Genomic DNA, 57,671 nt, shown 5'->3' with positions numbered 1-57,671 from the left:
AGCGATTTTCTGTAAGGTTCGGCTATGACATCGTTCATTACCGATGCTGCCAAATCAAAGTTACCTACATGTAAGGCGTGTACAAACACACCTAGCTGTCGACCAAAGGTTAGTGCCGTCGCCATTTCCACCTGTTTAGGCAAGATATCGCGAGCAGCCGCCGTTGATACGCTAATGCCTGAATAACAAACGGCATAGTACCATTCGTCGTTTAACGGCAACGACAGCGTGACAGGCGCATCGCTACCTGTCATTAACGTCATACCACCTAAGTAACAGGGAGCAACATTATCATAGTGAATACTACCGCTTATTTGGCCTTCTAATTCGCCCATCATTATAAGCAGAGTATCTTCATCGAACGGGGTGTCGAAGTAAGCATTTAACGCTGCAAACGCTGCCACAATAGAGCTTGCGCTTGAACCCAACCCGCTGCCTATTGGAAGGTTTTTATGAAGCGTAAGCGCAACAGGAGAGGTTGTTTTTCCAGCCTTTTCCATTTGCTCACAGAAATAGTGATAGCACTTAGTTACAATATTACTGTCTGCATCGCCCGGGAGTTTGTGAGCGAAGCGTCCCACCGTTTCTAATGAAAATGACTCAGCCGCCTTTATTTCAACTTCATCACCTAGCTTAGTGCCATCAACGGGCGCAAGCGCTGCGCCCAGTACGTCAAAGCCTAAGCTCACATTTCCTATTGATGCCGGCGCGAAGGCCGTAAATGCTTTCATATTATTACTCTTACTTCGCTTGTGGCGTGCTCTTTATATTAGCGCTTCAAATTAGCTCAATAAATTAGCGCTTTAAATCGATGCCACAACATTACTGGCCTAAGTCACACCTTCGAATATCTTACTTTAGCCGCCTATCTGCGCTAAGCAAGCTAAGCGTTATTTAGCCCTTAGTGCGCCATTTGCTTCCACGGCATAGTACGCAGAATGTCAGCAAACACCCCTGCTGCTGTTACCGTACCACCTGCTCCATATCCTCTAATTACATAAGGGATTGGGCTATAGTAGTCACTGTTAATCGCCAGCGCGTTTTCACCGTCTTTTACCTGCGAAAGAGGGTTACTTGCCGGTACAGCCTGAATGCTTACTCTGCATTTTCCGTCTTCAATGCTGCCGATATAACGAAGTACTTTACCTTCGGCTTTAGCCGCTTCAACCTTTTCACCAAACGACGCATCTAACTCTGGCAGCTGCTGCATAAACTCGTCAATTGAACAGTCTTCAGCAAAGCCTTCTGGCAGTACAGACTCAATTTCAATGTCAGATAGTTCTAACGCTAAATCAGCTTCACGAGCCATGATAAGCAGCTTGCGCGCTACGTCCATGCCGCTTAAGTCATCGCGCGGATCAGGCTCTGTGAAGCCGTTGTCTTTGGCTGTTTGTGTCGCTTGCGACAGGCTCATGCCCTCTTCAAGTTTGCCAAATACATAAGACAAACTGCCCGATAGAATTCCTTCAAAGCGGTGTAAGGTGTCGCCGGCGCTGAATAGCTTTTGCAAGTTATCAATAACCGGTAGCCCTGCGCCGACTGTGGTTTCGTAAAGGTACTGACGATTTGTCGATTGCGCGGTCTTGCGAAGCTTGCGGTAGTAAGACATAGCGCTCGTATTCGCCTTTTTATTTGGCGTTACTACGTGAAAACCGCTTTCCATCATATCTACATATTGCTCTGCAATCGCTTCGTGACTAGTACAGTCAACAATCACCGGGTTTACCAGACTATTGTCATTAGCGAACTGATGCAGGCGTTCTACGCTTAATCCTTCGCTTGCCGATTCAAGTGCCGCTTTCCAGTCACCGCTTAAATCAATCCCTTGACTGTTTAACAGCAGTTTCCGGCTATTTGCAATGCCATAAACTCTCAGCTGTACATTGCGTTTTAGCAAAGCCGGCTGTTGTTTTTCAATTTGACCTAGCAGTTCGGTTCCCACATTGCCACACCCTACTAGGAATACGTCGATGGTATGGCGGTCAGAGAAAAAATTCTGGTGAATGACTTTTACTGCTTTCTTAGCACGCTTACTTTCAATTACCGTTGAAATAGAGCGCTCTGAAGAGCCTTGAGCAATGGCTACGTTGTTTACGCGCGCTTGGGCAAGCGAGTTAAAGAAACGCGCAGCCAACCCTTTGGTTTGACGCATACCGTCACCAACCAAAGTAACAATGGCTAGGTCATGACGCACTTCAATAGGATCTAGCAATTGATTTTGAAGCTCTAGCGCGAACGCATCTTCAAGAAGCGTTAACGCTCGGCTGGCGTCTTTGCTTTGGATACAGAAACTGATTGAGTATTCTGAAGAAGACTGGGTAATAAGGCTTATTGAAATATTGGCGTTCGACATCACCTCAAACACACGACTTGCCATACCAACCATGCCTTTAAGGCCAGGGCCTGCAACGTTAAACATGGTGACGTTATCAAGCTGTGAAATACCTTTAACTGACGTCCACACCTCGCTTTTTTCATTGCTGATTAGCGTACCTGGCGCAGCTGGGTTTAGTGTGTTTCTGATCAAACAAGGGATGTGGTGTTGGGCAATAGGACCGATAGTTTTCGGATGAAGTACCTTGGCACCGAAATAAGACAGCTCCATCGCTTCTTGATAGGTAAGCTTGTCTAACAGCACTGCCCCTTCAACTTGGTTCGGGTCAGCGTTATAAACACCATCTACGTCTGTCCAAATTTCACAGCAATTTGCGTCTATACACGCCGCTAAAATGGCCGCTGAATAGTCTGAGCCGTTACGCCCAAGCGTGACTTTCTCGCCCGCTTCGTTAGCAGCAACAAACCCCGGCATGACCAGAAATTCACTGCCGTCAGTAGGCACATCTGAAAAGCGCGCTTTACTAAGCGACACATCGGCAATGCTGTCTAGGTAATCGCCTTCGGCCAGCACATACTTAACCGGGTCAATAACGCGATTAGCGATACCTTTGGCAGATAGCATAGCGCTAAAAAGCGTCACCGAGATGTACTCACCAATACTTAGAATACCGGCAGCGACATTATCAGGTGCAACACCAAGCAGCTTAATACCTTCAAGGTGCTGTTTTAATACGGAAAGGTGACTATTAATGAATTCTACCACGCTTGCATGTGCAAACCCGTCGAGTTCTTCGTTTAGGTTGTTGGCGATGCCGGTAACCGTGTCGTTCAACTTATTGAATAACGGCTGGAAATCTTCACCCGCGGCTGCTTGTTCACATAGTAGTGAAAGCGCGTTCGTTACCCCCTTTGGGGCAGAGAGTACAACCGCAGCACCGTCGGTTTGGTGGGTCGCCGTGCTAATCTCCATAACGCGCATGTATCGCGGTGCATCGGCTAGAGAAGAACCCCCAAACTTTAAGACTTTCATATGCTGCTCCTTAAGGTTACGCATGCTAAAACGTGTGTAAAAAAAAGCCCGCTCTGTGTTAGGCGGGCTTTCGTTGTCTTTTGCTTACTTGCACTAGTCAGCGACCGCCCTTTTTAAGGTGGTAATTAACATAATGGTGGTGCGAGTAAGTAGAATCTTTTTCATACAAGCAATTTGCCGTATAGACGTCTATATGTCAACCGCAGTTTTCACTACACTGTATTGCAAAAAGTGAAATACTCTACACGGAATATTGCTTATTAAGGCACACAAGGCTTACTTTGTTTGTTTTCCTAGCGATCATCCATGATATTTTGGGCAAGGAAATCAACCAGTAAACGAATCTTTGGCGCAACATTTCTATTGGAAGGAAATACTGCCCAAATAGCTTCTTGCTTATCTTTATATTTTGGTAATACCTCTATCAACTCGCCGCGTGCCAATGCCTCACGCACATAAAACCCAGGTAGCTGGGTAAGCCCCAATCCTGCCAAAGCAGCGCTACAGAGTGCGTTGCCACTGTTGTATCGCACACGTCCTTGCACTGGCAACGTTTGCACTTCTTTATTTACAACGAATCTCCAGTTGGGTTGGGAGCCTACCAACAAAGTATGTTCCTTAAGCTCTTGTAGAGATTTTGGCATCGAGTGTTGAGAAAAATAGTCTTTGCTACCGCATACAAACAAATGACGTGTAGCCAGCTTTTTAGCAACAAGTGTCGAGTCTTCTAATTTGCCAATACGAATAGCGAGATCGAGACCAAGCTCCACAATATCGAGTTTTTCATTGGAGAACGTACACTGCACACTAATGCCAGCGTACTTTTGCATAAAGGTATTGAGCAAAGGCGCGATAAAGGCTTCGCCAAACGCTACGGGAGCGGTAAGTTTAATTAGCCCTTGCGGCGATGCTTGCAGTACGCTTACAGCTAGCTGGGCATCTTCGAGCGCCTTTAATGCAGGCATTGCCTGCTGAAAATACTGCGTGCCCGCTTCAGTAAGCGATACGCTGCGCGTAGTGCGCTGTAATAATTTAACGCCTAGCTGCTTTTCAAGTGATGCGACTTTACGGCTTATCTGCGCCACTGACGTGTCGAGCTTGTTCGCAGCTCCGGTAAAATTGCCAACGTCAGCTACGGCACAAAACTCAGCTATGCCTTCTAGATATTTCATTATCGCCACTCGTTAGTTTAGCGTTGTTCAACAAAGCGCTGGTTTATTTAAGTACATTCTATTTGGCTAAATCAATTATTACAATTATGAAAAAGTGATTTACTAAAACTGTATTTATCATTAGTAATCCGTCTCCTATACTTTGGTCTATAAAACATCATCAAATATTTATGATTAAGGAGTCATTACATGGCGTCATTCAAAGATTCGTTGCAAGAAGGTCAAACCCACATTAAGTCAAAAGCTGCGGTGGCTTGGGGCCCGGGAGAGCCGTTAAAGATGGAAGAAGTTGACGTAGAGCTTCCTAAGAAAGGCGAGGTACTTGTACGCATCGTTGCAACTGGCGTATGCCACACTGATGCATTTACGCTGTCCGGTGATGATCCTGAAGGCGTATTCCCTTCAATTCTAGGCCACGAAGGTGGTGGTATTGTTGAAATGGTGGGTGAAGGTGTGACTAGTGTAGAAGTTGGTGATCACGTTATTCCTCTTTACACCGCAGAATGTGGCGAATGTAAGTTCTGTAAGTCAGGCAAAACTAACCTTTGCCAAGCGGTGCGCGAAACACAAGGTAAAGGCTTGATGCCAGACGGCACAAGCCGCTTCTCTAAAGATGGTGAGCCAATTTATCATTACATGGGCTGCTCAACGTTTTCTGAGTACACGGTTTTACCAGAAATATCGCTAGCAAAAGTAAACAAAACGGCCCCGTTAGAAGAAGTATGCTTACTTGGCTGTGGTGTGACAACCGGTATGGGCGCCGTGCTTAAAACGGCGAAAGTACAAGAAGGCGACACGGTTGCTATCTTTGGGTTAGGTGGTATCGGTCTATCTGCCATTATTGGTGCACGCATGGCAGGCGCCGGCCGCATTATTGGTATTGATATTAATGAAAGTAAGTTTGACCTAGCGAAGCAGCTTGGCGCAACTGACGTGGTAAACCCACAGAATTTCGATAAGCCTATTCAGGAAGTGATTGTTGAAATGACTGACGGCGGCGTTGACTACTCGTTTGAATGTATCGGCAACGTCAACGTGATGCGTTCTGCACTTGAGTGCTGTCACAAGGGTTGGGGCGAATCTGTGATCATTGGTGTAGCTGGTGCAGGACAAGAAATTTCAACGCGCCCATTCCAGTTAGTGACAGGTCGTGTATGGCGCGGCTCTGCATTTGGCGGTGTTAAAGGTCGTTCAGAGCTACCAGGTATTGTAGAGCAATACTTAAATGGTGACTTTGGTCTTCAAGAGTTTATCACTCACACCATGGGTCTTGGTGACATTAACAATGCCTTTGATTTAATGCATAAAGGTGAAAGTATCCGCTCTGTTGTGCATATGGATAAATAAGCATTAGAACCAAAGCGCAGATATTTTTGCATAAAAAACAAAGGCCCGCATAAATGCGGGCCTTTTTGTAGTTACCATATGTGTAAATCTATTTGGCTCTCTTACGTCTTATAAACGCAAAAGCTGAAAGAGGTAGCAAAATAGCCAAGCTCGCTGGCTCACTAACTGAAACACTGGATACACTCGCTAATCTAGGCGCTTCAGTTACCACGATATCATCAACAAAATTGCCATAGGTTCCTGTATTGATGGTAGAAAAACGGATGGTTGTCAGCGCAGTTTGCGCAACAAAATCACCGTAGAATTCAGACCAAGTTTTAATAGCGTGATCGTCAAACACTTGACTGAACAAAATGTCATCCGTATCGCTGAATATGTCTAGCTGAAAACTTTCACCTTTGCCTCGTGCTGCATAAGCAAATGACACATCATAGGTAGCATCTGCTTCAGTAGAGAAGCTTTGAAAAATAAAGTATCGGCCATTATTGCCATTGGCATTAAGCTCAGCATATTGGCTACCATCAAATGCATTTAACCCTTGGAAGTTATCCCATAGCTCCATATTTGTGCCACTCCACCCATCAACTGTTCCAGCAGTGAAGGCTTTCCAGCTATTACTCTTAATATCGTTGTTCTCAAAGCTACCGTTTAAAATCAAATTGGCGTGAGCTGTCGTGCTCACACCGAAAACTAAAGATAAAACTACTAACCACTTGCTCATGTACTTCTCCGAAATCACATGTGATCCTATGATTGTATTTTACCAAGTGGTCCAACCTGTGTATCTTATTCTTTAGCATGTTGTATAAAAGTATAACTAAATAACCCCCTGCTCTAACGCCTTGAGCACTGCCCTCGTTCTATCTCGTACACCAAGCTTAGCCATGATTGAAGAAACTTGGTTCTTAATGGTGCCTGTTGATTTGAACATCGCATCTGCAATTTCTTTATTACTGTAACCCGCAGCGATCAAACGGAGAATTTCGACTTCTTTCTCAGTAAGTGGCTCTGGATTTTCAAACGACTCAAATTCTACGTTCAGTCCTTTCAAGCCTTGCAACACTTTTTCGGTTACCGCGGGCTGAATCAGCGTTTTACCATTTTTTATTTGTGTAATAGTGTCAACCAGGGTTTCTAGCGATACATCTTTAAGCAGGTACCCTTTTGCACCAGCGCGCATAGCGCCGTTTACCAGCTCGTGATCGTCAAACGTAGTAAGCATTAGCACTGGCGTACTAATCCCTTTATCACTCAGTGCAAGCAAAGTATCGATACCCGATAATTTGGGCATGCGAATATCCATTAATATCACATCACAGTTTAAAGCGTTTTCATTATCAATGAGCTGCTGACCATTTTCGTATTCGCCAACAACTTCAACGCTATCATCAAGCCCTAAAAGTGATTTGATGCCCTCCCTTACCAACATTTGATCTTCAACTAATATAAGGCGTGTTTTCATTCGCCCTCCGGTATGTGAATTGCGATGCGAAAACCCTGCTCGGTTCGCTGCCAGCTGATAGTTCCATTTAGCTCATGAACCCGTTCCTGCATTCCTTTTAGACCATTACCAGCCACCACATGACTTGAAGTGTCAGATTCGCTTGATCGCTCTTCCTTTCGAACCCCTTCTGCAAAAGCGCCTTCTGAATAGCTACATGGTGCTTTGTCGAAAAGCAGTATGCTACTTGGCTGTTCGCCACTTAGTGTCTTATCAGCAGCATGCGGCACCATACTGTCGTGCATTAGTAGGTTGTAAGCGCCGTTGTGTTGCGTCAGTGATAGGGAAAAATAATGCGCCTGTGTATGGCGTATCACGTTAGTTAGCGCCTCTTGCATACTTCGCAACAGGCAGTCGGCAATTCGCACGTTGGTTAACATTAAATTGTCGTCAATGTGCAGATTTACCATCGGCCTAGGCAAATCTTTAATTAGTGCGTTTACTGCTAATGAAAAATCAATAGCCGCATTTTCCCGAATGTCAGAAATCGCTTCTCTAACATCAGAGAGCAAAAGCTTTGCGATACTGTGGGACTGCTCAACGTGTTGCTTTATGGCTTGCGATTCTGTGCTCTCTAATAAATCCGCCTTTCTCGACGCTACTTGAAGGTTGATGGTAAGCGCCGTCAAATGATGCCCTAAAACATCGTGAATGTTTCGCGCTATCCGCAGGCGTTCATCCTGAGTAAGCGCCTGCTTCATGAGTTGCTGAGTACTCAACAATTGTCTATTAAGCGCATCAGCTTCTTCACGTGCTTTCGATTCTTTAATGGCCGTGTTTGACATGATCATCGCAAATAAATTAAATGTCCAAAAAAGCGCGCCGGTTAAGAAAGCTTGCTGTTCTTGCCACACCCATCCTTGGATAAGGATTGTGGGTAGAGCCAATGGTATTGAAAGCACGATGCACGTTTTCCAATTAACATAGTAAGGAAGAATGGCGGACCAAATAACAACGAAGATGGCAAGGTAAACATAGGGAAGCAAAAACTGGCTCAGAACCGCCAATAGAAACATCGCCCATAACGTTGGCAGCCTTAACGAGGGCTTACTGTGGTCATGCCTACTGACAATAACAAAAGTCACGGCGAGCATACAAAAAATAGCGATGGCAGAGAGAGTTCGCCAATGCGTGAATGAGTACTGATGATACAGGAAGTAAAGTGCGGAGCCGCTTACAAACATCCATGTAATGCATGCAGATGCGCGCTCAATATCGATGCTCACCCGCCAATGAGCAGGGGTTGAGATTTTCATTCGTTTATAACTACCTATATCTTTTCGTTCTTATAGCGCTACTTTGACAAAAAATACGTTTCAACGCATAGGCCATAAGTCACTTTTTATTTCATGACTTCTGGCACTGTTGTCAATCTCGTGAAGTTATCACTATAAACCTACAATTTTGTTCATTGCCAAAGGAAAGCAAGATGCAAACAATTCATGGCTTTATAGTAACGCTTCATATTTTAACGGGTGCTCTGTCACTTATACTGTTTTGGGTGCCTAGTCTTACGAAAAAGGGCGGAAAAGCCCACAAGCAATTTGGTGGTTACTATATAAAAGCGATGCTATTTACGTCTATTAGTGGCGTTATCAGCTCTACTATGGTGCTGTTTATTCCGCTAGTCATCTACCCAACAATGCCTGCGCACTTTGAGTCTGTTGCTTATTTCACTGCATACCTTAGAGGTCAATATCTCTTTTTGCTGATGTTAAGCCTGTTGGTATGGAACAACATAAGGCATTCCGTAGCGGTGCTTAAAGCGAAGCAAAATCTTGAGCAGCTGCGTACTATCGAGTATCTGTGGCTACCCGTAGTGCTTTTTGTCGTCGCTTCCATTGCGTTGTATCAGGGTATTACATACGGCATAACGCTAACATGTATCTTTGCCCCTATTGCACTGTTAAATTCCATTGGTATTGTGCGCTATGTTTATCGAAAAGACATCGTTGCAGGTGCGTGGGTAACTGAGCACATTGGGCATATCATTGGCTCTGGTATAGGTGCATACACCGCATTTTTCGCTTTTGGGGGACGCACATTATTTGAAGGCTCACCGTCACTTCAAATTATCAGCTGGGTTCTACCCGCCCTAATAGGCGTTCCTTTTTCAATCTGGCTTAGCTGTAAATACAAACCAAAATCACCTGGTCGTAATACGCCTTCTTTAAAACCTAAGGTAGTGAAAAGTTAACCTTAAAAGTGATATATAAAAATTCAATTCAGCAGTTGTTATCAATGCCACGGTTAGGGCCTGTTTACATAACGGTGGCATTGCCACTTGGACAACAAGCAATCAAATGTGTAACGTAAGAAATGGCAATAACGCCACCATTACCCCGTGTGAACACAGAGCGCTAAATTATGAAAAAGCACCAGTCAGCAGCACTTAAAATCCTGAAAGATACACTATCATTTCAAACGTCTAAGCGTAGTCTCGCTGTTAGTGCGGCCTGTATTAGTTTAGGGCTAGCTTTAAGTGCACATGCAAGCGAATATCACGAAGACAATTCAACACCACAAACCAGTGACCAAGCGCAGATGAATACCAAACCGACACTTACAACGCTCATCAACTACCAAGAAAACACGCCATATATGTTCTCTTCGGGCTTACCCGATGCCTCTCACCTTTCTTTACTGAAAGAAAAAGGGGTGACGCACGTTGTAGATTTGATCCCAGGGGATAGAACTAGTGAGATTTTAACTACCTCAGAATTAGGTCTAGATTACTTTAATGTGCCCGTTGACTGGGAAGGCCCCACATTAGCCAACTTTTTAAACTACGCAGCATTCATGCAAAGCGTAGATATCGAAAAAGACAAGGTACTCACGCACTGCAAACTGAATTGGCGAGGTGCCGCTTTTACCTATCTTTATAGAATTAGCGTACTTGGAGAAAGTGAACAAGCTGCCAAAAAAGACCTTATGGCTATTTGGCACCCGAATCCTACATGGTACGCGTTTATGAACGACGTTATTTCTCATTACAATGAGGTAAACGGTAAACAAGTAGCAATGTCGTTCGAGGCTGCCGCTCCTGAAAACCACTAAATTTCTGGCTTACCGAGAATAATAGCGGTCTAAGACCCTCTCGTCCCTACCAAACATATATGAAATTTCAGATTTATTATTGACACATACGGAATTTCATATACGATACATCACATACGAAATTTCATATGTGATGTGATTTATGTCGACTTGTTCTGATTCTGCGCAGCTACAGCCTTTAACATTTTTCAAATGCTTGTCGGAAGACACCCGCTTAAAAACGCTTTTAATGCTCAGCATAAAAGGTGAGCTATGCGTGTGCGACCTTACTGATGCGCTTCAATTAAGCCAGCCCAAAATTTCACGCCATCTCGCTGACTTACGAAAGTGCGGTTTAGTTCTCGATACTCGTAAGGGCAAATGGGTGTATTACCAGCTCCATCCTGACCTACCCGCTTGGGCGCTGGAGGTCATTAAGAACACCGCTATTCACAACAATGAATATATTAGCGAGGCGTTAGCGAATTTGTCCTGCGAGAATTGCTAGATTCCAAACTTTCTGAATGGCACAAAGACCGCTGCAAAAATGCACAGCAAAGGTCAACAGGCCCTAGTGTTAATTGCAGCTTAATACGTCGCCAAGTATCTGTTTTTTTTCGAAGTCTTATTCTATCTATTACAGCTACCCACAGTAGCCTCGACCATTAAACAAGGTTTTATATGAAGATTTTATATATTTGTACGCACAACCGTTGCCGCAGCATTCTTTGCGAGGCCATCACTAACGCCTCGAACGGCAATGTTGAAGCACGTAGTGCTGGCAGCCAGCCTGTAGGGGAAGTACACCCTCTTTCTCTTAAGTACCTTGCAGAGCGCGGGTTTAGTACAGACGGCCTTCAAAGCCAGTCGTGGGATGAATTTGAAGATTACGATGCAGATCTTGTTGTCACGGTTTGTGATTCAGCGGCGGGCGAGTCATGCCCTGTTTATTTCGGTAAATCTCTTAAGGTGCACTGGGGCTTAGAAGACCCGTCTAAGTTAGAAGGTAGCGAACAAGAGAAAGCAGAGGCCTTCAACAACACCATCGATATTATTGAAAAGCGTGTAGCGGCATTAGCAGAACTTGCTGAGAAAAACTTAGATAAAGCAGCGCTTAAAGAGGCACTATCAAAATTAGGAGCCCAGTAATGGGTAACAGTAAATCAATGAGCCAAGATATATCAAGCAACCAAGAAAGCTCAAAGGCACAAAGCCCATCTGATAACGCGGTAATGGCGCAAATGCACAAGCCAATTATGGCTAACTTTGCATCAAGGTTCTCAGACCACAAGCCGCGTATTTTGCTACTTTACGGCTCGCTCAGAGAACGCTCATACAGCCGCCTAGTAATTGAAGAGTCGGCGCGGTTGCTCGAATACTTTGGCGCTGAAGCCAAAATCTTTGACCCTCGTGGATTGCCGCAGCCAGATACTGAAGATGACTCACATCCAAAAGTGAAAGAACTGCGTGAGCTTATGATGTGGTCTGAAGGGCAAATTTGGTGTTCACCAGAGCGCCACGGCAGCATGACTGGCATTATGAAAAGCATGATTGACTGGGTACCGCTTAGCCTTGGCGGCGTTCGACCGACCCAAGGTAAAACGTTGGCGATTATGCAGGTTTCCGGCGGTTCACAATCGTTCAATGCGGTAAACCAAATGCGCATTTTAGGTCGCTGGATGCGCATGCTAACCATCCCTAATCAGTCTTCTGTGGCAAAAGCCTTTCTAGAATTTGAAGACGATGGTCGTATGAAGCCGTCACCTTACTACAACCGCGTTGTGGACGTAGTTGAAGAGTTGGTGAAATTTACTTTGCTCACCCGCGACAACAAAGACTTTCTCGTTGACCGCTATTCTGAGCGCGTTGAAAGCGCAGAAGAAGTGAGTAAGCGTGTTAATCAAAAATCGTTGTAAAGTAAGACAAAGGTGAATCAGAATGGGTTTCTTTGAACGTTATTTATCAGTGTGGGTTGGCCTTTGCATTGTTGCAGGGGTGGGCCTAGGCTATGCCATGCCGGGTGTCTTTGCGTCTATTGCGGCGCTTGAATATGCGCACGTAAACCTGATAGTGGCAGTACTTATTTGGCTAATGATTTACCCAATGATGGTACAAATAGACTTTGGCTCAATTAAAGACGTTGGTAAAAAGCCGAAAGGCCTTGTACTGACCTTGGTGATTAACTGGCTGATAAAGCCCTTCACTATGGCACTATTGGGTTGGCTATTTTTTAAAGGCATTTTTGCCGACTGGGTAGATCCGCAAACTGCCACTGAGTACATTGCCGGCATGATCCTACTGGGCGTCGCTCCATGCACAGCGATGGTATTTGTGTGGAGTCACCTTACCAAAGGGGATGCTAACTACACGTTAGTCCAGGTATCAATTAACGACTTGATTATGGTCGTTGCCTTTGCACCGCTTACCGCCTTGCTGCTAGGTGTAACAGATATAACCGTACCGTGGGATACCCTGCTGCTTTCTGTTGCACTGTATGTTGTATTGCCATTGGTCGCGGGTTATATCACGCGCCGTCGCTTGGAAAATAAAGGCAATAACGCACAAGGAAATGGCGCTGTTGACGCATTGGTTAGCAAGTTCAAACCCTTTTCAGTTATCGGCCTGCTACTCACTATTGTTATTTTGTTTGGTCTTCAGGCCGAAACTATTTTATCGCAGCCGCAAGACATCGTGCTTATCGCGATACCGCTACTAATACAAACTTACGGTATTTTTGCCATTGCTTACTTTGCGGCAAAACGTATGAAACTGCCGCATAATGTTGCAGCACCGGCATGTATGATTGGTACGTCTAACTTTTTTGAATTGGCGGTAGCCGTGGCTATTTCGCTATTTGGTTTACACAGCGGCGCAGCACTTGCCACTGTGGTGGGTGTATTAGTTGAAGTGCCCGTTATGCTTTCGCTAGTGTGGTTTGCGAACAAAACGCGCCACTGGTTTGACTAAGCGCATATGAAAAAGGGCGAACCGCAGTTCGCCCCTTTTCATCAATTTTTCTCATCAACCTTTATCAACGCTTTTTACAACGCTCTTTATAAGTCGTTAAAATCTCAAACCGCAATCGCTGGTTTGTAAGTATCGGGAAGAATAAAGCCAAAGCGCTGCAAAACTGACGTTAGTACGTCCCGTTTTATCGGCTTTTCTATAAAGCCCAGTGCACCTAAAGACATCACTTTTTCTTTCATCATTGGCTGAATATCGCCAGACACGACGATAACAAACGTTTCTAGCTGACGGCGTTTTATTTCACTCAACACACTGATACCACCAAGAACAGGCATGGTCAGGTCCAGTAAAACCAAATCTATTGTGTGATGAGCCAATACTTCCAACGCGTCCATACCATTTGACACTTCGTAAATAGTTTCAGCAAAGCCATCTGGCAAATTGCTTCTCGCCATTTTTCGCGCCAGCGCCGAGTCATCACAAATAAGAATATTAAAACCCATCAAATACAAACTTATAATTGGTTATTAATCCGCCAACAGAATACATTAAACGAAAGTATAATAAAACAAAAAAGTGTCTGATAATTGGTAACTTAATCGCTATCTGCGCCAAACTTCACTCTTCAAGCTATCTATTTTGTGGTAGATATAGCGAGTAACAAAATAAGGAACACACGACCATGCAAGAGTTAGCTACTAGCCAAGATAAGAGTTTGGTAAGAAAAGTTGCCTATCAAATTTTGTCTCATTTCGATAAGAGTTATCGATGGTTCACCCGCATCACTCGTGGCGCTCAAGAAAGGTTCGAAAAGGGAAATTGGAAAGAAACTCAGCTTGCCTCTAAAGAGCGAATAACCATTTACGAGCAAAGCCTGTCAGACGCTGTCGCCGAAATTTATCAGCTAACTCAAGTACATCAAAAAGACGACGCTTTCTGGCAAGAGCTTAAGAAAGTATTTGCATTACAGCTAGAAGGCCACCCGCAGTTTGAGCTAGCCGAAACCTTTTACAACTCTGTAATTGGCCGCTTGTTTAAACATAGAAAAATCGATAACGATATGATGTTTGTCTTGCCCAGCCGCTGTTTCTTACCCGGGCAAGACAGAGACAAAGTGATTAACAGCTTCGACACCACCACCACGGTGCGTGAAATGTACGAGTCAATTTTTAAGATATATCGATACAACATTCCATTTGAAAACTTCGAGCGAGACCTACAGAACCTTGAAAGCGCGCTTCGCGCTCGGTTGAATAAGGAGCAGCTAGCCAGCGTTCAAGCTGTGGAAATCCTTAAGCCTACGTTTTTTAGAGGAAAAGCCGCTTACCTGATTGGGCGAATTTGCATGCCCGACGAAACGCTGCCGTTTGTTATCGCCATGAGACGCTATAACGAACCCCATATGTTTGTGGATGCGCTGCTAACTGATCGCAAAGACTTAAGCGTTATTTTCGGTTTTGCTCGCAGCTACTTTATGGCTGACACTCAAAACCCTGCGGAAGTTGCCGCCTTTCTTCAAGAGCTTCTCCCCAATAAAAAGCACTTCGAGCTGTACATGGCAATGGGACACTACAAGCACGGTAAAACAGTGTTTTATCGCAACTTCTTGCAGCACATGGACGAGTCGGACGACAAATTTGAGGCGGCTCCTGGCATTCGAGGCCTGGTCATGATGGTTTTCCATCTTCCGTCTTATGGCGTGGTGTTTAAGATTATTAAAGACGAGTTTGCAGAGAGCAAAAAAATCACGCGTGAGCACGTTAAGGAATGCTACAAACTCGTGAAAATGTCAGATCGTGTGGGCCGAATGGCCGACACTCATGAATATGTGAATTTTAGGTTTCCGCTAGACAGAATTGAGCCTGAGTTAATTGATGAACTCAAAGAGACGTGTGCATCGAGTCTAGAATTCACTGAATCTGAACTCATCATTAAACACATGTACATTGAACGGAAAATGACGCCGCTTAATCTGTATCTACAAGAAGAAACAGATGAAGAGAAAATTACCCGTGCACTAGATGAGCTTGGACTGTGCATTAAGCAAATTGCCATGGCCAACATATTTCCTGGCGACATGCTACATAAAAACTTCGGTATTACCCGTCATGGCCGCGTTATTTTCTACGACTATGATGAAATTTGTTTAATGAATGAGCGCAATTTTAGATCCCTGCCGAAATCTGACGATCCTTATGCTATTGATACGCTCTCGGTAGCGCCTAACGACGTATTCCCCGAGCAGTTTGAGCATTTCATTGTAGGTAAACGCAAGTTCAAAGATATACTTAAATCGTTGCACGGTGATTTGATGACCCCTGAATATTGGCACGAAGTTCAGGAAAAATGTGCACGAGGCGATGTTCAACACTTCACGCCTTATAACGCCAGCATGCGTTTTGACAGAGGCTAATTAAGTTAAGTGTTTGATTAAGGTGCAGGTTGACCGGTGCCCCAGTACAAGTTAAGAGTACAGTTTGAGAACGCAGTTCAAGAGTGTAGAGCAAGCCAATGCATTGTACATGCGCCCCTTTGGGCGCTAGACACCTGAACAAATTGTCGCTACATGCGAAAAAGCTTAAAAGTGATCGTTTCGTTACTTAACACTCGTAAAAGCATGTGAAAGCGATACTGCTTTGCGACTGCTTGATTTTGCTTGCTGACGATTAATCGCCACATAATGGCGACAGCAACGCCAAATAAGTGTGTGAATGTTGATAAACAAAAGAAGCGTAATAATGAAAGTGCTACTTGTAGAAGATGATCCAAAGGTTGCCTCGCACATTGCAAATGGACTATTGGGTGAAGGGCATGAATGTATTACAGTAGGTGATGGAACATCAGGCTACCAACAGGCGTCAAGTAACGAATTAGACGCCGTAATTCTGGATGTGATGCTGCCCGAACTCGACGGTTTTTCTGTTTTAGAAAAACTTCGCGAAGAAGGCAACACAACACCCGTTTTATTGCTGAGTGCAAAAAGTCAGGTTGAAGACAAGGTCAAAGGCCTTCGCACAGGCGCTAATGATTATTTAACTAAGCCTTTTGCCTTTGAAGAGCTACTTGCTCGCGTTGAAGGCCTTGCAGGTCGTAACAAAGAAGGTGAAGACAAGACGCTGATAAAAGTAGGCGACCTCACTCTAGACTTGGTTAACCGCAAAGTATTGCGTGGCGATCAAGAGATTGACCTGCAGTCTAAAGAATTTCAATTGCTTGAATGCCTGCTCCGTCACAAGGGTAAAGTCGTGACGCGAAGCATGCTGCTTGAGCAGGTTTGGAACTATCATTTTGACCCGCAAACGAATGTGATAGATGTTCACATTAGCCGCTTGCGTCAAAAAGTGGATAAGGCGTTTAATGTCCCGCTTATAGAGACTGTGCGAGGCACAGGATATCGAATAGCGGACGGGCTTGCATGATAGCAATACGCGACTTTACGCGTAGTTCAAGTTTTCGCGTAGGCGTATTGCTCACTACTCTAGCTTGTATTGCCATTGTTTTAATCATTTATTTTTGGCGATTAACGAGCAGCGACTTGTTTATTTCGGAATCGAATGCTGCCGTTAATGCCAAAACAAACGCTCTGATTACTCTTTATGAAAACCTCGGTATTGACGCGGTTAAGTTAGCGATAGCCAAGGACAATGGCCAACATTCGCCAAATGGCTCAACAATCACCTCAGCCTCCGACCACCTACGTTCATTCGTTGCACTGAGTAAAGATGAACAAGTTGTGGCTGGCAATTTGTCGTCAATTCCCCTTGTTCTTGAGCGCCACAAAAGCGCCAGTTTTGCTACCGCAGAAATAGTTATCACCCGCCCCAATAGCACAACGAGAAAAACGCTGCGCCAAGCACTTATGAGAGAAGTAACCCTTGGAGATCACGTTCTTTACGTTGGTCGTGGCATTGACGATTTATACAGCGCACAGTGGTTTGGTAAAACGTTCAGTTGGATCATTGTGGTGTTGCTTTGTACCTTGAGTGTGCTGAGCTTCGCTATTGCTGTTTACGTGGTTAATCGAATTAACCGCATGTCGCAAACGGCGGATAAAATTATCAAAACGGGAAACTTGCAAGAGCGTTTAGAAATTGACAGTAATTGGGACGACCTGAGCAGTTTGTCATTTGTGTTTAATCAAATGCTCGATACTATCGAGAGTTCAGTCAACAATATAAAGTCAGTGACCGATAGCATCGCCCATGACCTTCGCACTCCATTATCTCGACTTCGCAACACGCTAGAAAAAATCGAAGACACTCAACTAAGGGAAGATACGACCCAAGAAGCCGACAACCTGCTAAACATGTTTAACAGCTTGTTACGCATAAGTGGGCTTGAAACCACCAATAAGAAAGAAGGCTTTTGTTCCACTGACGTACGCGCCATCGTAGAGGACGTGGTTGACCTGTATCACCCCCTTGCAGAAGAACGCGACATTACCCTATCGAGCGAGCTCGATGCAGTTACTATGCGTGCCGATCCTAACCTGCTATTTCAAGCTGTAGCTAACGTGTTAGACAACGCCATAAAGTACTCTAACGAAAACAGTGTGGTCACCGTACAGCTCTCTACCACGGCAAGTCATATCGTGATTGCTGTGAACGATGCGGGAATTGGCGTGGGTGAACATGAAATTGTTAATCTAGAACGCCGATTTTATCGGGCAGACGGCAGTAGAACCAGTAAGGGAAATGGGTTGGGCTTATCGCTTGTGTCTGCCATTGTGAAGTTACACGACGGCCACATTTGGTTTATTCACGACCCGCTAGTTAAAGGGCACGGGTTAGGTGTGGTATTTACGTTTAAGCGTTAAGCTTTGGACTATTGTTTTTGTCGACAAAAAATAAAAAAACGCTGACGCTTTTTTCTTAGCATCAGCGCTTTTATCCTACATTTTCAACGTTGTGATTTGTGCCAGTCGCTTACGCTAACAGCGACTTCACGTACGCTTTAATCTCTTCATCTTGACCGTGGTCAAATAGACACTGCTGGAAACGCTCTCCAGATACGGCTGTTTTAACCAGTTCAACGTCCATTTTTTTCAGTGAATCGACGTAGCTCTCTGGAGCCAACGCACGTTTCAAATCTGCGAGAATACCAGCGTTTCGTACTTGAGGTTCTTTACGTTCAACGGGATAGCCCGCGCCACGCTCGCCTGTTAACGCTTTCTCAAAGATATAACGCGCATTAAGTTCAGCGCCCCATCCAAAGCCTTTTGCAAAAGGTAACGCTAACGCATTTCCATTGTTAACTTGGTTAAACAAAAATGCATCTGAAGGGTCGATACAATAACCGCAAAATACGCCTGGATGAGCATTCAATGACATCATAGCCCCTTGACCCGTACCACAGCCTGAAATCACAAAATCGACAGCTTTTGAGTTGAGTAGAATAGCTCCCATTATGCCTAAGTGCACATAGGTAAGATGGTGATCAGTTTCGCTGTTCATACCCACATTGAATACAGCGTGTCCCAGTGAGTCCGCCACGCTTGTGAGCTCATTTAATATTACCGGATTCTTAGCCGCCTGACTGTTTTCCATCATCAATGCAACTTTCATGAACGCTCCTAAGCAAAGAAAAATAAAGAATTAAACGCTTACATTAGCATGGAACGAAATGCCACCTCACGGGTAATGCCAAAGTAAATGTCGATTAGTTTCAAATGTGAAACGAAAACGGAAATATATAAAGATGGGGGGCCGACGAGTAACAAGTCACTGACCAGTAAATCTACTGGCCAGCATTTTTCAAAAAACGAGGTTAATGGCGTATTAGTCTGTTTGTTTTTGCATAAATATGGTGACTTCTGCCATCACAATACCAAACTTACGAATATACGAACGGTTCATCATAGCACTGTCGTCAAATGCCCAAAACCAATCGTCAAACGTCACTGAATAGCTAGTGTCATCCACCGGCAAATCCATCTCGTAATGAAAGTTAAATGCGTTGCCAAAGCTTGTGCCTTTGGCTGGACCATCAATGTCACTCGCGCGACCCACATAGCTATTATCACTCTGCTTTACGATGGTCCAAGTACGGGACGTTGGACCGTCGCCCACACCGTAATTAAAGGATTCATCAAGGGTTAACGTATCGCCATCTACTGAACCATCGATGTCTACTACGAACCTTTGCACCACCTCGCCCGAGCGGTTCTGAACAATGCCCCAGGCTTTAACGTTCCCATCAAAAAATTGCTCAATATCGAAAACAGGCGATACAGACCTGTAGTCTTCACCATCGACTGAAACAGAGCATCCGGATAGCCCTGCTACCGTTAAAGTGGCAATTCCGATTTCTAAAACAAACTTCACCGTATTCTTTATCACTTTCGCAACCTTAATCAATTGACGAGATAGACTTGGCGTAATGCTAATAAAGCGTTGCCCTTATCCGTTTCCCAATAACTTCTTTCTAAATTTTGGCTCAGACGTTTTATCGCTTAGCCAGATATCAAAAAAACGCTGTGTAAATACTTTGTCTTCAATTTCATCAGCCTTTTCACCGTTCACGTAAAACACACTCGTGCCATCTTTCGTAGCGATACCGGTAATGACGTCGCCCTCGCTGACGTCAGGAAAGATACTATTCATTAGGGAAAGCCACTTGTCTGAGTCGTCAGCCGATAGGTCTCCTTGCTTTTTCATTTCATCGATAGAACGCTGGGCAATTTTCTTGCCTTCCAAGTCTCGCTGGTACGTTAACTTTAGTGCAAAGGGGGGCTGGTTTTGGTAAGCGCCATCAGGCGCATAAAGCTCACCGGTATACACATCCCAGAAGTAGTAAGAGAACATTCCTTTTCCAACGAGCTTTGCATTGGGAACATAATTACTGATGTGCTTAACATCTGGCTCTTGCGCAACCGCATTCTTTGACATGATTAGCCCGCTTGTTGATACCGAAACAAAAAGCATGATGGAAAACATCTTCGCAGCCATGCTAGCGCTATACATCGAATATCCCCACACACCACTGGCACTTTCTGGGCGCATTGGTAAGGATTTAGCTCTCAACTCGTGAAATAGGCCATACATTTTGATAACCATAACTATGCTCTTATTAGCGTAATAAACATTACAGGTCTTTTATTGAATTTCTATCTGGTTATACTCTTGCCTTCACACATTTGATCAACTGACACTAGGCTCTCGTTGTGCTTCCCCTTGATGCATTTAAATCGTCATTAACCCTGCCCTCACCGCTAATCCCATTTAAGCCAAATTGGGAAGGTGCCAGCAAGGTATCGCTATTTGTTAAGCGTGATGATGCTATTCACCCTGTAATGTCAGGTAATAAATGGCGAAAGCTAAGTCATGCGCTCACCAGCCCGTTGCCAAAAACGATAGTGAGTTTCGGCGGCGGTTTTTCTAACCACCTGCATGCACTAGGCTTTGTTTGTTATAAATTGGGCATTCCTTTTAACGCCGTTATTCGCGGTGACTACAGCGCTGCACCTACACCCATGATTGAGGATTTGAAAAGTTGGGGCACCCGTATCGACTATGTAGACCGAGTCACTTACAAAAAGCGAAACGATAGCGCATATATACTTCATCTTAAGCAGCAGCAACCTGACGCGATGATCATTCCTGAGGGCGGAAGCCAAGCACAAGCGCTTCAAGGGATAAAGGACATGGTTGATGAAATCGACATAGACTTTGATTTTATTGTCGCTCCTGTCGCTAGTGGAGCCACTTTGGCGGGAATAGTCAGTGCATTAAATAAACGTAATGAAAATAATGCGAAAGACACTCTCCATCACACTGGTTGCAACGCTGTCGGTGTTGGCGTGCTGAAGGGTGAAGACTACTTAGAAGGATTAGTCGAACAATTTCTTCCAGCCTCGCTTGGGCGATCAAATTGGCATATTGAACACAACTACCACTTCGGTGGTTACGCCAAAGCGCCAAATGAGCTTCAAACCTTCTGCAACGATTTTAATAATACTTTCGATTTTGATATCGAGCCTGTTTATTCCGGCAAAGCCTTTTGGGCAGTTAAAGATATGCTGGCCAAAGGTATGTTTGAAGACGGGTCACGCATTGTTGTACTGCACACAGGCGGCTTGCAAGGCGCAAGATAAACCCCTTTTATAACAGAGTGTTGCGATCACTACCTTTCGGTGTTACAACTATCCCTGTGAGCTTGCTCACAATTCTTTTAAACACTAAACAACGATAACAACAAGAAGTTTGTCGCAGGATGCGGCATAACATTAGCGCTTGCTACCTGCAAACTTCATCAAGGAATGATTATGAAAGATATTTTCTTCTTCGACTCAATGTTAACCCCTAAGATTATCACTTTCGTGTACTGGCTATTGCTTTTAGGATCTGTGGTAAGTGGCGTAACAACGATGTTTGTAGGGTACGACGCGAGTTTTGTATACGGCCTATTTATTATCGTGTCTGGCTGTATTGGCGCAAGAATCTGGTGCGAACTGCTTATCGTACTTTTCAAAATTCACAGCAACCTTCAGAAAATTGCTAGTAAAGAGTAACGTTACTCCTTGTTAAAGGTGCCGCTCTGCGCAGCACCTTTAATTAAAACGAAATACTTAAAGCAAAATTACGCTACTGCAACAGTGTCCGTGTAACGTTTCAACGTATCTAAATAATCCATTTTACGCTTTTCAGAAAGCCAACTGGTTTTAAAGCTATTTTCAACAAGCGTGATTAAATCCTCTTTGCTGAATTGCCCTTCTTCTTGTAGGGCAATTAAATTCTCATTCAAGTAGGCTCTGAAATAAGACGGATCGTCTGAATTGATACTCGGCAGCAACCCTTTTTCCAACATTTGTTTCAATTCACAAGAAGTGAGTGATTGAACAACAAATTTGTTTGAAACAGGACAGACCGTTAATCCCAAATTTTTTGATTTTGCAAGCTCGCATAAAGCATCAGATTCGAGAATATTTACACCATGATCAATCCTGTCGACCTTAATATCCTCAATTACTTGACGTATGTGCTCTTGCGTATTGTCTTGGTTAACATCACAGTGCATTGTAAGTTTAAGTCCCCATGAACGCGCTTTTGAGAATACTTCTGCAAACTTTGATGGCGGGTTATTTTTCTCGTCGGAATCGAGCCCGACGCCGACTAACTTGTTGAGGTGGGGCTTAGCTAGCTTCAGATGTTCCATTGCTGATTCAGCCGACATATCTCGCAAGAAGCACAGGATAAGCTGACTTTCTACACCCAATTCAGTGCGCGCATCTTTTTGCGCTGCATGTATTCCGTTAATAACGCTATCGAAACTCACACCTCGAATTGTATGAGCTTGGGGGTCAAAGAAAAGCTCAACATAAACGATGTTCTGTGCTGCGGCTCTCTTAAGGTATGCCATAGTAAGCTGGTAGAAGTCATCCTCTTCTATGAGCACGCTCATACCCGCGTAGTAAATATCGAGGAAAGAAGGTAAATCATAAAAATCATACGCCTTTATCATTTCTTCAGGTGTTTTGGCTTTCAGTGAAACGTTATTTTTCTGCGCTAAGGCAAAACTTAGCTCAGGCTCTAATGTGCCTTCAATATGAACGTGAAGTTCGGCTTTTGGCATATTTTCAATAAACTCTTTCATTTAACTTCCCTATTTCCTTGGCGCTTTTAGCTACTGTAAAAGCTTGGCTAGTATGTTGTTACCAACTGATAAGGTGTTAATTTGCAAAAAGTGCGCCTAAGGAAAGCGAATTCAGTCAGACGCTGTTGGTTGTAATGCAACTCTAGAGGTTGCGGATCCTTGAGTGTGGAAAGTCTATTTAAATGGCATTCCCACTTTGCTTCATCTCGGTCAACAATATGCTTTACTTTGGTGCGTTTCTGCCAATGAATGTGTGCAAATTGAATGAGTTGTAAAAACATAGTTCAGGCGCGCGAGCACCATTACTATCAATCTGCGACAGGATAGCCAAACAACCTCTTTAACTTTGCTTTTATCCCTTTTGCGTGCTGAAGCTGTTCACGAAGCACACCTATTTGACTGAAGTTGGCGCTAAGAGGATTGTCCTCAGGCATTTTTCCTATAATGCCGTACTTTATCGTTATCGTTTTGTCTTCTTTAGCGAAAGTGCCGAATAACTTATCCCATATAATAAGCACGCCACCGTAGTTCTTATCGATATATGGTTTATTCGTAGCGTGATGAATACGGTGATGCGTAGGCGTGTTGAAGATACGCTCTACCCAGCCTAGGTTTCCAATTGTCTGAGTGTGTACAAAAAACTGATAAGCCAGATTGATAGCGACAATGGCAAAAACCAGACTTGGTGAAAAACCAATAAGAATCATTGGTACCCAGAACAGCCACATGCCGACAAAAGGGTACAAAACGCTTTGTCTGAAGGCCGTTGTGAAATTCATTTTTGTCGAGCTGTGATGTACCACATGCGCTAGCCAAAACCAGTGTATGTTGTGTGAAGCACGATGAAACCAGTAGTACAAAAAGTCTTGAAGGATAAAACCTGCAAAAAGCGATAGTGCACTAAGCTCTATTTTAAATAGTGAAAACTGGTGTAACCAAATAAAAAAAGGCATTAGTAGAAGCAAGACCAATGCATCAGAGCCCTGATGAAGTAGTGCAAGTAAGGCATTGTTCACACTGTCTTTTACATTGTAAAACTGTCGCGCTTTCTTAAATTCAACAAAAACACACAGTAGAAATACGGGGCTTAACCCTAGCAAAATAAGTTCAACGGGGATCAAAGCGTGCTCCTAACTTATCTAGACATTTCTCAATATCGTTTTGCAGTAGGCGCGACAGTAACCAGCTAGGTATGTACCAGGGGGCGCGACAGGTTATGCGATAAGAAACGTTTGTTGAATTTTCCTGCTGTGTGAACGCAATAACGCCCCTGTGAGCCTTCACTGGGAAGTCATCAACCACTCTATATTCAATGCCGTTGGTATCTGCGTGAACAATCTCTTCTTTAAAACGTACACTAAGAATAGTGACTTCTCTTACGCAGCCCTTTCCACCGCTAATCTCATTATCATTTTCTGCTTTCAATACCTTAAACGACGCGTTGAAAAAATCGCTTAAATTCTGGTGATCAAGCAGCGTATCGCGCAGTTCTTTGGGCGTTGCAGCAATATTTTTTTGGTAGTAAACGTCAACCATCTACGTTATTTCCTTTTCTGACGGCTCCTAGCATAAATTGACATTTCTATTTTATCTTGCGTTAATGCGACAGTGTTTTTGTTATTTTGCGACAAGCATATGCCATCAGTTTCCTCAGCCTATATCCAAAGTACGGTGAGCTATTTAGTTAGCTTAGGCGTTAATGCCGACAATGTTTCGTTAACTACCCAAAAGCATGACTCACTGTCTGGCTCTTCACGTGTTGATATGAATGTATACGTTGAGCTGTTAAACCAAGGGGTCGCATTAACCAACAATTCGCTATTTGGTTTTGAGTTGGGTAAACATATTCAGGCGAAAGATTACGGAGTACTGGGTTACCTTGTTGAAAGTTGCGAAAACTTGGCTCAAGCCATTAATGCGCTAACCCGCTTTGACGCTTTAGTCGCTGACATTGGCACCACTAGCGTGTTTTTCGAACCTAACAATACCCGCGTTGAGTGGGTACCCAAAAGCGCCGATTGCAAGCAGATGGTATTGCGCAACACCACAGCCTGGGTAGCAACCGTCTACAAGATATTAGGTTCTGCCTGTAAACTGAATGCCGTCACCTTTACGTTTCCTTTGAGCGATTCGGAAAAAGCCATGCTAGCGATGTGGTTCAATTGTGAGGTGGTTGATAACGCCAACACCAACGCCATTATTTTTCCTCAGCACCTTTTACATATTCCATTTACCAGCGAGAACAAAGCGATGTTTAGTGCGCTCGTAAAAGTATCCGAAGAAGAACTAATGGCGAGCAAAGGCGGCGACCGTGTTCAATTTGCCAATAGCAAGTTCACCGCCAATCAGCATGAAGACATAAGTCATAGAGTCGTTGCGCTTTTAAAAGCCAATCCAACCTTAAAAGGCTGCGATCAGCAACGCGTAGCCAATGCACTTTTTATCAGTCCGCGCACCTTACAGCGGAAATTGAAGCAAAGTGGCACTAGTTTTCAACAAATTCTCAATAGCGAACGCAAAGCCCGCCTAGATGATCTGCTGAAACATCACTCTATCGCTGATACCGCAGATTTATTGGGGTTTCAGGAACAATCATCATTTACCCACGCCTTTAAAAAGTGGTACTCAACAACACCACTGAAATACCAAAAACAACTTTTAGCGCCTTAAAGCTAATGTCCACTTCCTCATCGCCGAACTATTAAGTCGCGTTGAAAAACAACCGATAAAAAGCAATCGCCCTAGGGCCTGTTGACCTTTTGTGTACGAATTTTGGTCTAAATGGAAGCCTTCGGGCAGCGCCTTTGTGCCATCTATACTGCGTTGAATGTTCTCGATTTAGAACCACTAAACCGTCAAACATTCGCCTTGTCTAGATGGCACACAGACCGCTGAAAAAATGTACAACAAAGGTCAACAGGCCCTAGGTTAGTCTCTTAATCTTTTAGTATGAAATGGTAATGTTTAGCTATCGCAATGGTGAATATTAAACTAATGTGACGTAGTAAGCGTAGGTATTAGCAAGTGTCCAGCAACGCTAACTCACAGGAGATGCGCTATGATCGACCGTCCAGTTACATTGCCAACGCCATTAAACGTACTCGTGTCGAAGTCACTAAGCTTATGTGAGCTTATGTTACCCGTATGCGATGTGTTTTACCCCTTTGCTGCCATCTATGAAAACGGCCGAGTAGGTTGTATTTTCAACGACGAAACACAAGGTCAAAAGCGAGAGTCACAGCTTATCGAGCAGCTTCAATGGCGAATTATCGATACCACCACCGACACAAACAGCTACAGCGTATTGGTTTATGCTGCGGCGGTTAATACCCAAGACAGTAAAACCCTCGACGCCATTGCCATAGCCACTGCTACACCAAATCATGAAGAGCGTTTGATTCTTTACCCTTATTACAAAGTTGATGATAAGGTAGTCATATCGCCACCAATTGATACGGTTACCCGCTGAAATTCGAGCGACTTTTTATTTTAAACCGAGCAGAATTGCAGACACGTTATTAATTTTGAGAACGTGTCTGCTTTCGTATCAGCTCAAACTTCTATTGAACGACGTATCTCGGCGTAGACCATAAACGGTCAATAATGAGGCCTTTGAAAGGTAGGCCGCTAGTAGGTGTGCAATACCTTTTACATTCGTTGTTACGATTAAAATTTTTTGTACTGTCATGGGCTGTCTTTGCTTGCCAAATCCCATTGGTCTGCTAGCATTCAGCCCAAAATTCATTAGCAAAATTAGGGATTAGTTATTATGTCTCGCGTTTTAATTATTGGTGCTGGCGGTGTTGCGTCGGTAACTGTGAAAAAATGTGCACGTTTACCGCAACATTTCGACGAAATTTACTTAGCAAGCCGCACGGTATCTAAGTGTGAAGCGCTACAGCAAGAAGTAGGTGCAGATCGCGTTAAGGGTGTTTTCGCTGTTGATGCTGACAACGCAAAAGAAGTGGAAGCACTTATCAACGAAGTAAAGCCAGACCTAGTAATCAACCTTGCGTTGCCATATCAAGACCTTCCAATCATGGATGCATGTCTTGCAACTAATACTGATTACCTAGACACCGCCAATTACGAGCCTAAAGACGAAGCGAAGTTTGAATACTCGTGGCAGTGGGCTTACCAAGACAAGTTTAAAGACGCGGGCATTATGGCCCTTCTTGGCAGTGGCTTTGATCCAGGTGTAACTAACGTTTACACAGCATATGCAGCTAAGCATTACTTCGACGAAATCCACTATCTTGATATCGTAGACTGTAATGGCGGCGATCACGGTCAGGCTTTTGCGACTAACTTCAACCCTGAAATCAACATTCGTGAGATTACCCAACGCGGTCGCTATTGGGAAAACGGCGAGTGGAAAGAAACGGATCCGTTAAGCGTACGTGAAGATCTTGACTATCAAAACATTGGTGTTCGCGCATCTTACCTGATGTTCCACGAAGAGCTAGAGTCTATTGTTAAGCACTTCCCTACCCTTAAGCGTGCACGCTTCTGGATGACCTTTGGCGATGCTTACCTTAACCACCTGCGTGTACTTGAAGGTATTGGTATGACTAGCATTGAGCCAGTTGAATTCCAAGGCCAGAAGATTGTACCACTAGAGTTCTTGAAAGCAGTACTTCCTAACCCAGGCTCACTTGCTGAAGGTTATAGCGGTATGACGTGCATTGGCACTTACATCACAGGTATTAAAGATGGCAAAGAAAAAACTATCTTTATCTATAACAACTGTGACCACGCGAAATGTAACGAAGAAGTAGGCGCGCAAGCAGTATCTTACACCACAGGTGTTCCTGCAATGATTGGCGCAGCGCTTATGCTTAACGGCACATGGAAAGAAGCAGGTGTATGGAACATGGAACAATTCGATCCAGATCCATTCATGGATATGCTTAACGAGCACGGTCTGCCATGGCACGTACTCGAATGTGAAGGTAGCCCTTTCACTAAATAATTGAAATATCGGGGCGCTTAATTCAAGCGCCCTTTTTTATTAACGCCACTATTTAAATCTAGATCAGATTACTGGAATGTAGGACACAGAGTAGTTTTGAGCTACGACCTGTAATGTAATACATTAGGCGTTTGATAAATGTTGAAAGCCGTTTTATTTTTTGGAGCTTTATCCCATTGACCGATTTAACTCAACGTACTGATATTCCCTCTCCTTGCTACGTGCTGGAAGAAGCAAAATTAATTAAAAACCTTGAGCTGATGAAACGGGTTCAAGACGAATCTGGCGCGCGTATTATCTTGGCGCTTAAAGGCTTTTCTATGTGGTCTTGCTTCGACATCATCAAACAGTACTTACACGGCGCAACGGCCAGTTCGGTTTGGGAAGCGAAACTTGCTGCAGAGATGGGTAAAGAAGTTCACGCATATTCTCCTGCGTACAAGGTTAATGACGCAAAGGAATTGGCGGGTCTTGTTAATCACCTGTCTTTTAATAGTTTGACCCAGTGGAACGCGCATGAAGACGTGCTAGCAGGCGTGTCGTTAGGCCTTCGCATAAACCCTGAGCATCAAGAAGCAGATACACCACTGTACGACCCAGCTGCACCAGGTTCGCGCTTAGGCATACGCGCTGGTGAGCTAGAAGGCGTAGACTTATCGGGTATTGAAGGTTTTCACTGCCACAACCTTTGTGAGTGTGATTCTTTTGCTACTGCACGCACCCTTGAAGCCATTGAAAAGCGTTTTGGCAAATGGCTTGGTCAATTAAAGTGGTTAAACCTAGGTGGCGGGCACCTGATGACCCGTGAAGGGTATGATGTTGAGCACCTCATCAACACACTAAAAGACTTTAAAGCCCGTTACCCACACCTAGACGTAATTCTTGAGCCAGGGTCTGCGGTAGCATGGCAGACAGGGCCATTAATTTGCGAAGTGGTTGATATGGTAGAAAATGACGGTGATATCGCTATTCTAGACATTTCAGCTACTGCACATATGCCAGATGTGCTGGAAATGCCTTATCGACCTACAATTTTGGGCGCGGGTATGCCTAATGAAAAAGCATATAATGTGAAGCTAGGTGGCAATTCGTGCCTTGCAGGCGATGTCATTGATACCTACTCATTCGATGCGCCGCTTAAGACCGGCGACCGATTACAGTTTGAGGATATGATGCATTACACCATGGTAAAAACCACCTTCTTCAACGGTGTAGAACATCCTGCTATCGGCATTCTGCGTTCTAACGGCGACTTTGAGCTGGTTCGCGAATTCACTTACGAAGACTTTAAAGGTCGTTTGTCTTAATTAGCTTTTTTGTAATTGGCTAATTGTTAATGAGCCTTTTTATGGGCAAGCTGTTTGATTAAACAAACAGCTTGCTAATTTGCACGGCTCACACAGTAAATTCCCTACTATCTGGTTCACCTTAATCAATGAACCCCTCATTTTTCTGAGGTTAATATTAAACCCAAATATGAGTTAATAGTCACCAGAGTAGACTGATGCGAACACTAAGTAGTTTTAGATAACTACTTAAGAAAATAACGCCCTCTTCATCAGCTTAAAATTCACCTTCCAATTTGTCTTAATTTTATGCTTTAGCGCGCTTTTGCTACTGACTTTGGGATCTTCAACGTTTGCAATAACGTCTTCAAGGGCAGCAGGGTGTAAATTAAAATCTTCAACCCTTTCTTTGGGAACATTTCCATAGCCTTTATATTCATTCACCTTGTTTTCAAAATGAATAATCGACATCCACATTCGCTTTCCTCTGACAGGCGTCAGTTCTTTTACACCACTCCAATATCCGTGCCTTTCTTGACACCAGATGGTTTTAAAATCTTCACTTTTTTCAATTAAACTCATAAACGGATTATGCACATGTGAGTGCAGGCCTAGCCTTACACGAGGCGCTACCTGCAGCGTATATCCGTCAACAAAGTCAATTGCCATAAAAGATTGCTCTGAAAATTGATTCTGTACTTCTTTAACGAAGTCTTGGTGAAGGCTATCATCGTTATCAAGCCTCGTCGTAATAAGAAAGGGGGCTGTTAATCTAGACGCTATTTCTTTTTTTATAGACGGATAAAAGTTTTCCATTCCGTCTGCGTAAATAGGGATAAAATTGGAGAATTTTGAAGCTAGCTCGTTTATTTTTTCGCGATAAATTTCTGGTGTATTCGTATCGAAAAATACTAGCCATTCAAAGTTTTTTACCGTTTGAGATTTTATAGACGAATAACAGTACTGCTCAAACAGCTTCAATCTGTTTTCCATCCAGCTATCAGTTAAAACTTTGGATTGAGATTTGGTCTCATCCCAACCTTTTTTTCGAAGATTAAAGCGCGTTAATATGAAATGCTGAAACATGATAATGCCGTTGAATATAAGAAAATGAATTTACAAAGAAAAAGAATGCAAAAGGAATATTGAAATAATACCAATAAAAACTATTCTTTTACGAAATTTTTTCTTTGTTAACTAAGACCCACAAAACGTTAATTCGCTCACATTATTTCCTGAAAAAGGAAAAACTGAATTGATTTCAGGTCAGAGCGAGGCCTTAGCATTCAAGTAAACAACATAGGAATTCATCGCGCATTGTTTTTTATGGCGACGCGATGGGGTTAGTGACTATACAACTCCACTTCCCGACGCCGCCTCAGATTTGTCTATCTCACCTTCAGCCAGTACTTCGTCATCTAACTCAATTTTAAATGACGTTCCCGCTTTTCCATGCAGGCTATAACGAAAGCCGTACATTTCGCCTTCATTTAGAGAAACTTCCGCAAAGGTATTAGGGTGGATTAAGTCGTAAACACCTGAGTCGTTAGCTTGAGAAAATATATCAACTAACCATTTTCCTTCTGACATGGTGATTTTGAGTGTTTTTGTCATATGAGCCTCCATAAACCTCAGTCCTTTTTGAACTGGGCAGTTGACGTGAATTACACTCCTTTGTATTTATTCCAAGGCCCTTAAGATCAACAACGTGTTTACGCTTTTGCGTCTAGCCCAGCTTGATAAAGCGCATTCTTTTTCAAGTCATAGTGAGTGGCGACCACCGCCGCGGCTTTTTTAAGCGGCATGTGCTCACACAAAACACTTAGCAACGACATTGCCTCACTAGGTATCGCCTGGTCACTTACCTTCGCGGGGCCAATCATGACGACGAATTCGCCTTTCTGGTGCGCAACATCCGCATTGAGATAATCAATTACATCTTGCGCGCTGCCACTCACGTAGGTTTCGAAGGTTTTGGATAGCTCTTTCGCTACAACAATCTGGCGTTCGCCTAAAACGCGCTGTATATCAGTAACGGTGTCTAAAATTCGTCGTGGGGCTTCATAGTAAACTGTGGTGAACGTTCTATCTATTAGCGCTGACAACACGCTTTCACGTGCCTGCACTTTAACCGGTAGGAATCCTTCAAATATAAACTTGTCTGTTGGCAGTCCCGAAGCACTTAATGCTGTAATTGCAGCACATGGGCCCGGCAGAGCGCTAACCGGAATACCTTGCTCACGGCACTTGCGTACCAAAACAAAGCCCGGGTCGCTGATTAACGGCGTTCCAGCATCACTTATTAATGCTACCGACTCGCCGCCCTTTAAACGCTCACAAAGCATTGCTGTGCGCTTATCTTCGTTATGCTCGTGCAGAGAAAGAGTCTTCGTTCCAATGCTAAAGTGCTGTAAGAGTCGAGCGCTGTGACGGGTGTCCTCGGCAGCGATCCAGCTTACTTCACTTAATACGCGTATTGCTCTGGCACTTATGTCGTCTAAATTACCAATAGGTGTTGGAACAATATATAAGGTGGCGGTGTCTGTCATAACAGTGGTTAAGTCTTACGTTATTTTTAAAGAATATGCGATAAGTGTATCACGCCATTAGTCCAGATTATGCTGGCAAGCGTAGATTTTCACACTGGTTAAGATAAACTTGGCCTATAACGATGTAAAAGGAATGAAACTGTGCGTCATATTGGACAAGCTGGAAAAATCTTTACGCTATCAGCCGTCGCTTCTGTATTGGTGCTAACGGGCTGTGGAAGTACACCTAAAACCCAGTCAAAGCCTGTGGTAGTGGAACCTACCCCAATTGAAACCACACAGGTTGAAGATAACGTCACGCCTGAGCACAAACTCCTTGAAGCAAAAAAAGTATGGGAGCGCACCCGCAACAAAGAACAGCGCGATACGCTGTTGCTGCAAGCGGCTGACCTGTACCTTCAAAATCAACAGCCCGTTTTGGCTCAGCAAGTGCTATATGAGGTAAAAGAAGACGGTATTTCAGGTGTAAATCAATCTTATTACTCCCTTCTGGTAACCAAAGCCTATGCGGGAATGCCTGATGCCTCGGCAGAAGAATTGCTGGCTATGTTGGATGGCGTAACCGGTACAGGCGAAACCGCATTCCAAAAAGCGGAGCTTCAAACCCAGCTCTTCACGCAGCAAGGCAACCTGGCTGCGGCAGCGAATAGCGTATTAAAAACCAATCTTACTGACGATGAAAAAGTGCAACAAGTTTGGCAGTGGATTACCTCCATTCCTGCATCGTCACTTGATTCAGTGGGCAGTGCTTATCCCGATCTGTCTCCTTTCATTACTCTTCGCGAACTAACCGTAGAAAACGCGTCGTCACCGGAAAAATTAGCCAAAAGCCTGCAGCAATTTAAGCAGGTTTATCGCGGTCATGTATTAGAAAACGCTTTGCCTGAAAACGTAATTGAAGCAACCCAGCTTACCGATGCTGGCGCCAACGATATTGCGGTTTTACTACCACTTTCTGGCAGGTTAGCTCGCACAGGACAAGTCGTTAAAAATGGCATCATGGCGGCTTATTACACCGATGTTGAAAAGCGCCAAGATGAACACCTTCTACCTCGTCTTCGTTTTATCGACACCAACGAAGTAGATACACAGCATTTACTCAGCGAAATTGGCGATACCAAGTTCATCATTGGCCCTCTTTTAAAAGACACTGTTGAACGTTTAATTCCCAGTTTGCCGCTTGGTGTGAACGTACTTGCATTAAACAGGCCTGACGAATTGCCAGACAATGCGTCTGCTAAAGGGTTGGCAACAGGATCGTCAAATCCGGCGATAGCCGATGATGCTCTTGCCTCTGGTACAGGTCTCGCAGGTGATGACACACAAAATGAACTCCACTCATTAGGCTTGCCTACCTCGCTGAATTATTACGGGCTAGCACCAGAAGATGAAGCAAAGCAGCTTGCTGAATTTATCTTTAATAAAGGATATCGTGCGCCTATCGTTATTGCCGCACAAAGCAGTCTGTACCAGCGAATGGACGACACCTTTAAAAAGCACTGGCGAATACTCAACAATCAGGAAAACAAGCAGCGAGCCAACATAACGTCGGTATCGTTTAACGACAGTAATTCACTTCGAGAGGGAATTACACAGGCGCTAGATGTGGCGCAAAGCAACGAGCGTATCAATCAAATTGAGTACATGACAAATGATGAAGTGTACAACATGCCTCGCAGTAGGCGTGATATTGATGCCATTGTTGCATTTGCTTCACCTCAAGACACAGAACTGCTTAACCCCATTATCGAAGCGAGCTTAAACCCATACGATGGCAAACAAGTCCCCGTGTATGCCACCTCTCGTTCAATGGATTACGACAGCGGGAAAAACCAATGGCGTGACCTGCAGAATGTGCACTTTATCGACATGCCTTGGTTAATGCCTTCACATAGTTGGCAACCTCTTCAGCAGGAGGTTGAACAGGCTTGGCAAAATCAAAATACTATGCAAAAACGTTTATTTGCGTTCGGTTTTGATGCCTATCAGTTGTTGCCTCAGCTAGGCATGCTTAACACGCTGAAATATCTTTCACACGAAGGGTTAACGGGTACACTTTCCCTTAATCAACAAGGTGAAGTAATACGCAAACAGCCTCAGGCAATTATTCGTAACGAAAAAGTTCAAATGCTTTCGGAGTAAAATTATGTCAACACTGCAAGGGAGTGCAGCAGAAGACAAGGCCTGTAAATATCTGATGGAACAAGGCCTTATTCTTCGATGTCGAAATTACCACACTCGGCGTGGCGAGCTCGACATTGTAATGCAAGACGGCAGCACCATAGTGTGCGTTGAAGTTAAATACCGAAGACGAAATCAGTTTGGCAGTGCTTTAGAGTTTGTGACTGCCAAAAAGCTCCAGCGAATTCAGGCTGCGTTTGATTTCTATTTGTTAGATAATGGCTTAAATCCAGCGTCTACTTCTCTGCGAATAGACGTTGTTGCCATAGACGGAGACAACCTTCAGTGGTTGAAGAACGTGGGCTAAAGACTGACAATATCCAGCTTTTAAACTGATGTCCCCCAAAGAGGGCTAGAAGCGTACGCCAACGATGGGCGTGGCCGATATTGATGAAAATGTCTTTATGTCAGACGTATTCCGTTTGTTTTATCTTATGATTTGCAACCCTTCATCGGTTTGATGAAAGTTTCTTAGGTTCCCACAAATAATGAGTCATCCCAACAACAAGGTTTCGTCCAGCAGCGTTGATAACCAAGAAATAGAGCTAATAGTCGGCAACTCCAGCTCTAATTTTTCTGGCGTAACGTCTACGATGCTGCAAGTAACATCGCTACAGAAGCATATGATTAATTTGCGGATAATGGGCAAGCATTTTGTTCCAGACCCATCAATGACTATTACTTTTTGGGAGGTCGCAAAAATGTGTCGACGCCCGCTTAGTAATGGTAAGTGGCGAATTTTTCATGCGCGTCGCGTTGACGAAATGATTCAGGGTGTGATCCTCAAATACGTGTTTCGCGCCAAGATAAAGCTTGTATTTAGCTCTGCCGCTCAGCGAAAGCGTTCGGCTTCTACGGTGTGGTTAAGCAATAAAATGGATGCGGTTATTGCAATGAGTAATCGCTCTGCAAAATATCTAAATAAGCCCCCCGCCAAGATAAATTTACACGGTGTGCAAATAGACAACTACACGCCAGCAGAAAACAAGCAAGAAGCATGGCAAGCATTAGGCTACGGCGGCAAGTACGGCATTGGTATTCTGGGCAGAGTTAGAGAGCAAAAAGGCGTTCATCTATTTGTTGAAGCATGCATCAAAGTATTGCCCAAATACCCTGACGTGAACGCAGTAGTTGTAGGTGCTATATCCTCGAGTAACCAAGAATTTGTAAACGAGCTTAAAGAAAAAATTTCTAAAGCCGGGTTAACTGACCGAATTGTTTTCACCGGTGAGTTGCCGTTTGAGCAAATTCCTAAAATCTTCAGTGCACTGTCATTAGTAAGTGCACTTAGCTATAACGAAGGGTTTGGATTAACTGTACCTGAAGCCATGAGTGCCGGAGCTGCGGTATTAGCTACTCAGGCGGGCGCATGGGAAGACATCATTAGGCCTGGCGTTGATGGGTATATTGTACCTACCAAAGATCAGCAAGCTGTCACAGAAAAGATGGATTTGCTGCTTTCGGATATGGACAAACTTGCAGAAATGGGCAAAGCCGGGCGCGAACACGTTGTGAAAAATTTTAAAGTTGAAGATGAAGCAAGAAACTTGGTTGAGTTTTTTCGCACGCTTCAATAGTAAATGCGAGTTGATTATCGCGAGCGATAAACGTTAGGCCGTTTTTCTCTCGCGCTGAGGCCACAGTTTAAACCTCTGACTTTCAGATATTGGCCATTACAAAAATCAAGGCGCTGTAATGCAGCGCAAAAAATTTCACTAAATGGTCTGCCGTTTGGTGAAAACAAAGAGATGACACATGATTGAACAGATAAAAGCGAATTTTACCGAGAGCATACAAACCAAAATAGCGGCATCGGAAATATTGCCAGAGCATATTGAGAAAGCGGCGTACATGATCGTTGAAGCCTTAATTAGAGGTAATAAAGTACTGAGCTGTGGTAATGGCGGATCTGCAGGTGATGCGCAACATTTTGCTTCCAACATGCTCAATCGCTACGAGCGCGACCGTCCCAGCTTACCGGCAATCGCATTAAGCACAGACACCTCAACCCTTACGTCTATTGCGAATGACTATAACTTCGAAGAAATATTTGCGAAGCAAGTACGAGCGCTCGGCCAACCCGGAGATATACTGTTGGCTATTTCAACCAGCGGTAACTCTCGTAACGTCATAGCAGCGATGGAAGCGGCATTATCTCGCGATATGACCATTGTCGCGCTTACTGGCAAAGACGGCGGTGAAATGGCGGGCTTTTTGAGTGAACATGATGTAGAAATTCGCGTACCGTCAAACCGCACTTCGCGTATTCAAGAAGTTCATTTACTGGTAATTCACAATTTATGTGAATGCATTGACGACAGCTTATTCCCTGCCGATCACGGCGACGAGTAGTAAAGAGGACACAAGTGAAAAATTTGGGACTACTGGGTTCTTTATTAGCCCTAATTCTTACATTGCAAGGGTGTGTAGTGGCCGTTGGAGCTGCAGGCGCTATGGCTGCGAAAGTGGCTAATGACAGACGTACTGTGGGCACGCAGCTTGATGACCAAAATGCCGATGCTGCGGTGTCGTATCAATGGTCGAAAAGCGATGCGCTTAAAGAGCAGGCTAACCTGCAAGTGGATGTTTATAACGGTGTAGCGTTGCTAACCGGGCAAGCGCCAAACCAAGGCTTAGTTGACGAAGCTGTGCGCCGCGCCCAAGAAGTAAGCTATATCAAAAAAATTCACAACCAAATTAGAATTGGCGAGGCGATAGGTGCAGGCACACAAGCCAACGACCTGTGGTTAGCGTCAAAAGTGCGTACTAAAATTGTGGCAGACGAACGAGTGCCTGCTCTACAAGTTAAGGTAGTGGTTCAAGATTCAGAAGTATTCCTGATGGGTCGGTTAACCAATTTAGAAGCCACAGCCGCTGTAGATATTGCTCGTAATATTACGGGTGTCGCGCGCGTAGTTAGAGCCTTTGAAATTGTTCAATAGAGAGTTCGCCACTGCCCTTTTGGTTGCAGGGGCACTCTTTATGGAAATTTTAGACGCCACGGTTATCACCACGGCGTTACCTGTCATTGCTGCCGACTTCAATGTGCCGGCAGCCCACTTATCTATTGGTGTATCGGCATACTTGGTAGCCGTAACACTCTTTATTCCATTAAGTGGTTACGCAGCCGATAAATTTGGCGCACGCACTATATTTGTAGCAGCGATTGCCGTATTCACTTTTGCCTCGGTGCTTTGTGGTCTGAGTACCAGCTTATTCGAATTTACCTTGTCTCGCATTCTTCAAGGTTTAGGCGGGGCAATGATGGTTCCCGTGGGAAGATTAGTGGTTCTGCGGGACTTGCCAAAGGAAAAGCTGGTAAAAACCGTGGCCATTATAACTTGGCCTGCATTAAGTGCACCGCTACTAGGCCCTGTGCTAGGCGGTTACATCGCCACTCATTTCAGTTGGCAGTGGATTTTTTATATGAATATTCCACTGGGCATAATCGCTATCATCGCGTCACTGTATCTCCTTAAAAACATTAAAGGCAATGTAGGTAAATTCGATATTAAAGGCTTCTTACTCACAGGGATCGGCTTTGCACTATTCATGGCGGGGATCGAATTTCTAGCCAGTACCAGCGATAAACTCCTACACTCACTTGGCATCATCGCAGTAGGCTTAGTTCTTATGGTATTTGCGGTTCGGCACGTAAAAACAGCTAAAACCCCGCTGTTTTCATTTGACGCCATGCAGCATAAGACATTTAGGCTCACTGTCTATGGTGGCTCTGTGGTGCGCGTAGCACTTGGCAGTGCACCGTTTCTTGTACCACTCATGCTCCAGCTTGGATTAGGTTACTCACCTGTAGAAGCCGGCTCACTGTTGCTGTGGCTGTTTGCTGGAAACTTAGCAATAAAGCCAGCGACAACGTGGATCATGAATACCTTCGGCTTCAAACGCGTGCTTGTAGTAAACGGCGTGCTCATCGCCCTTGGTTTTGTGGCGCTCGCGATGATAAATCACTCCACATCGTCATTTACTATTGCCGTTATTTTATTTGTTAACGGTATTACTCGCTCAATGCACTTAACGCTAATAAACACCATAGCTTTTGCCGACGTACCACCTAATAAAATGCGAGACGCAAACACGCTAGGCGCCATTTTAATGCAAATGAACCGCGGTCTTGGTATTACCCTTTCTGCGCTCGCTATCGCTGCTGCAGCATTCATTCTTGGACAAAGCGCCAATATGCCAAACCTACAAACGTTTACGCTATCTATGATGTTTATGGCCGCAGTAGCACTTGTCAGCATTTACGATAGCTTAATGCTGTCTAAGGAAGATGGCGATTCAGTGTTAAACAAACGAAAAGCGAAAAAGGCACGGCAGACTTAGTTCATAGGCTTCATTAAGTGAACTGATGACAATTGTCATATGCGATTGGTGACGTTTGTGACTAACGCAATCTGAGGTACCTCGGCATACTTTACCTATAGACATTACAACATCAGGTAAAGCTCATGGAACAAGTATCTCACGCTTCATCAATAACTCCCGTTCAAAATGCTTCCATCCCATTGGAACAGCAGCGGGAAGATTTTAAAAAGAACCGATTCATTGCCATGCCGCTGGCAGGCACTGTTGTTTGGGCTCTGCTTGGTATCAGCGCTCCCTTTGTATCTGAATTAACCATAACCTGGTTGCTGTATATCGGCACAGGTGCCATCTTCTACCTCGGTGCAGGTCTTTCCTACCTCACTGGTGAGCGATTTTTTGCCAAGAAGGCGGCAAAGAACAGTTTTGATCGTCTTTTCTTCGTTGGCATGATTATGAGCCTAATGGTATTTGCCATTGCGCTTCCCGTTGCAGCCATCGACCACACCACCGTTCCATTGAGTATTGGCATTCTCGCAGGCCTGATGTGGATGCCTTTATCATGGGCTATCGAACACTGGATAGGCTACTTTCACACGCTAACCAGAACCTTCGGCATTGTCGCCGCCTGGTACTTGTTTCCCGATGCACGGGTAGAGGCAATATCGGCTGTGATTGTCGCTGTCTACATTGTGTCATTAATCACCCTTGAACGTCGTTTTCAATCAATCAAATCTAACTAATTTCACTTTAATTAAAAAGGAATGCACTATGACTTATTTACTTTTAGCAGTTGCAGTTATCACCGAAGTTACCGCTACCATGCTGCTTAAAATGTCGAACGGATGGGAGAAGTGGGCTTTTGGGTACGGCGCTATCTTTTTCTACGCGATATCTGGAATGCTGTTTGCCATGGTCTTAAAGAATATGGGAATTGGGGTCGCCTACGCCATTTGGTCGGGCATGGGAATCGCACTTATCACCGCTGCTTCGGTGGTATTTTGGAAACAAACTTTCGATATTTATGCCGTGCTGGGTATTATGTTGATTATCTCTGGTACGCTGCTAATTACTAGCAAGTCTGCCGTTGTATTTCAGTAGGGACGAAGTACTCACAATGCTCAGCAATAAAAGCATACAAGATAGTAACAGCGCGGTGCCTGCCGTCAAAAACGAGAGCGCCGCGCCTGACATGCCCCTTTTGGCAAGTGGACGGAAAAAGCGCTGGTCTCACGGAAGCTTGTTTTTTTCACTGTTCTTTTTTGTTCCACTTATTATTTCGCGTCCTCTTCCCATCGAAACATGGGTGCTTCAAACCCTGGGATACCTTAGCTTTGTCATTCTTTACATTAAAGCCATAAACCAGCCTGTTAAAACACTGCCCACTTATTTGCTACTCATGTTTCTACTTTCGGTAGCATGCAGCTTTCAAAACCCTGGTGGCGCAACCATTATCGGCTTTATTGCTTTTATCGTAGGTTATTACAATTCGCTCAAGACAGGCATAATGAGCATAGGCGTGATGATGCTGGTACTCGTGTCACTGCACATTACCGTATTTAATAACGCACATTTTCTTTTAAGTGCTTCGTTGCTCAACAGCTTAGTGCTATTCGGGTTTGGTGTTATGGAGCGCAAAGAAACGCTCCATAGTCTGAAAGAGAGCCAGCAGGCCGAAGCACTACGAGTATTGTCTGCGATCGCTGAACGTGAGCGAATAGGCAGAGACTTACATGATGTTGCGGGTCACGCACTCAGCTCTATTTCGTTAAAGGCACAACTGGCCGATAAACTTATAAGCAAAGATAAGATTGAAGACGCGCATCGCGAGGTAAAAGCGCTGGCACAACTTTCTCAAGCGCTACTGAGTGATATTCGTCAAGCAGTGTCAGATATCAAGCAGCTTTCTCTTAGCGATGAAATAGCAAAAGACAAATCACTGTTAGAAGAAAACGGCTTTAATGTTACAACCGATATTGAAGGCGGCGCTGAAGCACGTTTAAGCGCTAAACAAGAAAGCCAGCTTGCGCTTATTATCAAAGAGCTGACAACCAATACCTTGCGCTATTCAAACGGTAACGCGGTATCCCTTGGTCTTGAAGTTAATGAGCAAACCGTGAAAATGACCTATAAAGATCATGGCGTAGTTGAGAACACCGCATCAATTAAAGAAGGAAACGGATTAATGGGAATTAGAGAACGCGCGGCGTCTATTCATGCGGATGTGGACATTTCTTTCCTTCCCCACCCTATTGTCAGGGTTCAGCTTACTGCCGAGCAAGCTATGTCACATAAGGCTTCCCTATGAACTCAAAAGCGCCAACTACTATTTTGATTGTTGAAGATCAGTCGCTGGTTCGCGATGCCATTGCCATGCTTCTATCATTAGAAGACGACTTAACCATTGTTGAAAAGTGCAGTAATGGAAAGGAAGCCATTGATTATTTAAATGATAACCCTGCACCACACATTATTTTGAGCGATATTGAAATGCCGCTGGTTTCAGGGCTAGATCTAGCCGCCCACATTGCAAAGCAAAGTCTCAATACCAAGGTGGTATTGATGACTACCTTTTCTAAACCAGGCTACATCAAGCGTGCATTAAGTTTAGGGGTTAAGGGGTTTATATTGAAAGAGTCTGACAGCGACTACCTGATAGATGCCATTCACAAAGTCTCTGCGGGAGAAAAGGTAATTTCGACTGAGCTCGCCATCATGGCTCTTGACGACAACAATCCACTGTCGCAAAAAGAAATGTCCGCACTAAAACTTGCTTCAGAAGGGCTTAAAACCCAAGGCATTGCTCAATCACTGTTTTTATCTGAAGGTACGGTAAGAAACTACCTCTCAGAGGCTATTTCTAAGCTCGATGCGACCAACCGCGTAGATGCTGCTCGCATAGCTAAACAAAAAGGTTGGCTCTAATAAAGGCTTAAAACCACGTCGTAGCAATTGCTGTAGACGTCGGTATATTTAGCTTTTCAGACAAACCGGTAAGCACGCGTTCGGGACCGTATACGATACCTTGCTGTTTAGCGGTCCATACGCAGGTTAAAATACTCGTACCTTTGCGTAATTCACACTGCCACTTAGCGGTCGTTTCGGCGAGCCGTTCATAGTCATCTTCTATTTCCCAACCTCCGTCTACATGGTCTACGATAAGTTGTTCAAATTGAGCGAACGGAATAGGCTGAATGATTACCCATTCGTTTTTCTTAAACTTTTTTTCTAACCGCGATTTTTTAAAACTGGTAAACAATCCCACGCTCCATCTCCGTATGATTGAAAGGCCCTACTTACTACAAAAGCACGTCTTCTATTTCGACACCGTTCCCATAATCTGCCCTGAAGGTGTTGGACAAGAACACGATGTTCCAACCATTTCACTATTTGACGTTGGGCACGCGCCATACTCACCGTTTCCGCTATAACGACATTGGTTACCAAATTCAGGTTTAGCAACTGCAACCTTGCCGTTTTTCTTCGCGTTTATATCTTCATCGTCGGGTAAATACACCGTGTAGGTACACCCTGACAAAAGCATATTAACAACAAGAAAACCAATACCGTAAAGTGCTTTCACTTTCATAAATAGTTGCTGGGCATTTTTAGAACAGTTTTAAAACTATGCTAATAATGAAGATAAAACAAGAAAAAATAAGCAAAAAAAAGCCAGTCTTTAGACTGGCTTTATAATTGTAACTCGTTGTAGCTATTAGAATTCAGTTGAGAATCTAACACCAAACTCGCTTGCGTCGTTGCTTAGAATTTGCAGGATGTAGTCACCTGTATTCAAGCGTGCATTGTCGTAACGCTCATCAAAAATATTGCGACCGTAAAGTGCAACAGTATACGCATCATTCGCTGGCGTATAAGCGATGTCGAAGTTAACAAGCTCACGGCTATCAAGTTTAGTCATACGCTCAGGTGCTGAAGTAGGCTCACCATACATTTCTGCACGATATGAGTAATCTGCACGTACGCGAATTGAATCACCACCATCAAGCTCAAAGGTATACTGCGGACCAATTGCAAGGGTTAGGTCTGGAGTAAGTGGCGCTACAGGATTGAATCCATCTTGCTCTTCAACATCAACATCCATATAACCAACGCTGGTCATCATGCTGAAGTTGCCATAGGTAAACGTAGCATCAGCTTCAACACCACGAGATGTTTGCTCTACCACAAGGTTTGCGGTGTCGAAACCACCTTCGCTCACGCGACTGACTTGGTAAGGAAGATCTTCAAACTCAGTGTTAAATACTGCAACGCTAATGTCGAAGTAATCATTCACACGACCTTTAATACCTACTTCATAGTTAGTAGCAGTAATATTGTCAGACGCCGTAAAACAGTTATTTGCGCGAACCGCCGCTTGAGCGCCTTCGATATCATCAAAGCCACCTGCACCGAAGAACTCACCAATTAGGCAGTAAGGACGTGCTGGGAATTGACCCGACTGGTAGCCAGACTGAATTGTCGCATAGCCTGTCATGCCATTTTCAAATGTGTAGTTAGTGGCGAGTTCCCACGTCACTTCGTCCCAATCATTTGAATCATAGATAGTACCAAGTGCTGAAAATACGTTCGCTGATGCTTCTTTTTCATCTTTCGTGTAACGAAGGCCACCAGAAAGGCTAAGCTCATCAGTTAAGTCACGGCGAACGTTAACGTAAACCGCTTTTGAAGTGGTTTCTTGATCGAGTTCTAGCAGGTTAGCCCCACCGTCAAAACTAGAGTCGTCACCTTGACGGTTGCTACCTTCTTCGTTGAAGTAGTAAACACCAGCAACAAAGTCAGTGTATTCGTTGATATAGCCGTTAAGCTGAAGTTCGATTGATGTTTGATCGGCTTCGCCACGCTCAGGGAACTGATCTAACGAGTAAATTGTACCGTCATCATCAAGACCTGCTTTGTACTTAGATGTACGCTGGCTTGCAACAACCTTTGCAGTGTAGTCTTCGTTAATGTCCCACTCAGTTGTGAGTGAAAGACCACGCGCTTCGTTCGACACGCCAGTTACTGCTTCAGTACCTGTTGCATTGTCGTAGATATCAGCGCCTTCAGGCGTCACATCTGTGTTGCGTAACGGTACGCCAACACCATTCTGACCACCGAAGTAGCGATCTGAACCCACTTCATCAATTAGCACAGTGTATGGACGCAGACCGCCGTCGCCATTGTTAGCATCTGCAGTTAATACCATGCGGAAATCATTTGATGGCTCCCACTTAAGAGAAACGCGGCCAGAAACATCTTCAGTCTCACCAACATCGTACTCGGCGTTAGGCACGTTGATGAACTCACCAAGACCATCGCGCTTGTTAAATGACAGGTTCATGTTAAACGCTACGGTTTCTGAAAGACCGTGGTTAACAAAAAGATCAGCTTTAACGCGACCACGTGTACCAAATTCAGTGTTGATTTTGGTTAAATCACCTTGGTCTGGCTCTTTTGTGATGATGTTAATTGCACCACCAATTGAGTTACGACCATATAGCGTTCCTTGAGGGCCACGAAGTACCTCAATACGCTCAATATTATTTAGGCTCCAGTTTTGACCAACCTGACGGCCCAGATAAACACCGTCTACATAAACACTCACACCCGGATCGGTTGTGATTAGGTGATCTTGAAGACCAATGCCACGAATAAATGGGTTTACAGACGACGTGTGGCCGGCAGAGAAACCAGTAACATTTAGGTTTGGAACGAATTTACCAACGTCAGTCAGGTCAGTAATACCTTGGTCAGCTAACTTGTCGCCATCGAAGGCGCTAATAGCAATTGGAACTTCATAGATAACTTGAGGGCGTTTTGTTGCGGTAACGGTAATGGCTTCAAATTGTTGCTCTTCAGTTGCTTCTGCTTCTTGTGCAACGGCAATATTTGAAATTGCTGGAACGGTCATCGCTACTGCTAGTGCGACAGGTGAAAGCTTACTGGCGAGTGCCTTAGACACGTCAGTATTGGTTTTCATGGTATAACCCCTTTGCGTGAGTGTTAGGTGTAATAATATTTTTAGGCCGCTTCAAGTTCTTCTTTGGAACTTTGAAAGACTAAACTCACTAATTTAAGAGGTGCACATAACCTTGTGCTTATACTGGATTACAGGCAATAAAAAAGTAAGTCGCAATAAAACATTACAAACTTACTTTCAATGAAACTCTGCTTTAAAAGTAGAACTTACTTTTCCAGCCCTCTAAAATTCAGTACGAAGAATTTAGGCTTGAAGACTGGAACGATATGTTACCGTTAGATTACGATCTTGCAAAGTAAAATATTACACTTTTACTAAAATAAGACTTCAAAATTAGACTAATTGGTTAGGTTAAGCATCAAACAAAAAGTATGTATAAATTCCATAAAAACAATTAGATATCATAAAGATAATTTACTCTATCTCTTCACAACACCTAAGCGAATAAAGTAAAGAAGACCTAGACCAGATGGACAAACTTTAAACAAATCACCATTGGCTTGAATCATTCTTTAGCTCAGAGTCTCTGCATGTAACTATCGTTACCAATTTACCTCGTCCGTCCGGGCAGTAGCTATCAATATGGTTGCGCAAGGTTCGCCTAATAGACGTAAGCTGACACATGGCTCTGTTTGCGTATCGCATTAAATCATTGCACAACTGTCAACACAGGCCGCTAAACAAGACTATCAGACTAATATCTTACTCTCGTTGTCGACAATCCAAACCTTTTAAGGTTGAAAAAACGCCAAAACGGGCATATATTGTCGACATTAGTCATTTTAAGATTCTATACAGTGTTAGTAAAAAGCGAACAAGCCATCACCAATGCCGACCGCACTTTCTTTCAATTAAGAAAGGATATTGTTGAGGGTATCATTCCAGCAGGCAGTAAGCTGAGTGAAATGGAATTGTCGACAAAGTATGAAGTCAGTCGCGCCGTTATTCGTGAAGCCATCAATCGTCTCGCTACCTGTCACTTGGTGGAACGTAAAGCTAACGTGGGTGCCCGTGTGGTTGCACTGTCCCCCGAAGGCCTTATTCAGCTATACCAAGTGCGCGAAGCATTAGAGGGTATGGCCGCCCGCTTGGCTGCACGCTACATGAGCGATGAAGAAATTGCTGACATGCAGGCGTTGCTTGATAGCCACTTCGATAAAGTAAAAGACGGTCAAAGCTATTATCAAGAAGCCGGCGATGTAGACTTTCACTACAGAATTGTAACCGGCAGTAAAAACGACCATCTCATCAGCGTACTTGTAGACGGGCTTTACCATCTTGTTCGTATGTATCGCGTACAGCTCGGTATGGCTGGCCCTCGCGTAAGTACCGCCTTTGATGAACACAGACACATCGTTAACGCTATTGCCAATCGCGACGAGGAACTGGCTGAAATGCTAATGCGTCGCCATATTCTTTATTCAAAAAATAATATTGAGAAGAAGCTTAATCATGGTTAACACCACTCAGTCTTCTTCATACCTAATTCACCTCTACCCTACTTTCAAATAAGCGAGTGATTATCATGAGTGCAGGAAAGAAATTCAGAACCGCATTAGAGAACAACAAACCGCTACAAATTGTCGGCACCATTAACGCCTATACTGCCATGATGGCAAAGGCTATTGGGCACCAAGCGATTTATCTTTCAGGTGGAGGCGTAGCGAATGCGTCTTACGGCCTACCAGACTTAGGCATGACGTCACTTAATGATGTGATTGCAGACGTTCAGCGCATTACCAGCGCGTGCGATCTTCCGCTCATGGTAGACATCGACACCGGTTGGGGCGGCGCATTTAACATTGCCAAAACTATTCGCGATATGGAAAAAGCAGGCGCGGCGGCAGTTCATATGGAAGATCAGGTAGCCCAAAAACGCTGTGGTCACCGTCCTAACAAAGAAATTGTTAGCACAGAAGAAATGGTAGACCGCATAAAAGCTGCAGTTGACGCTAGAACTGACCCAGACTTTTTTATTATGGCGCGCACCGACGCGTTCGCACAAGAAGGTTTAGACAAAGCCATTGAACGCGCAAAAGCCTATGTTGCAGCGGGAGCTGACGGCATATTCGCCGAAGCAGTGCAAACCGAAGAACATTACCGTGCATTTGCTGAAGCGCTAGACGTTCCGATCCTTGCCAATATCACTGAGTTCGGCAAAACCGAACTATGGAATAAAGAAGAGCTTGGTGAATGGGGTGCCGACATGGTGCTTTACCCACTAAGTGCATTCCGTGCGATGAATAAAGCAGCAGAAATGGTTTACAAATCTATACTTGAAAACGGCGACCAAAAAGCCGTTGTCGACAGCATGCAGACACGCATGGAACTGTACGATTATCTTGGCTACCACGAGTACGAGCAAAAACTAGATGCTCTATTCGCAGAAGGTAAGAACTAACACGAATACGAAACAGCAGGAAGCGAGTGAGGTGCGAGGCACCATTGAAGCTGGAACGGTACACAGGGCGTTACCACGCCGTGAACCCATCCATGGGGGCTCCGTTTCGGCATCCATGCCTCAAAGGGGTAACGCCCCGTGCACCGCCCCCACTCTCTCGGTGCCTCGCACCCCACTCGCCTGATGAGTTCAATATAGTTTTTATTTCTAAATTTTAAAAAAAGTACCTTACAAATTTTACAAGACCGGAGACAACAAGATGGCTAAACAGTTAAGTGGCGCGGGTTTACGCGGCCAAGTTGCAGGCAAAACAGCATTATCAACCGTAGGTAAATCAGGTTCTGGTTTAACGTATCGTGGCTACGACGTAAAAGACTTAGCGCAAAACTGTCAATTTGAAGAAGTAGCGTACCTTATTCTAAAGGGCAAGCTACCTAACCAGTCTGAGCTAGACGCTTATAAAACAAAACTTCGCAGCATGCGCGGCCTTCCTACCGCGCTTAAAGAAGTGCTAGAACGCATACCAAAAAATGCTCACCCAATGGACGTACTTCGCACGGGTTGTTCAATGCTAGGTAACCTTGAAATGGAAACCAGCTTCGACCAGCAACAAGATGTTACGGATCGTATGTTAGCTTGCTTCCCAAGTATCATTTGTTACTGGTACCGCTTCTCGCACGACGGCGTGCGCGTAGACGTTGAAACCGATGACGACTCAATTGGAGGTCACTTCCTTCATATGCTTCATGGCGAAAAGCCACGTGAACTTCATGAACAGGTTATGCATGTATCGTTAATTCTTTATGCAGAGCATGAATTTAACGCGTCTACCTTCACTGCACGTGTTTGCGCTTCAACCTTATCTGATATGCATTCTTGTGTAACGGGTGCTATCGGCTCACTTCGCGGCCCGCTTCACGGTGGTGCTAACGAAGCCGCCATGGAAATGATCGAGGGCTTTACCTCTGCTGATGACGCAGAAGAAAAAATGATGGGCATGCTTGAGCGTAAAGAGAAGATCATGGGCTTTGGCCATGCTATTTACTCAGACTCTGACCCGCGTAACGAAATTATCAAGCAATGGTCTGAAAAACTGGCTGCTGATGTGGGTGACGACGTACTTTACCCTGTGTCTGTTCGCTGTGAAGAAGTGATGTGGCGCGAGAAGAAACTTTTCTGTAACGCCGATTTCTTCCACGCCTCTGCGTACAACTTCATGGGTATTCCTACGCCGTTGTTCACACCAATCTTCGTAATGTCTCGTCTAACTGGTTGGGCGGCACACGTTATGGAACAGCGCGCTGACAACCGTATTATTCGTCCGTCAGCAGAATATACCGGCGAAGAACTACGCCCAGTGCCAGCTATTAGCGAACGTGCTTAAGATTAAGGTTGGGGTTTTATGAATATTGATTACCGTAAACCGCTTCCTAACGCGGGTATCGATTTTTTCGATACCCGTGAAGCGGTAGATGCTATTGAGCCTGGCGCCTACGCCAAGCTGCCTTACACCTCACGTGTACTGGCTGAGAACTTGGTGCGTAAATGCGCCCCTGAAATGCTTACCGACTCACTTAAACAGCTGATTTATCGCAAGCGCGACTTGGACTTTCCGTGGTTTCCTGCTCGCGTGGTGTGTCATGATATCTTAGGGCAAACGGCACTGGTAGACTTAGCGGGCCTTCGCGATGCTATTGCAGCAAAAGGCGGCGATCCGGCTAAAGTAAACCCGGTTGTGCCAACCCAACTGATTGTTGATCACTCGTTAGCCGTTGAACACGCTGGTTTTGAAAAAGATGCGTTTGAGAAAAACCGCGCTATTGAAGACAGACGCAACGACGACCGTTTCCACTTTATTAACTGGACAAAAACGGCGTTTAAAAACGTAGATGTTATCCCTCCGGGTAACGGCATTATGCACCAAATTAACTTAGAGCGTATGTCGCCGGTTATTCAAGCTCGCGATGGTGTAGCCTTCCCAGACACACTAGTAGGTACCGACAGCCACACGCCGCATGTTGATGCACTTGGTGTAATTGCCGTAGGCGTTGGCGGCCTTGAAGCGGAAAGCGTTATGCTAGGCCGGGCGTCTTACATGCGTTTGCCTGACATTGTAGGTGTTGAGCTAACGGGTAAACCACAGCCTGGCATTACCGCAACCGACATCGTATTAGCATTAACTGAATTCTTGCGTAAAGAGCGTGTAGTCTCTGCGTATTTGGAATTTTATGGCGAAGGTGCATCGCATCTAACGCTTGGCGACCGCGCTACCATTTCGAACATGACACCGGAATACGGTGCCACTGCAGCCATGTTCTACATTGACCAGCAAACTATTGATTACTTGCGCCTAACAGGACGTGAGGAAAAGCAAATTGCACTAGTTGAGCAGTATGCCAAGCACACAGGTTTATGGGCTGATGATTTAGAAACTGCCGAGTATGAGCGGGTGCTTACGTTCGACCTTTCTGCTGTGGGCCGTAACATGGCTGGCCCTTCTAATCCACACGCACGTTTACCTACCAGCGATTTAGAAAGTCGCGGTATAGCAGCGAAGTGGACCGAGGAGGAAGGCAAAATGCCCGATGGCGCGGTCATAATCGCGGCAATCACAAGCTGTACTAATACATCTAACCCACGCAATGTAATTGCTGCAGGTTTACTTGCTCGAAATGCCAACGCGCGCGGTTTAACCCGTAAGCCGTGGGTTAAAAGCTCACTAGCGCCAGGCTCTAAGGCCGTTAAGCTGTATCTTGAAGAAGCCAACTTAATGAGCGAGTTGGAAGATTTAGGCTTTGGCGTTGTAGCATTTGCCTGTACTACCTGTAACGGTATGAGCGGCGCGCTAGACCCTAAAATTCAGCAAGAGATCATCGACCGCGATCTTTACTCAACCGCAGTATTGTCGGGTAACCGTAACTTCGACGGCCGTATTCACCCTTACGCAAAGCAAGCATTCTTAGCATCGCCACCACTGGTTGTAGCTTACGCCATCGCCGGTACCGTGCGCTTTGATATTGAAAAGGACGTATTGGGCACCGACAAAGAAGGCAACCCAGTAACGCTTAAAGACATTTGGCCAAGCGACGAAGAAATTGACGCTATTGTAGCGAAATCGGTGAAGCCAGAGCACTTCAGAAAAGTGTACGAGCCAATGTTCGACCTTAGCGTTGACTACGGAAAAGACATTAACCCGCTTTATGACTGGCGTGAAATGAGCACCTACATTCGTCGCCCGCCCTATTGGGAAGGCGCAATGGATGCTGAGCGCACCATGAAAGGTATGCGTCCACTGGCTATTTTGGGAGATAACATCACCACCGATCACTTGTCGCCTTCAAACGCAATTTTAGCCAGCAGCGCGGCAGGTGAATACCTCCACAAAATGGGCTTACCGGAAGAAGACTTTAACTCGTATGCCACACACCGTGGTGACCACTTAACCGCACAGCGCGCTACCCTTGCGAACCCGAAAGTGTTCAACGAGATGGTGCTGGAAAACGGTGAAGTGAAGCAAGGTTCACTGGCGCGCGTTGAGCCAGAAGGACAAGTTATGCGCATGTGGGAAGCTATTGAAACCTACATGAACCGCAGACAGCCGCTGATTATTGTAGCTGGCGCTGACTACGGTCAGGGCTCGTCACGAGACTGGGCAGCCAAAGGCGTGCGCCTTGCGGGTGTTGAAGTGATTGTAGCTGAAGGTTTCGAACGTATTCACCGCACTAATCTAATTGGTATGGGCGTATTACCGCTTGAGTTTAAACCAGGCACTACACGTAAAACACTAGAACTAGATGGCACAGAAACTTACGACGTAAGCGGCGAACCGTCACCAGGTGCAACGCTAACACTGGTAGTGAACCGTCAAAACGGCGAGCAATTAGAAGTACCAGTAACCTGTCGCTTAGACACAGCAGAAGAAGTCTCTATTTACAGCGCAGGCGGTGTATTACAGCGCTTCGCCAAGGACTTCTTAGAAGCTGAAGCTAGCTGAGGGGAAAAAACATGACAAAGTATGCGCCACAACTTCGAGTACCGGCTACCTACATGCGTGGCGGTACCAGTAAGGGTGTGTTTTTCAATTTAACCGATTTGCCAGAAGCCGCGCAAAAGCCAGGTCCGGCGCGCGATGCCCTGCTTCTGCGCGTAATTGGCAGCCCCGATCCTTACGGTAAACAAACCGACGGTATGGGCGGTGCTACATCAAGTACCAGCAAAACTGTTATCTTAAGCAAAAGTGAACGTGAAGGTTACGATGTGGACTACCTATTTGGTCAAGTAGCCATAGACAAGCCATTCGTAGACTGGAGTGGAAACTGCGGAAACCTAACGGCAGCCGTAGGCGCATTTGCGATAACCAATGGGCTAGTGGATAGAAGTAAATTACCAGAAAACGGCATTGCCACCGTCAACATTTGGCAAGCCAATATCAACAAAGCCATTATCGCTAAGGTGCCAATGACTAACGGGGAAGTACAGGAAACCGGCGACTTTGAACTAGACGGTGTCACCTTCCCTGCCGCAGAAGTAGAAGTGGCCTTTGTTGACCCAGCTGACGGTGAAGGGGCAATCTTCCCGACAGGACGATTAGTCGACACACTTGAAGTTCCAGGCGTAGGCTCACTTCAGGCGACCATGATAAACGCAGGTATTCCGACTATTTTCATCAACGCAGAAGATATTGGCTACACAGGCACTGAACTGCAGGATGATATAAACAGCGACTCCGAGGCGCTGTCCAAGTTCGAAGCAATTCGTGCACACGGCGCGGTTCAGATGGGGCTCATCAATGATGTGGGTGAAGCTGCAAACAGGCAGCACACACCAAAAGTCGCGTTCGTTGCACCTCCAAGAGGTTACCAAGCTTCCAGTGGCAAAGATATTTTGGGTTCAGACATTGATGTATTGGTTCGCGCACTGTCTATGGGGAAACTTCATCATGCTATGATGGGCACGGCAGCAGTCGCGATCGCAGCGGCTGCGGCGATACCCGGCACTCTTGTAAATATCGCAGCTGGCGGCGACGAAAGAGACTCAGTTACTTTTGGGCATCCATCAGGAACGCTAAGAGTAGGTGCTAAAGCGACGTTTGAAGATAACAAATGGCAAATTAAGCAAGCTGTAATGAGCAGAAGCGCACGTATTTTGATGGAAGGCTCCGTGCGTGTTCCCATTGAACAAAGTTAGTACAACGCAATGTTATATAAGAATAAAATTATTTAGACATAAGTATAAAACGCCCTCTCTTTGAGGGCTTTTTTGTCTATAATTGGTTATTATCGAAGCCTAAGTGCCGAGAGTAGATCACATGTATAAAGTTCTTGTAGTAGAAGACAGTCTCACTGTCCGAAAGATTGTAAACAAACTTATTGAGGATAATCCTCACTTTACGTGTGATCTGTGCGAAGATCTTGCGGAAGCTAAAAGTGCTCTCGAGAGTGACACCGAATACTTGGCAGCCATCGTCGACTTAAACCTTCCCGACGCGCCCAACGGCGAGAGCGTTGAGCTTGCACTTTCCTACAACGTTCCAACCATCGTACTTACTGGAAATTTCGACGAATTTACCCGTGCTCAGTTACTCGATCAGGGCGTACTGGATTACATCACAAAAGAGTCTCGCTATTCATACCTTCAAGTGTCTAAACTTGTAGACCGTTTAAGAAAGAATCTTACTACCAAAGTGTTGGTGGTGGAAGATTCTAGAACGAGCCGAAATCACATTTGTTCATTACTTCGCAAATTCCAATTTCAGGTACATGAAGCGAACGATGGCTTAGAAGCGTTAGAAGAGCTTGATAATCACCGCGATATTAAAATGGTTATTGCCGATCACCGTATGCCCAATATGGACGGCTATGAACTGGTTAAAGCAATACGCCACGAAAAACGCATGCAAGACTTGGTATTTATCGGTTTATCGGCAAACGGCGACAGCGTGTTGACCTCGAAATTCATTAAAAGCGGCGCCAATGACTTCCTGTCCAAACCGTTTTATCACGAAGAATTCTACTGCAGAATTATGCAAAACCTTGAATCACAAGAAATGATTCAAACCATTAGAAATTCAGCAAACTTAGACCCGCTAACCAAGGTATACAATCGCCGTTTTCTCTACGAAAAAGCAGAGGAGTTATTTGCCAATAAAGCGTCGAGAAAGGATGTCATTGTGTCTATGATCGATGCTGACAACTTCAAAAGTGTAAACGATACCTACGGCCATAAAACGGGTGACATGTTATTGCAGGAATTTGCAGCATTGTTAAAAGATTACTTCCCCGACGATCTTATTGTGCGCTATGGGGGTGAAGAATTTACAGTGGTATCGGTAAGGCCACCTAAAGTGTATCTATCTGCGCTTTCAGCGTTTATGGATGCAGTGCGCTCTACTATTTTTACCAATCACAAGTTCAATATCACATGCAGTATCGGCGTATGTACCGAGGAACACAAGTGCTTGGAGTCGCAGTTAGAAGTGGCTGATGCGCGCTTATACGAAGCTAAGCACGCGGGCAAAGATCAGATTATTCTGAGAGACTCAGTCGCCAAAACAGTAGAGGCGTAAATTACTGAGTCTACTGCAGCCAACGCGGCATTAAGTAGCAAACAACGACCAATAAGCAAAAATAGCCAAGCAATAGGGTGGCAATCGGCTTATCAATCAGTAAGCGTCGTTGACCAGAGGTGGTGATCGTCGCTGTATCATTTTCATCATTAGCTGACAAAACAGACCAGATAATAGCGGGTATCACTGTGCTCGCGAACCCAGTTACATTCCACCAAAACCAAAACACGTCCTCGACAAAAAATGCGAACGACAAATTAGTCAGCACGCCACACATCAGGCCGGTATTGACCTGTGTGGCATTTATCTTCTTCGTTAGCATGCCAAGTAGAAACACAGCCAAGACAGGACCAAAAAAAACAGAGCCCACTTTGTTCACCGCTTCTATTACGGTAGGCGCTATATCGCCAGCATTGAGCGAAAGCAGCAAAATAATCCCTCCCCAAAGCAAGCCCGCAAACTTAGCATGACTCAGGTAGCCTTCAGGTTTTGCGCGTTTCCGAGTGAGTTTGAAATAATCTTCAAGCGAAACAGCGGCAAGAGAGTTTATTGCTGAGCTCAGTGATGACATGGCTGCAGCAAGAATAGCGACCACAAGCAAGCCGATAAGCCCATGAGGTAAATAATTAAGAATAAAGACCGGCATAAGCCAGTCCGGATTATCTTTAGGAATTTGCGATAGCAAGTTGGCGTCGTTAAACGCTAGTGTGCCGACCACCAAGCCTGCTAAACAATATAGAAGTGTTATAGGGAACCTGAAAATGCCATTGGCTAACATCATCTTTTTAAGATCGCTTTCCGATTTCGCTGACAATGCCCTCTGTGCTTCTGATTGATCACAACCGTAGTATGAGGCGTAGAGGATCACGCCACCTAGCACCATAGGAAAAAAGCCGAAGCCGTCACCATCAAAACCCAGAGATGAAAAATTAAGGGTAGAGACCCGCTCGCTTGGAAGTAACTGTAAAAAGTGCTCCCAACCGCCTAATGCGTTAAGACCAAAAGCAATGCAGATAGCTGTGCCCAAAACGATGACAACCATTTGTACCGCGTCACCATATACAACTGCTTTCATGCCTCCTTGTAAGGAGTACAAAACGGTAATCACACCAATGAGTAATATTGCCTGCGTGGATGAAACCTGCATGGTTCCTTGCAATATAATGGATAGCGCGTAAACCATTATGCCGGTAGCGAAGGCCCTGCTAAATTGAAATACAACACTGATACAAATACGAGTAGAGGTAGAGAAACGTCGCTCAAGATAGTCATAAATACTCACCACACCGCTTCGGTATAATGTAGGCAACACGGTGGTAATGAGTAAAAGCATGGCTAACGGAACTGCCAGTTCATAAGAGAGCCAAATCAGCCCTCCCCCCTCACGGAAGCCGACAAATGCAGGAGCGGAAATGAAACTGACCGCCGAGAGTTGCGTCGCCATCACTGAAAGTAACAGCGGTTTCCAACTTAAGCTTCTTCCAGCGAGAAAATAATCTCTCTTTGACTGCTGTCCACGCAAGCTAAAGCCGATGACGAGTAAAGTGATGAGGTAAATCGCGATGACACTGTAATCAAAAATATCCATATAAACGCAAGGTTAAGCAACTAAATACCTACCATTACATAAACTCGGTCTATTTGCATAAAAAACGTATAAAAAAGCAGCGCTCAAAGAAACAGTGTACGTTACATCCAAGACCTTCTGGTTGACTCCACCTCGAATAGCACACTATCAGCTAGTTTATTAACGTAGTCTTCTGGTAGAAACGGCACAGTCACCGCCCCCGAAGCCAGTACAAACTTAACGGTGGCCTGTTTTCTTCGCTTCATAAACACGCTTTGCTTAACGATAACTTGCTGCGCTTTATAGGGCTCAAAGCATTGATAGTCGATGCCTATTCTACCTCGCCTTATATAAACGTACTTACTGTCATAGGCTATACCCCATCGCCACCACCTAAGCGTGAGTAACAGCGATACCGCACTAAAGACAACGAATGAACCTAGCATAATATCTAGATGGGATGACACAGCGCCAATAGTGAAAAAGGTAATAAAAGGCAACGTCCAGCCCGCAAGCAACCAAAAAGTAATAAATCGCTTACTAATGGTTTGATAATCTTGACCTCGCAGGTCACATCCAGGCATCACTTCTTGACTAAGCGCGAAGGCTTCATCTTCGGTTACCGATGGCACAATAAGCTTATTTGGCGACATCAGTTCTTGCATTTGCTGCCCAGCCGTTGAGTTCTGCTCAAAATACAAATTCACCCGCTTTAGTATTTTATCCAGCCAGTCTTGCTTCGCCGTAATCATTTGGATGCGTGAAGCTCGCATGCTGACTTCCAGTTTATTAAGCAAGCCGCTGCGACGGATATAGCGATCACCTGTTCGTGAAAGTGTGTAGCCGTAAAAAGTGAAAAGCGCGCCACCAACACTCAGCAGTGCCACTAACGCCATAAGCATCATGAGAATGACAAAGGCATACAATCCAAATTGCCACCACGCAACCGTTTGTTCACCAACCAGCTGATTAAGCTGCAAGCCTTTATCGGCTAACCACTCTGAAACCAGACCGAACACATCGTCATAGAAAGGTGCCGCAGCACCCAGTATGATCCACACGCGATTGTTGGTGATACCGTGAATAATGATGTCTTTCACGGACCGTCGATTTAATACTTCTTCATTTGAATGGGAAGAATCTATCGATTTAGTGCGCGTTCGTGGCGTGGGAAAAGACGAACTCTGCTCGTCGGATAAATCTTCATTTGGCAAACAATCCAGGTCACCCTCATCGTGCAGCGCTTTTTCATACAACACCTGCTTTTTGAGCGCTTCAGCATAATCTTCAGGAACCGCTACAATTTTAGCTTCTTCTTTCCCACTTCCTGCGGTATCAAGCACCACTAACGCGTACCCAAAAGGTCGGTAATAAAAAGGGCGTTCTATCTTAACGTTTTGAATACGCCACAAAGGCAAGTTGGTATAGCGGCGTTGGAACACGCCATGATGAATCTCAACGTGCTGGTTGTGCACGCGAAACTTGTACATTAAAAAGCTTATTACGCCGCTAACACTGGTAGATAGAAAAAGGATTCCAGCACCGATTAGTACTTCAGGCGACAGCAGGTTATCCCAAATATTGAACGATATGGCTAAGGCGGGAATGGTATAAATAAGCACTTGAGCCGAGTTGGTAAAATTGCGAATAGTAAAGTACAAAATAGAAATTAGAGAGAGGCGCTGCCACTCATCACCCGTTTCTACTTTAAGTTTGGGTTCTTCCATATTAGCATCTTGCCCATGGGACTTGAGCGCAGTATCTTCTTTCAGCTCTTTTGACTGATTAAGTGTAGGCGCTTGGTGTGAGGGCGTTTCTGATACCGTCATTAGCGTGCACCTATATCTTTATGAGCAAGAATGAACTCACGCAACTGCTCTGCCCTTTCAATGCTTAACCCAGGTATCTCAAACGTGTGCATTTCACCACCAGCCGAAAACACCTGAAGTGAGGCAAGACCCGCCCACCTGTCCAATGGACCGCGATTAACCTCTACATGCTGAACACGCAAAATAGGTTGGCACGAAAGTTTTCTAAAAATTAGCCCTGACTGCTTACTGATGTCTTGCTCTCGAATCGCATAAAATATGCGTACATCAGCAAAAAAGTGGTACAGCGCCCATAGAGAGCCTACAGCGACGATACCAGCAACAACATACGGGTAGGCTTGCAGCAGTCCTTCTGGCAATGACCAAAAGCTTTGGAATCGTAACGCAGAAGCAATACCGATTAGCACTAAGGCTATCAATCCAATGGAGAGGATATTTAGTGTCCGGTACTTTTTGGATATAGGAAGTAATGCGAGCGTTTGAAGTGAGGGAATTTCCTCAACACTGAGCTGATTATTTGAAAACACGGTTTCTTGTTGTGCGCTAATTGTCATCGCATTAATTCCTTTTACCACTGTATAAATAAGATCAGCCTGCCGCCTTTTTTTAAGGAGAGGCTTATCTACTTAGCAACGCTGCTCTGAACGCTTTCTCTAGCGCAGTTTTTATAACAAAAAAGAGGGCAAGCCCTCTTTTTTACGTTTCCTATTAAAGAGCGCGTTATGCTAACTAGTCATCAACCTGCTGTTCATTCAGCCAATCGTGTAGTGCCTTCATGTCGTGCTGAACCGCCATTTGTAACTCTTCCACCCAATCATGCACGTTCTCCCACCATGTAGGGTGGTCGCCCTGTTGAATTTGATTAGCAATACGCTGTACACGAGCCAAACCAACAGAGCCAGCGGCGCCTTTAATTTTGTGAGCCTGTGAGCACACTTCTGACTTTTCGTCCGCACTTAAGCTTAGCTGCAGTATTTCCATGTATTCAGGCATTTTTTCTTGGAATACTTTCACGCTAGCGCGCACCATTTCATCCC

General features: G+C 44.7%; 55 protein-coding genes (2 of these 55 cut by a window edge). 32 read left to right on the top strand and 23 right to left on the bottom strand.

What is annotated here, in order from left to right:
- The 3 genes from thrB to AWH61_RS09090 all read right to left on the bottom strand — a co-directional run.
- Nucleotides 1-731, bottom strand: partial view of a homoserine kinase gene (thrB, locus tag AWH61_RS09100; protein ID WP_014950486.1) — the 5' portion only. It extends 214 nt beyond the left edge of the window; the window shows 731 of its 945 coding nt (coding positions 1-731); the start codon lies at nucleotides 729-731; its stop codon lies beyond the left edge, outside the window.
- Between the two features lie 170 nt (nucleotides 732-901).
- Nucleotides 902-3,367 (bottom strand): bifunctional aspartate kinase/homoserine dehydrogenase I, encoded by a 2,466-nt coding sequence (thrA, locus tag AWH61_RS09095; RefSeq protein WP_075176873.1) that lies wholly within the window; start codon nucleotides 3,365-3,367, stop codon nucleotides 902-904.
- A 293-nt stretch (nucleotides 3,368-3,660) separates the two neighbouring features.
- Nucleotides 3,661-4,539: a LysR substrate-binding domain-containing protein gene (locus tag AWH61_RS09090; RefSeq protein WP_075176872.1), complete on the bottom strand. Its 879-nt coding sequence runs from the start codon at nucleotides 4,537-4,539 to the stop codon at nucleotides 3,661-3,663.
- A 189-nt stretch (nucleotides 4,540-4,728) separates the two neighbouring features.
- Between AWH61_RS09090 and AWH61_RS09085 the strand changes: the two genes are divergently transcribed.
- Nucleotides 4,729-5,886 carry an S-(hydroxymethyl)glutathione dehydrogenase/class III alcohol dehydrogenase gene (locus AWH61_RS09085; RefSeq protein ID WP_039226285.1) on the top strand — a complete coding sequence of 386 codons (1,158 nt, stop codon included), beginning with the start codon at nucleotides 4,729-4,731 and terminating at the stop codon, nucleotides 5,884-5,886.
- Nucleotides 5,887-5,974: 88 nt separating this feature from the next.
- Here AWH61_RS09085 and AWH61_RS09080 read toward each other — a convergent pair whose 3' ends face one another.
- The 3 genes from AWH61_RS09080 to AWH61_RS09070 form a co-directional block, all read right to left on the bottom strand.
- The gene (locus AWH61_RS09080; protein ID WP_014950491.1) at nucleotides 5,975-6,607 is read right to left on the bottom strand and encodes a carbohydrate binding domain-containing protein; all 633 of its coding nucleotides are present in this window, start codon (nucleotides 6,605-6,607) and stop codon (nucleotides 5,975-5,977) included.
- Between the two features lie 96 nt (nucleotides 6,608-6,703).
- Nucleotides 6,704-7,348 (bottom strand): response regulator, encoded by a 645-nt coding sequence (locus tag AWH61_RS09075; protein ID WP_075176871.1) that lies wholly within the window; start codon nucleotides 7,346-7,348, stop codon nucleotides 6,704-6,706.
- A complete protein-coding gene (locus AWH61_RS09070) occupies nucleotides 7,345-8,643 on the bottom strand; it encodes a sensor histidine kinase (protein WP_075176870.1) in 1,299 nt (432 codons plus the stop codon). Before AWH61_RS09070 ends, AWH61_RS09075 begins: the two co-directional genes overlap by 4 nt.
- A gap of 173 nt (nucleotides 8,644-8,816) precedes the next feature.
- On the opposite strand from AWH61_RS09070, the gene AWH61_RS09065 reads away from it, so the two are divergent.
- The 6 genes from AWH61_RS09065 (at nucleotide 8,817) to arsB (ending at nucleotide 13,390) form a co-directional block, all read left to right on the top strand.
- Nucleotides 8,817-9,584, top strand: coding sequence for a hypothetical protein (locus tag AWH61_RS09065; RefSeq protein ID WP_075176869.1), 768 nt, complete (start codon nucleotides 8,817-8,819; stop codon nucleotides 9,582-9,584).
- Nucleotides 9,585-9,754: 170 nt separating this feature from the next.
- Nucleotides 9,755-10,444: a protein-tyrosine phosphatase family protein gene (locus tag AWH61_RS09060; protein WP_075176868.1), complete on the top strand. Its 690-nt coding sequence runs from the start codon at nucleotides 9,755-9,757 to the stop codon at nucleotides 10,442-10,444.
- 142 nt (nucleotides 10,445-10,586) lie between these two features.
- On the top strand, nucleotides 10,587-10,931 hold the full coding sequence (locus AWH61_RS09055) for a metalloregulator ArsR/SmtB family transcription factor (RefSeq protein WP_039226273.1): 345 nt from the start codon (nucleotides 10,587-10,589) through the stop codon (nucleotides 10,929-10,931).
- Between the two features lie 173 nt (nucleotides 10,932-11,104).
- A complete protein-coding gene (locus AWH61_RS09050; protein ID WP_014980113.1) occupies nucleotides 11,105-11,572 on the top strand; it encodes an arsenate reductase ArsC in 468 nt (155 codons plus the stop codon).
- Complete coding sequence (arsH, locus tag AWH61_RS09045) at nucleotides 11,572-12,339, top strand: arsenical resistance protein ArsH (RefSeq protein WP_139308980.1); 768 nt, start codon at nucleotides 11,572-11,574, stop codon at nucleotides 12,337-12,339. The genes AWH61_RS09050 and arsH overlap by 1 nt, the downstream gene beginning before the upstream one ends.
- 22 nt (nucleotides 12,340-12,361) lie before the next feature.
- Nucleotides 12,362-13,390, top strand: a complete 1,029-nt coding sequence (gene arsB / locus AWH61_RS09040) for an ACR3 family arsenite efflux transporter (protein ID WP_075176867.1) — start codon at nucleotides 12,362-12,364, stop codon at nucleotides 13,388-13,390.
- Between the two features lie 104 nt (nucleotides 13,391-13,494).
- On the opposite strand, the gene AWH61_RS09035 is transcribed toward arsB, so the two are convergent.
- Nucleotides 13,495-13,893: a response regulator gene (locus AWH61_RS09035; RefSeq protein WP_075176866.1), complete on the bottom strand. Its 399-nt coding sequence runs from the start codon at nucleotides 13,891-13,893 to the stop codon at nucleotides 13,495-13,497.
- A 179-nt stretch (nucleotides 13,894-14,072) separates the two neighbouring features.
- Here AWH61_RS09035 and aceK point away from each other — a divergent pair, with 179 nt between their 5' ends.
- From aceK to AWH61_RS09020, 3 genes are all read left to right on the top strand, one after another.
- Nucleotides 14,073-15,803, top strand: a complete 1,731-nt coding sequence (gene aceK, locus AWH61_RS09030) for a bifunctional isocitrate dehydrogenase kinase/phosphatase (RefSeq protein ID WP_014950501.1) — start codon at nucleotides 14,073-14,075, stop codon at nucleotides 15,801-15,803.
- A 325-nt stretch (nucleotides 15,804-16,128) separates the two neighbouring features.
- Nucleotides 16,129-16,809, top strand: a complete 681-nt coding sequence (locus AWH61_RS09025; protein ID WP_014950502.1) for a response regulator transcription factor — start codon at nucleotides 16,129-16,131, stop codon at nucleotides 16,807-16,809.
- Nucleotides 16,806-18,206 (top strand): HAMP domain-containing sensor histidine kinase, encoded by a 1,401-nt coding sequence (locus AWH61_RS09020; RefSeq protein WP_075176865.1) that lies wholly within the window; start codon nucleotides 16,806-16,808, stop codon nucleotides 18,204-18,206. The genes AWH61_RS09025 and AWH61_RS09020 overlap by 4 nt, the downstream gene beginning before the upstream one ends.
- Before the next feature lie 109 nt (nucleotides 18,207-18,315).
- On the opposite strand, the gene AWH61_RS09015 is transcribed toward AWH61_RS09020, so the two are convergent.
- From AWH61_RS09015 to AWH61_RS09005, 3 genes are all read right to left on the bottom strand, one after another.
- Nucleotides 18,316-18,954 carry an RpiB/LacA/LacB family sugar-phosphate isomerase gene (locus AWH61_RS09015; protein ID WP_039226261.1) on the bottom strand — a complete coding sequence of 213 codons (639 nt, stop codon included), beginning with the start codon at nucleotides 18,952-18,954 and terminating at the stop codon, nucleotides 18,316-18,318.
- Between the two features lie 213 nt (nucleotides 18,955-19,167).
- Nucleotides 19,168-19,728 (bottom strand): DUF3833 domain-containing protein, encoded by a 561-nt coding sequence (locus tag AWH61_RS09010; RefSeq protein WP_075176864.1) that lies wholly within the window; start codon nucleotides 19,726-19,728, stop codon nucleotides 19,168-19,170.
- A gap of 60 nt (nucleotides 19,729-19,788) precedes the next feature.
- Nucleotides 19,789-20,445: a chalcone isomerase family protein gene (locus AWH61_RS09005; RefSeq protein WP_075176863.1), complete on the bottom strand. Its 657-nt coding sequence runs from the start codon at nucleotides 20,443-20,445 to the stop codon at nucleotides 19,789-19,791.
- Between the two features lie 107 nt (nucleotides 20,446-20,552).
- On the opposite strand from AWH61_RS09005, the gene AWH61_RS09000 reads away from it, so the two are divergent.
- Together AWH61_RS09000 and AWH61_RS08995 are read left to right on the top strand one after the other, a co-directional pair.
- A complete protein-coding gene (locus tag AWH61_RS09000) occupies nucleotides 20,553-21,482 on the top strand; it encodes a 1-aminocyclopropane-1-carboxylate deaminase/D-cysteine desulfhydrase (RefSeq protein ID WP_075176862.1) in 930 nt (309 codons plus the stop codon).
- A 171-nt stretch (nucleotides 21,483-21,653) separates the two neighbouring features.
- On the top strand, nucleotides 21,654-21,899 hold the full coding sequence (locus AWH61_RS08995; RefSeq protein WP_014950508.1) for a DUF4282 domain-containing protein: 246 nt from the start codon (nucleotides 21,654-21,656) through the stop codon (nucleotides 21,897-21,899).
- A gap of 68 nt (nucleotides 21,900-21,967) precedes the next feature.
- Here AWH61_RS08995 and add read toward each other — a convergent pair whose 3' ends face one another.
- From add to AWH61_RS08980, 3 genes are all read right to left on the bottom strand, one after another.
- Nucleotides 21,968-22,981 (bottom strand): adenosine deaminase, encoded by a 1,014-nt coding sequence (add, locus tag AWH61_RS08990; RefSeq protein WP_014950509.1) that lies wholly within the window; start codon nucleotides 22,979-22,981, stop codon nucleotides 21,968-21,970.
- Nucleotides 22,982-23,289: 308 nt separating this feature from the next.
- Nucleotides 23,290-24,102 carry a sterol desaturase family protein gene (locus AWH61_RS08985; RefSeq protein WP_075176861.1) on the bottom strand — a complete coding sequence of 271 codons (813 nt, stop codon included), beginning with the start codon at nucleotides 24,100-24,102 and terminating at the stop codon, nucleotides 23,290-23,292.
- Complete coding sequence (locus tag AWH61_RS08980) at nucleotides 24,089-24,517, bottom strand: SRPBCC family protein (RefSeq protein WP_075176860.1); 429 nt, start codon at nucleotides 24,515-24,517, stop codon at nucleotides 24,089-24,091. The genes AWH61_RS08985 and AWH61_RS08980 overlap by 14 nt, the downstream gene beginning before the upstream one ends.
- A gap of 99 nt (nucleotides 24,518-24,616) precedes the next feature.
- Here AWH61_RS08980 and AWH61_RS08975 point away from each other — a divergent pair, with 99 nt between their 5' ends.
- From AWH61_RS08975 to nspC, 4 genes are all read left to right on the top strand, one after another.
- Nucleotides 24,617-25,651 (top strand): AraC family transcriptional regulator, encoded by a 1,035-nt coding sequence (locus AWH61_RS08975; RefSeq protein WP_249922624.1) that lies wholly within the window; start codon nucleotides 24,617-24,619, stop codon nucleotides 25,649-25,651.
- A gap of 388 nt (nucleotides 25,652-26,039) precedes the next feature.
- Entirely contained in the window at nucleotides 26,040-26,450 is a 411-nt protein-coding gene (locus AWH61_RS08970) for a hypothetical protein (protein WP_039226244.1), read from the top strand.
- 300 nt (nucleotides 26,451-26,750) lie between these two features.
- The gene (locus tag AWH61_RS08965; protein WP_014950514.1) at nucleotides 26,751-27,953 is read left to right on the top strand and encodes a saccharopine dehydrogenase family protein; all 1,203 of its coding nucleotides are present in this window, start codon (nucleotides 26,751-26,753) and stop codon (nucleotides 27,951-27,953) included.
- A 176-nt stretch (nucleotides 27,954-28,129) separates the two neighbouring features.
- A complete protein-coding gene (gene nspC / locus AWH61_RS08960) occupies nucleotides 28,130-29,260 on the top strand; it encodes a carboxynorspermidine decarboxylase (RefSeq protein ID WP_075177112.1) in 1,131 nt (376 codons plus the stop codon).
- A 228-nt stretch (nucleotides 29,261-29,488) separates the two neighbouring features.
- Here nspC and AWH61_RS08955 read toward each other — a convergent pair whose 3' ends face one another.
- The 3 genes from AWH61_RS08955 to rsmI all read right to left on the bottom strand — a co-directional run bounded on the left by AWH61_RS08955 (nucleotide 29,489) and on the right by rsmI (nucleotide 31,788).
- Complete coding sequence (locus AWH61_RS08955) at nucleotides 29,489-30,325, bottom strand: glycosyltransferase (RefSeq protein ID WP_039226238.1); 837 nt, start codon at nucleotides 30,323-30,325, stop codon at nucleotides 29,489-29,491.
- Between the two features lie 264 nt (nucleotides 30,326-30,589).
- The gene (locus tag AWH61_RS08950) at nucleotides 30,590-30,853 is read right to left on the bottom strand and encodes a hypothetical protein (protein WP_014950517.1); all 264 of its coding nucleotides are present in this window, start codon (nucleotides 30,851-30,853) and stop codon (nucleotides 30,590-30,592) included.
- 98 nt (nucleotides 30,854-30,951) lie between these two features.
- Nucleotides 30,952-31,788 (bottom strand): 16S rRNA (cytidine(1402)-2'-O)-methyltransferase, encoded by an 837-nt coding sequence (gene rsmI, locus AWH61_RS08945; protein ID WP_014950518.1) that lies wholly within the window; start codon nucleotides 31,786-31,788, stop codon nucleotides 30,952-30,954.
- 141 nt (nucleotides 31,789-31,929) lie between these two features.
- Here rsmI and AWH61_RS08940 point away from each other — a divergent pair, with 141 nt between their 5' ends.
- The 10 genes from AWH61_RS08940 to AWH61_RS08895 all read left to right on the top strand — a co-directional run bounded on the left by AWH61_RS08940 (nucleotide 31,930) and on the right by AWH61_RS08895 (nucleotide 41,217).
- A complete protein-coding gene (locus AWH61_RS08940) occupies nucleotides 31,930-33,930 on the top strand; it encodes a penicillin-binding protein activator (RefSeq protein WP_075176858.1) in 2,001 nt (666 codons plus the stop codon).
- Between the two features lie 4 nt (nucleotides 33,931-33,934).
- The gene (locus tag AWH61_RS08935) at nucleotides 33,935-34,276 is read left to right on the top strand and encodes a YraN family protein (RefSeq protein ID WP_069944823.1); all 342 of its coding nucleotides are present in this window, start codon (nucleotides 33,935-33,937) and stop codon (nucleotides 34,274-34,276) included.
- A 181-nt stretch (nucleotides 34,277-34,457) separates the two neighbouring features.
- Nucleotides 34,458-35,546, top strand: a complete 1,089-nt coding sequence (locus tag AWH61_RS08930; RefSeq protein WP_075176857.1) for a glycosyltransferase family 4 protein — start codon at nucleotides 34,458-34,460, stop codon at nucleotides 35,544-35,546.
- Between the two features lie 178 nt (nucleotides 35,547-35,724).
- Nucleotides 35,725-36,321: a phosphoheptose isomerase gene (locus tag AWH61_RS08925; protein WP_014950522.1), complete on the top strand. Its 597-nt coding sequence runs from the start codon at nucleotides 35,725-35,727 to the stop codon at nucleotides 36,319-36,321.
- Between the two features lie 14 nt (nucleotides 36,322-36,335).
- The gene (locus AWH61_RS08920; protein ID WP_014950523.1) at nucleotides 36,336-36,911 is read left to right on the top strand and encodes a BON domain-containing protein; all 576 of its coding nucleotides are present in this window, start codon (nucleotides 36,336-36,338) and stop codon (nucleotides 36,909-36,911) included.
- Between the two features lie 19 nt (nucleotides 36,912-36,930).
- On the top strand, nucleotides 36,931-38,313 hold the full coding sequence (locus AWH61_RS08915) for an MFS transporter (RefSeq protein ID WP_349642592.1): 1,383 nt from the start codon (nucleotides 36,931-36,933) through the stop codon (nucleotides 38,311-38,313).
- 125 nt (nucleotides 38,314-38,438) lie between these two features.
- Complete coding sequence (locus AWH61_RS08910) at nucleotides 38,439-39,035, top strand: DUF7010 family protein (protein WP_075176855.1); 597 nt, start codon at nucleotides 38,439-38,441, stop codon at nucleotides 39,033-39,035.
- Between the two features lie 28 nt (nucleotides 39,036-39,063).
- Nucleotides 39,064-39,393: a DMT family transporter gene (locus tag AWH61_RS08905; protein ID WP_014950526.1), complete on the top strand. Its 330-nt coding sequence runs from the start codon at nucleotides 39,064-39,066 to the stop codon at nucleotides 39,391-39,393.
- Between the two features lie 16 nt (nucleotides 39,394-39,409).
- On the top strand, nucleotides 39,410-40,600 hold the full coding sequence (locus AWH61_RS08900; RefSeq protein WP_075176854.1) for a sensor histidine kinase: 1,191 nt from the start codon (nucleotides 39,410-39,412) through the stop codon (nucleotides 40,598-40,600).
- A complete protein-coding gene (locus AWH61_RS08895) occupies nucleotides 40,597-41,217 on the top strand; it encodes a response regulator transcription factor (RefSeq protein WP_049589067.1) in 621 nt (206 codons plus the stop codon). The genes AWH61_RS08900 and AWH61_RS08895 overlap by 4 nt, the downstream gene beginning before the upstream one ends.
- Nucleotides 41,218-41,224: 7 nt before the next feature.
- Here AWH61_RS08895 and AWH61_RS08890 read toward each other — a convergent pair whose 3' ends face one another.
- The 3 genes from AWH61_RS08890 to AWH61_RS08880 all read right to left on the bottom strand — a co-directional run bounded on the left by AWH61_RS08890 (nucleotide 41,225) and on the right by AWH61_RS08880 (nucleotide 44,272).
- Nucleotides 41,225-41,557 carry a hypothetical protein gene (locus tag AWH61_RS08890; RefSeq protein WP_014950529.1) on the bottom strand — a complete coding sequence of 111 codons (333 nt, stop codon included), beginning with the start codon at nucleotides 41,555-41,557 and terminating at the stop codon, nucleotides 41,225-41,227.
- 51 nt (nucleotides 41,558-41,608) lie between these two features.
- Nucleotides 41,609-41,881 (bottom strand): hypothetical protein, encoded by a 273-nt coding sequence (locus AWH61_RS08885; protein ID WP_039226219.1) that lies wholly within the window; start codon nucleotides 41,879-41,881, stop codon nucleotides 41,609-41,611.
- Nucleotides 41,882-42,007: 126 nt separating this feature from the next.
- Nucleotides 42,008-44,272, bottom strand: coding sequence for a TonB-dependent receptor (locus tag AWH61_RS08880; protein WP_075176853.1), 2,265 nt, complete (start codon nucleotides 44,270-44,272; stop codon nucleotides 42,008-42,010).
- 797 nt (nucleotides 44,273-45,069) lie between these two features.
- Between AWH61_RS08880 and AWH61_RS08875 the strand changes: the two genes are divergently transcribed.
- The 6 genes from AWH61_RS08875 to AWH61_RS08850 all read left to right on the top strand — a co-directional run bounded on the left by AWH61_RS08875 (nucleotide 45,070) and on the right by AWH61_RS08850 (nucleotide 53,238).
- Nucleotides 45,070-45,732 carry a GntR family transcriptional regulator gene (locus AWH61_RS08875; protein ID WP_014977261.1) on the top strand — a complete coding sequence of 221 codons (663 nt, stop codon included), beginning with the start codon at nucleotides 45,070-45,072 and terminating at the stop codon, nucleotides 45,730-45,732.
- A 65-nt stretch (nucleotides 45,733-45,797) separates the two neighbouring features.
- The gene (gene prpB / locus AWH61_RS08870) at nucleotides 45,798-46,673 is read left to right on the top strand and encodes a methylisocitrate lyase (protein ID WP_014950533.1); all 876 of its coding nucleotides are present in this window, start codon (nucleotides 45,798-45,800) and stop codon (nucleotides 46,671-46,673) included.
- Nucleotides 46,674-46,932: 259 nt separating this feature from the next.
- Nucleotides 46,933-48,057, top strand: a complete 1,125-nt coding sequence (gene prpC / locus AWH61_RS08865) for a bifunctional 2-methylcitrate synthase/citrate synthase (protein ID WP_061095772.1) — start codon at nucleotides 46,933-46,935, stop codon at nucleotides 48,055-48,057.
- Between the two features lie 18 nt (nucleotides 48,058-48,075).
- Entirely contained in the window at nucleotides 48,076-50,667 is a 2,592-nt protein-coding gene (gene acnD / locus AWH61_RS08860) for a Fe/S-dependent 2-methylisocitrate dehydratase AcnD (protein ID WP_061095773.1), read from the top strand.
- 11 nt (nucleotides 50,668-50,678) lie between these two features.
- On the top strand, nucleotides 50,679-51,860 hold the full coding sequence (gene prpF, locus AWH61_RS08855; protein ID WP_075176852.1) for a 2-methylaconitate cis-trans isomerase PrpF: 1,182 nt from the start codon (nucleotides 50,679-50,681) through the stop codon (nucleotides 51,858-51,860).
- 121 nt (nucleotides 51,861-51,981) lie between these two features.
- Nucleotides 51,982-53,238, top strand: a complete 1,257-nt coding sequence (locus tag AWH61_RS08850) for a response regulator (RefSeq protein ID WP_014950537.1) — start codon at nucleotides 51,982-51,984, stop codon at nucleotides 53,236-53,238.
- Between the two features lie 10 nt (nucleotides 53,239-53,248).
- Here the strand turns inward: AWH61_RS08850 and AWH61_RS08845 are convergent, their stop codons facing one another.
- The 4 genes from AWH61_RS08845 to arcB all read right to left on the bottom strand — a co-directional run.
- Nucleotides 53,249-54,826 (bottom strand): sodium:solute symporter family transporter, encoded by a 1,578-nt coding sequence (locus AWH61_RS08845; protein ID WP_075176851.1) that lies wholly within the window; start codon nucleotides 54,824-54,826, stop codon nucleotides 53,249-53,251.
- A gap of 101 nt (nucleotides 54,827-54,927) precedes the next feature.
- The gene (locus AWH61_RS08840; RefSeq protein WP_075176850.1) at nucleotides 54,928-56,634 is read right to left on the bottom strand and encodes a PH domain-containing protein; all 1,707 of its coding nucleotides are present in this window, start codon (nucleotides 56,632-56,634) and stop codon (nucleotides 54,928-54,930) included.
- A complete protein-coding gene (locus tag AWH61_RS08835; RefSeq protein WP_061486464.1) occupies nucleotides 56,634-57,188 on the bottom strand; it encodes a PH domain-containing protein in 555 nt (184 codons plus the stop codon). The genes AWH61_RS08840 and AWH61_RS08835 overlap by 1 nt, the downstream gene beginning before the upstream one ends.
- A gap of 175 nt (nucleotides 57,189-57,363) precedes the next feature.
- Nucleotides 57,364-57,671 carry the end of an aerobic respiration two-component sensor histidine kinase ArcB gene (gene arcB, locus AWH61_RS08830; protein WP_014950541.1) on the bottom strand. 2,047 nt of this gene lie beyond the right edge of the window, so the window shows 308 of its 2,355 coding nt (coding positions 2,048-2,355); the start codon falls outside the window, past its right edge; it ends in the stop codon at nucleotides 57,364-57,366.

It is taken from the genome of Alteromonas sp. W12 (assembly GCF_001924945.1).
GTDB classification, from domain to species: Bacteria; Pseudomonadota; Gammaproteobacteria; order Enterobacterales; family Alteromonadaceae; genus Alteromonas; species Alteromonas macleodii.
The sequence above is the reverse complement of the archived record's forward strand: the minus strand, read 5'-3'. Positions and strand labels throughout refer to the sequence as shown.

What these genes read in the sequence shown, in the direction of transcription:
- thrA (WP_075176873.1), bottom strand. Translation starts at nt 3,367, where the DNA reads ATGAAAGTCTTAAAGTTTGGGGGTTCTTCTCTAGCCGATGCACCGCGA.
- AWH61_RS09090 (WP_075176872.1), bottom strand. Translation starts at nt 4,539, where the DNA reads ATGAAATATCTAGAAGGCATAGCTGAGTTTTGTGCCGTAGCTGACGTT.
- AWH61_RS09085 (WP_039226285.1), top strand. Translation starts at nt 4,729, where the DNA reads ATGGCGTCATTCAAAGATTCGTTGCAAGAAGGTCAAACCCACATTAAG.
- AWH61_RS09080 (WP_014950491.1), bottom strand. Translation starts at nt 6,607, where the DNA reads ATGAGCAAGTGGTTAGTAGTTTTATCTTTAGTTTTCGGTGTGAGCACG.
- AWH61_RS09075 (WP_075176871.1), bottom strand. Translation starts at nt 7,348, where the DNA reads ATGAAAACACGCCTTATATTAGTTGAAGATCAAATGTTGGTAAGGGAG.
- AWH61_RS09070 (WP_075176870.1), bottom strand. Translation starts at nt 8,643, where the DNA reads ATGAAAATCTCAACCCCTGCTCATTGGCGGGTGAGCATCGATATTGAG.
- AWH61_RS09065 (WP_075176869.1), top strand. Translation starts at nt 8,817, where the DNA reads ATGCAAACAATTCATGGCTTTATAGTAACGCTTCATATTTTAACGGGT.
- AWH61_RS09060 (WP_075176868.1), top strand. Translation starts at nt 9,755, where the DNA reads ATGAAAAAGCACCAGTCAGCAGCACTTAAAATCCTGAAAGATACACTA.
- AWH61_RS09055 (WP_039226273.1), top strand. Translation starts at nt 10,587, where the DNA reads ATGTCGACTTGTTCTGATTCTGCGCAGCTACAGCCTTTAACATTTTTC.
- AWH61_RS09050 (WP_014980113.1), top strand. Translation starts at nt 11,105, where the DNA reads ATGAAGATTTTATATATTTGTACGCACAACCGTTGCCGCAGCATTCTT.
- arsH (WP_139308980.1), top strand. Translation starts at nt 11,572, where the DNA reads ATGGGTAACAGTAAATCAATGAGCCAAGATATATCAAGCAACCAAGAA.
- arsB (WP_075176867.1), top strand. Translation starts at nt 12,362, where the DNA reads ATGGGTTTCTTTGAACGTTATTTATCAGTGTGGGTTGGCCTTTGCATT.
- AWH61_RS09035 (WP_075176866.1), bottom strand. Translation starts at nt 13,893, where the DNA reads ATGGGTTTTAATATTCTTATTTGTGATGACTCGGCGCTGGCGCGAAAA.
- aceK (WP_014950501.1), top strand. Translation starts at nt 14,073, where the DNA reads ATGCAAGAGTTAGCTACTAGCCAAGATAAGAGTTTGGTAAGAAAAGTT.
- AWH61_RS09025 (WP_014950502.1), top strand. Translation starts at nt 16,129, where the DNA reads ATGAAAGTGCTACTTGTAGAAGATGATCCAAAGGTTGCCTCGCACATT.
- AWH61_RS09020 (WP_075176865.1), top strand. Translation starts at nt 16,806, where the DNA reads ATGATAGCAATACGCGACTTTACGCGTAGTTCAAGTTTTCGCGTAGGC.
- AWH61_RS09015 (WP_039226261.1), bottom strand. Translation starts at nt 18,954, where the DNA reads ATGAAAGTTGCATTGATGATGGAAAACAGTCAGGCGGCTAAGAATCCG.
- AWH61_RS09005 (WP_075176863.1), bottom strand. Translation starts at nt 20,445, where the DNA reads ATGGTTATCAAAATGTATGGCCTATTTCACGAGTTGAGAGCTAAATCC.
- AWH61_RS08995 (WP_014950508.1), top strand. Translation starts at nt 21,654, where the DNA reads ATGAAAGATATTTTCTTCTTCGACTCAATGTTAACCCCTAAGATTATC.
- add (WP_014950509.1), bottom strand. Translation starts at nt 22,981, where the DNA reads ATGAAAGAGTTTATTGAAAATATGCCAAAAGCCGAACTTCACGTTCAT.
- AWH61_RS08980 (WP_075176860.1), bottom strand. Translation starts at nt 24,517, where the DNA reads ATGGTTGACGTTTACTACCAAAAAAATATTGCTGCAACGCCCAAAGAA.
- AWH61_RS08975 (WP_249922624.1), top strand. Translation starts at nt 24,617, where the DNA reads ATGCCATCAGTTTCCTCAGCCTATATCCAAAGTACGGTGAGCTATTTA.
- AWH61_RS08970 (WP_039226244.1), top strand. Translation starts at nt 26,040, where the DNA reads ATGATCGACCGTCCAGTTACATTGCCAACGCCATTAAACGTACTCGTG.
- AWH61_RS08965 (WP_014950514.1), top strand. Translation starts at nt 26,751, where the DNA reads ATGTCTCGCGTTTTAATTATTGGTGCTGGCGGTGTTGCGTCGGTAACT.
- AWH61_RS08955 (WP_039226238.1), bottom strand. Translation starts at nt 30,325, where the DNA reads ATGTTTCAGCATTTCATATTAACGCGCTTTAATCTTCGAAAAAAAGGT.
- AWH61_RS08950 (WP_014950517.1), bottom strand. Translation starts at nt 30,853, where the DNA reads ATGACAAAAACACTCAAAATCACCATGTCAGAAGGAAAATGGTTAGTT.
- rsmI (WP_014950518.1), bottom strand. Translation starts at nt 31,788, where the DNA reads ATGACAGACACCGCCACCTTATATATTGTTCCAACACCTATTGGTAAT.
- AWH61_RS08935 (WP_069944823.1), top strand. Translation starts at nt 33,935, where the DNA reads ATGTCAACACTGCAAGGGAGTGCAGCAGAAGACAAGGCCTGTAAATAT.
- AWH61_RS08930 (WP_075176857.1), top strand. Translation starts at nt 34,458, where the DNA reads ATGAGTCATCCCAACAACAAGGTTTCGTCCAGCAGCGTTGATAACCAA.
- AWH61_RS08925 (WP_014950522.1), top strand. Translation starts at nt 35,725, where the DNA reads ATGATTGAACAGATAAAAGCGAATTTTACCGAGAGCATACAAACCAAA.
- AWH61_RS08910 (WP_075176855.1), top strand. Translation starts at nt 38,439, where the DNA reads ATGGAACAAGTATCTCACGCTTCATCAATAACTCCCGTTCAAAATGCT.
- AWH61_RS08905 (WP_014950526.1), top strand. Translation starts at nt 39,064, where the DNA reads ATGACTTATTTACTTTTAGCAGTTGCAGTTATCACCGAAGTTACCGCT.
- AWH61_RS08900 (WP_075176854.1), top strand. Translation starts at nt 39,410, where the DNA reads ATGCTCAGCAATAAAAGCATACAAGATAGTAACAGCGCGGTGCCTGCC.
- AWH61_RS08895 (WP_049589067.1), top strand. Translation starts at nt 40,597, where the DNA reads ATGAACTCAAAAGCGCCAACTACTATTTTGATTGTTGAAGATCAGTCG.
- AWH61_RS08885 (WP_039226219.1), bottom strand. Translation starts at nt 41,881, where the DNA reads ATGAAAGTGAAAGCACTTTACGGTATTGGTTTTCTTGTTGTTAATATG.
- AWH61_RS08880 (WP_075176853.1), bottom strand. Translation starts at nt 44,272, where the DNA reads ATGAAAACCAATACTGACGTGTCTAAGGCACTCGCCAGTAAGCTTTCA.
- prpB (WP_014950533.1), top strand. Translation starts at nt 45,798, where the DNA reads ATGAGTGCAGGAAAGAAATTCAGAACCGCATTAGAGAACAACAAACCG.
- prpC (WP_061095772.1), top strand. Translation starts at nt 46,933, where the DNA reads ATGGCTAAACAGTTAAGTGGCGCGGGTTTACGCGGCCAAGTTGCAGGC.
- acnD (WP_061095773.1), top strand. Translation starts at nt 48,076, where the DNA reads ATGAATATTGATTACCGTAAACCGCTTCCTAACGCGGGTATCGATTTT.
- prpF (WP_075176852.1), top strand. Translation starts at nt 50,679, where the DNA reads ATGACAAAGTATGCGCCACAACTTCGAGTACCGGCTACCTACATGCGT.
- AWH61_RS08850 (WP_014950537.1), top strand. Translation starts at nt 51,982, where the DNA reads ATGTATAAAGTTCTTGTAGTAGAAGACAGTCTCACTGTCCGAAAGATT.
- AWH61_RS08845 (WP_075176851.1), bottom strand. Translation starts at nt 54,826, where the DNA reads ATGGATATTTTTGATTACAGTGTCATCGCGATTTACCTCATCACTTTA.
- AWH61_RS08840 (WP_075176850.1), bottom strand. Translation starts at nt 56,634, where the DNA reads ATGACGGTATCAGAAACGCCCTCACACCAAGCGCCTACACTTAATCAG.
- AWH61_RS08835 (WP_061486464.1), bottom strand. Translation starts at nt 57,188, where the DNA reads ATGACAATTAGCGCACAACAAGAAACCGTGTTTTCAAATAATCAGCTC.